Genomic DNA, 57,671 nt, shown 5'->3' with positions numbered 1-57,671 from the left:
ATTATTTATCTGAGCAGAGGCTTCTCCATACAAGTTCCCTTGTTTTCTGGCAAGCCGGATAGCCCTGTCCCCATAGGCTAGACCTTTGTCATACTCTTCCAGGGTTTGTCCATATAGGGCACAAAGGTTGGCATAAAGAATATACAAACCTGTATCAAAGCTCAATTCTTCAAAAATGGGTATTGCTTTCAGGTAATACTGCAAACAGGTTTCAAACTGGGCTTTATATTGATGACTCACTGCAACATTTACGTATGATTTTGCCAGTTGCAGTTTTAGATCATTTTTGCTCGCAATATCTACTGCCAACAAATTCAGGGCTAAAGCCTGATCATATTTACCCTGATAGTTTAACAATTGGGTGTAGTTGGCAATGTAGCTGATTTGTCCTGCCGGATAGTCTAGTTTTTTACTCAGTTCACCAGCCTGCTCATAATAATACAGGGCAGAGTCTGGTTGGTCTCCCTCATACTGCTGTCCTATCTCAATGTATAACCCTACCTTGCTGGTATCTTCGGGATGAATAAATAATTGTCGTTTTAGGCTATCTAAGGCTATACTTTCATGCTGGCAGAAAGAAGGAAAGCATATTCCTGATAATACTACCCCTAAGCAGAGCCATACATAAGAGTGAATTCGGGGATTCATTTGCTCTAAGTTTTTTACAAGTTTTTTAAAAATTTTGACTCTTACAATCAAAATGAAAAAATCCATAAAAAGGAGGATTTTATGTCTCCTCATAAAGGAGGAGGAAAAAATCCTCCTTTTTATGGATTGATTTGGATAAGAAAACTGAGCAACTTTGAATATAGCTGAATCGACAATTGGGCTTGGCAAGGTGTTTTTCATGTACTTCTTTATGCCAGGCTACATGCTATATTCAATAGTAAATCAATAAACTAATCTCTATTTCCTATGAAATCTAAAATTCTCGTACTAATAGTTTTGCTCAGTGGAATCATGAGCTGTGACAAAGATGATGTCCAAGACTTCCCGTCAACCAATGATGAAGACAAGCCTACCTGGGGGAAACCAACACCTCCTCCTGTAATCAATGGCGAAGCAGCTTTCAAGCTTTCAGGTGATGAGGATTATGTAAATGTCATGGAGAACTATATGCCCAAAACACCGACTTTCCCTAAAGTACAAGCCAAAGAAGGCAAACTAATAGGGTATGTAGCTGATTTAACGGGTAAACCATTGCAGGGAGCTTATATAGGCGTAAGATCTACAGTAGTGGGAGGTTCCTACTCTTCAGCCTCAGCCGAGACGGATGAGAATGGGTATTATGAAGTGCTGGTTCCTTTTGGGGCAGCCGAGATCTGGGCAGCCGGGTGCAGCATCACCTATAGAACCGGAAAGGCAGGCATTGGCCTTTACCCGGCAGATGGAAAAGTGGAAAGTTTTGAATCTACCAAAGGATTGGTAAAAAACTTTGTTTTGTTAACCTACGGGCTAGCCGATGAAGACGAACGAGCTGAGAAGCCTTGGTCATCTGGCGGCTATTTTGGAGGTTCTTTATACATCAATTATGACTTAGGAGATCCAGATGATATGTGGGCTACGCCAGGGAGTCTCCCTTACAATGCAGAGATTGAAATAAAACTGACACCCGATGGAGAAACCCTCTATGGAGAAGCCAAAACCTTTACGGTTACCAAAATGGTGGGAACCAAGAATTTTACCATCAACAATTTACCTGTTGGCCGTTATACCATCAGTGCTCAACTCAAGGATGGAAGACAACTAAAACTGCGCCAGACAGGACCCTATGCATCTTTGTATCCACACCATGGATTAAAGCCCAAGGAGGCACTTGGCACTACAAAGGTATGGTTTACTCCCATGGGAGTAGAAGCAAAATCGGGAAGTCCCAACTATGGCAACTGGCGGCCTGTAGATATCAAAGTAGAGCTGCCTTAGTCAGCAAGCTAATAAGTATGAATAATAGATAAGAATAAGACAAATTGATAGGAATAAATGAACCCTTGGCATAAGATAGATTTTTTACAAGGGTTTATTTGATTGTCTTCTACATACGATAAATCTCAAAAGTGTCCTATAATCTGCCTGAGTAAATAACTTTTGGAAGAACCTTAAAGTTAGAAGGAAAAAAAGTAATTATACTTACTTCATCTAGGAAGCTAAAGTATTAATAGCTATTAAAAGATCATATTCACGAGAGTTTAAACAATAAGCAGTAAAATTAGCTCAACAGTGTAGCAATCAGACTCAACCAGCTGAAGATCTAGCCTTATCAAATTGCGCTTAGACGATGAAAAAAGAATTAGAAGCGGATGGACAACAAGCATTTTCAGGTAAAGACTATACTAAGTGTTATCCAATACAATGCAAAAGGGAAAGAGCGCAGTTTTAGCAGCTAGATCCTTCAAGTTACTCCAAGGGGAGATAGTTTAACGTAGTCAGACGAAAGTGGGCAAGTAAGGCAAAAAACAATAGGGAAGAAGAGGTTATCTTTCAAGGGTCTCTTCTCGTGCAAAAAGCTTCTTTAGCCTGGCAAAGCCATTTATTTTCCTAGCGAAAGCAGGTAAAAAGGGTGTTTTAAAAATTATTTTTTCGGACCTATTTCAGACCTATTGTATATAACTACTTGACTGACAGTGTACAGGTGACTCTCTTCTAAGCAGTAGGTCTTTGGTTCGAATCCAAACGGAATCACTCCAAAAACCGCTTAATTTCGCAAATTAGGCGGTTTTCTGTTTTTTAAAAATTCTCTGTAGCCGATCTGCTGAGATTTTTTGAGGTTGATTTTTTAAATCAAAAAGGGGTGTTTTTGCCCGTTTCGCTATTAACTTTAAGAAATGGTCTATTTTTCTACTAGATACATCAATTAAAAGTTGTAAGAGTAGATAGACAAATGGGGATACAAAACCAATTATTTGTTAAAAGAGGAGGAGCTTAAACAGTAATTTCAATGCAATATTGGAAAGATAGTAGCACTAGAGAATGATTAAATTAACTACTAAGAAAATTTATCCCTGCCTTTTTTATAACTCAAACACCTTTAGATCATAATGTAATCAAATTTCAATTTACCGGTTCGAGAAGGAGAAGGATTCACTTCATACTTTAGACATTCAATCATCTCTTTTACCAAAACCTTGCTGAGTCTGAACTCTTGTACCGACTATGGAGTGGATTATTGTCGGGTGTCATAAAGAGGTTAACATCAATATAGCTTACTTAACTGGATTCAATGTAATTTTTTTATAATCAATTCCTTCTTAAAAGCTGTATTGTCTTTTGTTTTAATTTCCTCTATAAAGATGAAATTTACTTATTGGTTATTAAACCATATTCCTATACTCTCCCTTTAATTCCTCTAAAAATAAATCCAATATAAAAGTTGTAAAATACAAATCTATATTATACTATTGTAATGTAAAATATTAATTCAATAATATTGAATGTAAAATATGAAACAACTTGTCCCACCTCTTAAATGGGTAATAGCTCTTAGCTATTTGCTCATTACGTTTCAAGCGTTAGCCCAAATAAACTCCCTAACCGGAAAGGTAACTGACGAAAATAACCAAGGTATTCCCGGCGTGAATGTGCTGGAGAAAGGTACGTCTAACGGTACGGTTACCGGAACAGATGGTAGTTATTCATTAAGATTGAATAATAATGGTTCGGTGGTTGTATTTTCTTATATCGGCTATACAACAGAGGAAATGTCAGTAAATAATCAGGCCGAGATCAATGTAAAGCTTGTGCCAGATTTACAAACGTTAGGGGAGGTAGTAGTAGTAGGGTATGGGGAACAGCAGAAAAAAGATTTAACTGGGGCCATCAGTTCAGTAAATGCAAAAGATATACAGAAAATACAGGTTTCCAGTGTAGATCAGGCCTTGCAGGGACAGATTGCCGGTGTACAGATCTCTACTACTTCAGGTGCACCGGGCGGAAATGTAAATGTACTCATACGGGGAGTTTCCTCTATAACCGGTGGGGTACAACCCTTATTTGTCATTGATGGGTATCCGGTGAGTAACGCAGGTATCGGCAATCCTTTGAATACGATTAATCCCAATGATATTGAATCAGTAGATGTGCTCAAGGATGCTTCTGCTACGGCTATTTATGGATCACGCGGTTCTAACGGAGTTATTATTATCACTACCAAACGCGGAAAATCAGGTGCACCCAGGATTGAATTCGACAGTTATATGGGCTTTCAGGAGGTGGGTAAAAAACTGGATCTGATGAATGCGCAGGAGTTTGCCGGGATGGTGGTAGATGCCCGTAATGCCGGTTATCTGGATAATTTTCCTAATGGAAATATCAATGACAATAATACGGTAAGGCCTGGAGTTAATTTTGATATATCCGATAAATACAGAGATCCTTCTACACTGCCAACTACTGACTGGCAGGATGCTATTTTCCGCAGGGCACCTATTAATAATTATCAGTTGTCGGCTACCGGAGGTACAGAGTCAATCCGGTATGCCGTTTCAGGGGGATATTTTAGTCAAGAAGGGATAATCATTAATTCTGGGTTAAAGCGGTATAATTTCCGGGCCAATCTGGATGGGCAGCTTTCCAAAAACTTAGCCTTTGGCGTAAGCTTACTTCCCAGCTATACGCAACTCCGGGAAGTACCTGCTTCGGGACACTATGGGGCACTGGGTATTATTGCTTCAGCCACTGGTATGGACCCGTCTGTGCCTGTATATAACGAAGACGGCAGTTACGGCAACACTATTCCGCCGGTTGATGGAAATGCAGCTATTCAAAACCCTGTTAAGATTGCCAATGAATTACAAAATCCATCCTCTCAATTCAGAATCCTAAGTAATGCCTACCTGGAATATACCTTACTGGAAGGCTTAAAATTGCGCTCATCCTTTGGCGTAGATTTAAATTATTACAAATCCAATTTGTGGAATCCTTCAACCCTTTCTTCATCGGCGCCTACTGGTCCGGCCACAGCCAGGGCTTCTAACACAGAGAATACCAACTGGCTCAGTGAAACAACACTGTCCTATAAAAAGAACCTGGGTGGCGATCACCTGATCAATATCTTAGGTGGATTCACTGCCCAGAGAGCCTATAATAATAGTGTTACGGTTACTGCCGGAAATTTCCCGGATGACCTTATTACCAACATTAACGGAGGGATAGTCAATGGTGGAAACCAAAATATTGAAGTAAATAACTTGGTTTCTTTACTGGCACGGGCCAATTATTCCTATAAAGATAAATACTTGCTCACCGCTACCGTCCGCAGTGATGGCTCCTCACGCTTCGGTAAAAACAACCGCTGGGGTACTTTCCCCTCCGCTTCTATCGGCTGGCGTATTTCCAATGAGAACTTCATGAGCAACATAACCTTTGTGAACGACCTCAAGCTGCGGGCCAGTTATGGAGTTACCGGAAACAATGCCATTGGTAATTACCGGGCCATCAGTCTGCTGGGAAGTAACAACTATGTCATTGGCGATGCAGTCGTTCCAGGTTTAGCTGCTTCTTCTTTATCTAATAACGACTTAAGCTGGGAGTCGCAAAGTCAGCTGGATATTGGCATTGACTTGTCGGTGTGGAACGGGCGGGTAAATATTACCAGTGATTATTACGATAAGCGCAATAAAGACATGCTGTTTAATATCCAGACACCTTCTGCCACCGGGTTTACCAATGCGTTTGTGAATGTGGGAGAGGTGCAGAATAAGGGGATCGAATTAGGGATCAATACCCGGAATTTAGTAGGCGAATTTCAATGGAGCACCAGCTTCAATATCACCTTTAACAAAAATAAGGTGCTGGCGATGAATGAAGAAACCGCCAGGATTTTTGGCAGTACTGCTCCTAGGGCCAATTCCAACGTAACCCAGGTAGGCTATCCGATTGGTGTATTTTACGGCAGACGTGCCATCGGTATTTTCAACTCAGACCAGGAAGCAGCCGAGATTGGTGGTCAACCCAATGCCAAAGCCGGAGATATCCGCTGGAAAGATGTGAACGAGGATGGAAAAATAGATGACAACGACCGTGAAGTAATCGGCAATCCGAATCCTGACTTCTTTTTTGGCTTTAACAATTCGTTCTCTTACAAAGGCTTTACCCTCGACATCACTACCAATGGCATGTATGGGCAAGATGTGTACAATGCTATGTTTGCCATTAATAATTCAGGCGTACAGAATAACCTGAGTTTTATTGATGAAGCACGCTGGCGTTCGCCGGAAGAGCCAGGTTCCAGTCAGTATGGCCGGTTGTGGGGAAGGGCCATCCGGGGTGGTTTAAATGGCAACACATCTTATAGTTCGCTCTATATTTTTGATGCTTCTTACTGGCGGATCCGGAATATTACTCTTGCCTATACTTTGCCTGCTGCATGGCTGAAAAACATCAAAGTTCAGAATGCCAGGGTGTATGTAGCGGCAAATAACCTGTACACCTTCACTAAGTATATTGGCTATGATCCGGAGGTAGGTATTGCAGAAAGCAATCAGACGGCCTTTGGTGTAGACTTCGGTACGTATCCGCTTAACCGTTCTTTTACATTGGGTTTAAATCTTAGCTTTTAGAGTCATTAATTAAGAAGCACATGAAAACATTCATTTCAAAATACATACTCGCCATTTTTTTTGTGGCTTTTTTCAGCAGTTGTGAAGATTTTCTTAATGAAGTGCCCCAAACTGCCAGAAGCGCTGAAAATTTTTACAAAACAGGGGCTGATTTTAATAATGCTATTATTGGGGCCTATGCCAATTTCAAACATCCTGGCCTCTATGGGAATGGCGGAACCAACGCCAGTATGTTATGGCTAACAGAAGTAGTTTCAGATAACAGCACACATGGAGCTACCAAAGCTGTTTCAAATCTATCACAGTTTGAACTTGATGAATTCAACATCTCCTTATCAAATACGGTGACAACTAGTGCCTGGACTGGGCATTACATCGGCATTGGCCGGGTAAATACGATTCTGGATAAACTCCCGGCTGCTGCGTTTGATGAGGCTTTAAAAGCACGTTATGAAGGAGAAGCCAGATTTCTGCGGGCTTATAATTATTTCAATCTAGTCCGCTTATTTGGTGATGTGCAGCTGATTGATAAAGGAATAGATAACCCCTATGGGGCAAATGATATAACCAGAACGGATGCCTCCGTCATATACGACCTGATCATTAATGACCTAACTATAGCCGAAAATAACTTGCCTGCTACCATCCCAGCTGTTGAAGCCGGACGTACGTCTAAATGGGCTGCCAAAGCTTTGCTTGGAAAAGTGTACCTGACCAGAAACCAGTTAGACCTGGCAGCACAAAAGCTGAATGAAGTCATTACTTCTGGCCAGTTTAATTTGTCTACCCCGTATGCCGCTACCTTCAGTCCTGCCACCTCTTATACAAATAATAAAGATGTCATCCTGGCTGTGCAGTATAAAACAGGACTTGTAGGCCAGGGAAGTGCCCTCTGGTCAGATTTAACGCCTTGGGGTGTCCAGAATACCTTATTCGGAACTACAGGTTCAGGCGGAGGTTTTATGCAGCCCACAGCAGATATGGAAAATGCCTATGAACCAGGTGATTTACGCAAAGAGGCATCTATGCAAACCGCTTACAAAGCCGCGAATGGATCTACGGTTAATGTCCGCCATGTAGTAAAATATAAGCAGGAAGGCCCACAAGCCGGGGATGCAGACACAGACTTTCCACTCTTGCGTTATGCCGATGTGCTATTAATGTATGCAGAAGCGTTAAATAATCAGGGGCAAACTTCCGCCGCCGAACCTTTTCTCAACCAGGTGCGGGCCAGGGCAGGTCTTCCTGAAAAAACAGGCTTAAGCCAGGCTGATTTTTCACTGGCTGTAGAGCAGGAACGCCGGGTAGAGTTGGCTTTTGAAGGCCACCGCTGGTTTGATCTGTTACGCACCGGGCGTTATGTAGAGGTAATGAAAAACAAAGGATATCCGGTACAGGAATTTCACTACTTGTATCCAATCCCTCAACGGGAAACCGATCTTAACAGTCAGCTCACACAGAATCCAGGATATTAACAGTTAACTCATGAAGTATCTGATAGTACTTATCCTGTTTACTTTTTCTGCTTCCTCTGGAGGAACTGGTGTGGGACTTATGAAAAGCAAGAGACAATCTCAAATGAGTTTTCAAGGGTATAGTTCACAGCAGAATAGGTTGTTAGGTGTAAAAAAATCTAGGCTTTTGTTAAGTGATTCATCCGTGGTTAGACGTGTGAAAAAAATAAGTTCCGGAAGAATCATTCACCGCTTCTTTGATACCTCCCCTATGAGTCCGTCTGGCCGGTATCTGGCACTGTTCCGTTTTCCTTATGAAAACCAGTCACCAAAGCCTGGAGATGCCGGGGAAGTGGTGTTGGTGGATTTAGAAACAGGTAAAGAACGGGTGGTAGCTCAATCACGTGGTTGGGAAATGCAGATGGGAGCCAATGTGCAATGGGGAGCTTCAGACAAAGAACTTTATTTTAATGATGTAGACACTACTACCTGGAAAGCGTTTGCTGTGCAGCTAAACCCCCTCACCGGAAAATCGAAACGCTTAAGCGGAACCGTGTTTATGGTCTCTAACGATGGTAAATACCTTGCCTCTTACAACCTGATTTCTTCGAGATATGCACAGGTAGGCTATGGCGTAGTGTTACCGGATACATTAACTCCCCGCAACATCGGCCCGGTAGAAACAGATGGAATTGATATTACCAGTATTGCTACCGGAAAAACCAGTCGGTTGGTTAGCATTAAGCAGATTTATGAGAAAACAGTACCTGCCATCACCATACCTAATCCACAGGCACATGAATATTATTGCTTTCAGGTGAAATGGAACCCACAAGGCACCCGGCTTTTAACTACTATACAATGGTCGCCTGTTGGGGGTGGTGCGAGGCGAAGAGCAGTCATTACAATGCGGGCTGATGGAACAGAGTTGAGAACGGCTATTACACCAGAACGATGGGCCAAAGGCGGGCATCATATTAACTGGATGCCAGATGGTGAACATGTTTCTATGAACCTGAATGTAGATGGCAAACCCGGCCTAGAATTCATCACCGCAAAATACGATGGCACAGACCTCAAAGTAGCTTTTGCTCCAGGTTCCGGGCATCCTTCTTTTCATCCGGCAGGCCTTCCGCTGGTGATCACTGATGCCTATCCGGAAGAGCCAGTTTCTCCTGGGAAAGGGTTATCGCCCATCCGGTTGCTCCATACAAGTACCGGTCAGGAAGAGGTGATACAGAACATTTTTGTTTCCGATGTACAAGGAGAGTTCCGCATTGATCCGCATCCGGCCTGGGACCGCACTGGCCAGTATGTGATTTTTAACGGATTTGAAGGAAATACCCGTAACGTGTTCATTGCCAATTTGAAAGATATGGTAGCTGAGTTTTCGGGAAAAAACAAGCGGGCAGAAAGCGAGACTAAGCTAAAAAGGGAATAAAATTTATAAGTCTTTTGCCCAAGCAAATCCTATGTCAGGAGAGCTGAAATCAGAGAAAATACAAGTAGCCGAGAAAAGGTTACAACACCAAAACTTGATACTTAAACTTTTGTACGCATGAAGAAATTCGGAGTCATTCAGAAAGTAATTACAGCAGTAGCCGTAGGTTGTCTGATCTGGGTTACACCAGTAGCTGCACAAATTCAACAGGTGTCTGCACAGAAACCATTGGCTATAGAAACTGGCCTCAATGTTTCTTTTCCTGAAGTGGGAAAGCTGCAAACGCGTACCGCCAAAGAAATAAGTGCCAGCAGCTGGTCTATCGGAGGCGAAACCCTGGACCGCGATTATACAGATTACCATTCCTACAAAAAGTACCTGGGACCTTTGGGTGCCAAACGTATCCGTTTACAAGGTGGCTGGGCTAAATGCGAAAAAGTAAAAGGACAGTATGACTTTGCCTGGCTGGATGCCATTGTACAGGATGCTGTTGCCCAAGGCGTTTCTCCCTGGATCGAATTATCATATGGCAACCCCATTTATGAAGGAGGTGGAGAGGCTAAACTGGCTGGTGCATTGCCCACTGCGCCACAAGCTTTTGAAGCCTGGGATAACTGGGTACGGGCAATGGTAACCCGTTATAAAAACCAGGTGAAAGACTGGGAAATTTGGAACGAGCCAGACCTTGCCAAAGATAAAATTACCGGCGAAAGCTATGCGGATTTTTACATCCGCACGGCAGAACTTATCCGCAGTATTCAGCCAGATGCCAAGCTGATGGCTTTCGGTTTGGCCAGCCCTAATCGCCTGGAATTTGTAGAACCTCTATTTATCATGCTGAAAGAACAGAACAAACTCAATCTGGTAGACATCCTTACTTATCATGGCTACAGCCCCAATCCCGATAACTCTTACCCAATCATTGAAAAACTGCGCCAGATGGTATGGCAATATAACCCAAATGTGGTGTTTATGCAGGGTGAAAACGGGGCACCTTCCACTCCTAAAGAAGTGACTATCGGAGCCATGCGCGACCACGACTGGACGGAACTGACACAAGCTAAATGGGACTTGCGCCGGATGTTGGGCGATCATGGACGGGGTATTGCTACCAATCTGTTTACCATCTCTGATATGCATTATGCCGCCGGCGACCATATGGTAGGCGTGAATACCAAGGGTTTGTTAAAGACCAATCCGGATAAAACCATTGAAAGGCCTAAAATGGCGTATAAGGCAGCGCAGCATGTTTTCTCGCTTTTTGATAGTCAGATACAGCTATCTTCCACACAGGAAGTACAGGTAAAGGGAGAAAACATTTCAGCTTTTCAGTATGCTCACCAGCCAACAAAAGGCACGCTTGTAACAGTTTGGAATAAAGAAGCCAAACCTGCGGATACCTATGAGCCTACGCTTACAGATATAACCGTAAAAGGCTCATTTAAACAGCCAGTTTTTGTAGATTTAATAACAGGTGTGGTTTATCAGATTCCAGCCAAACAATGGAAAAAGTCAGGTACTACGCATACGTTTACCCAGATACCAGTACCCGACTACCCAGTACTGATTGCCGAATCTTCTGCCTTACGGATGTCCAAATAGTTTTAATTCTTTTCATTGATGCGAACACTCCAAACATTAGACTATACAGCCATTGTCATTTATATGGCCATGATGGCAGGTATCGGGATTTTTCTGGGAAGGTATGTGAAGAATATAGGCGACTACTTTAAAGGAGATAGCCAGGTGCCATGGCTTGCCGGTGCCATCAGCAACTTCATGACCATGTTCAGCACCTTTATCTTTGTAGCCTATGCAGGCATTGCCTACGAACATGGCCTGGTAGCTCTAACTATCCTCTGGAGTTCTGTACCGCCGGCTTTATTTGCCGCCTTTATACTCGCCAAACGCTGGCGCAGGGCAGGCATTATTACACCAGTAGAATTTCTGGAAACCCGTTTCAATGCACCTGTCAGGCAGATTTTTTCCTGGGGTGGCGTGGCATTTAAAATTCTGGACAATATGGTGCGCCTGTATGCCATTGGATTGTTTGTAGCTGCAGCTACGCCGTTAAGTCTGGAAACCTCCATTCTGTTATCTGGAATGGTGGTGGTCGTATACACAGTGATGGGTGGATTGTGGGCAGTTGTGGTAACGGATGCCGTACAGTTTGTTATCCTGATTTTTACGACTTTAATTCTCGTGCCGCTTTCCTTGCGGGCCGTGGGTGGACTGGAAGTTTTAGCGCAACAAATTCCGGCACACTTTAGTTGGACAAACGGGCCAAAAGGTGCTCCCTTGTTTCTGATCGCCTACTATATAATGGTTCTCATTAAGTTCAGCGGCAACTGGGCATTTATTCAGCGGTTTTACAGTGTGCGGGATGAGGCCGCTGGAAAAAAAGTGGGTTTAGTATCTGCTGCTTTATTTATGGTGTTTCCGGTTTTCTTTCTCTTACCGGCTATTGCTGCAAAAGTCCTGCTACCGAACCTGGCAGATAAGGAAATGGCTTATGTGAGTATGTGCCTGGAACTGCTTCCGCAAGGTATAATGGGTTTGATGATTGCCGCCATGTTTGCAGCTACCATGTCTACGGTAAGTGCCGAATACAATGTAGTAGCCGGTGTACTTACCGGAGATATTTACAAACGCCTGATTCACCCATCAGCAAGTCCCAGGAACTTGATGCTGGTTGCCCGTTCGTCTACCCTGGTGGTAGGAAGCTTAGTTACTCTGGGAGCTTTGTTTGTAGGCAGGTTCGGTGGTGCGTTTGAAGCCAATAAACTGTTTACCGGATTGTTTGCCATTCCTATGGTGATCCCGTTGATTTTTGGTATACTCTTGCGACGTCCACAACCCTGGGGTGCCTTGCTGACAGTAGTTGCAGGTATTGTAGCAGGTTTGATACTTAACCAGAAGCCAGAGATTTCCTGGGAAGCAGCCACATTAATTGAGATTGGCTTATGCCTGGCCGTGTTCCTTTTGTCTGGTTTAATTAAAAACCGGGATGCAGCATACCTGGAAAGAGTGCGGATATTTTTTCAAAGGCTGGCAACGCCCGTACCCGAAAAGGACAAACCGGCGGCACAATCTGCTTTTCTTACCTCTATCGCCTATTTGTTTGCCGTAGCCCTGGGTAGTACCGGCGTGTTATTTATACTCATGAGTATACCATCAGTAAGTGACATCAGCGGTCAATTGTCTATGGCTTCAGGTATCCTTTGCCTTATTACAGCTGGCATTTTGTGGCTGAGTAGTAAAAATGGAGCAAACAAGAGAGAAGCCATTCAGGTCACAGCATCAGAGAAAAAAGCCATTATACACCAGGAGTAAATCAATAAAACTATTAGCCATTTACATAAAACAAAACATATAACAGAGATATCATGGAAAATGTAAAAGATAAAGTATGCTTTATTACTGGTGGGGCAGGAGGCATTGGACGGGCCATTAGTATTCATCTTCTGGAAAAGGGGGCTAAGGTTTTTGAAATGAGCCGCAGCAAAAAATTGAATAACGAATTAGATAATTCAAATCTGCACTCTTTCCAGGGTGATGTAAGCCAGGAAAAAGATGTAATGCAGGCTTTCAGCCATTGCATAGAGGCATTTGGAACAGTGGATGTGCTCATTAACAATGCTGGTATTGGCATCCCCAGCCCTAACCTGGCCGAAACGGATCTGGAAACGTATGATAGAATGGTAAATACCAATATGCGGGGTGTATTTCTCTGTAACCGGGAAGCTTTGAAAATAATGAAACCCAAAAAGCAGGGGCATATTATTACAGTCGTTTCTATGGCTGGTCAGCGCACCAACCCCAATGCACCGCTTTACTGTGCCTCTAAGTTCGGAGCCCGCGGCCTGAGCAGCGGCTTGGCCGATCAGGTGCTCAAAGAAGGCATTAAAGTAACAGACATTAACCCAGGCCCGGTAGACAGCGATTACTGGGGAGACCGCAAAGTACCCAGGGAAAAGTTTTTACAAGTCGAAGATGTAGCCAGGGTAGTAGGCTTTATCCTGAGCCAGCCGGAGTATATGCTGATTCGTGAAATTAATTTTGACAACATGAAATGGCTTGCTTAAACAATAGCATAATAACAAGCCATTCCATGTGGCCATTAATGTAAAATACATCATATGAAATTTATAGCAGGATGATACCAAAGCAAACAAATGGTAAAGACTACAACAAGGACTTTTACCCAATTTCTATCTCCGAAATGCGTGAGCGCTATTTGCAATTATTTACCGGTGCCGTAAATGACGTGCTTCGCTTCCAGTATAAGATGCATGCCACCAGTTTGCCTGCCGGTTTTGCGCCCCTACGGGAAGAAATGAAAATTGCCGGACAAGCTTTTACCGTAAAAGGTGCGCCGGATATCACCACCGACGGAGAATTTGAAACCAGGGCACAGATGCTGGAAGCCTTGCATACCGATTCGGTAGTGGTCTGGGATTGCACTGGTGATACGGTAACTTCCCAATGGGGCGAAGTCATGACGATGGCAGCTATCCGGGCTGGTTGCCGGGGAGCTATTGTAAATGGTATCCGCGATACACACGCTATTTTAGAGCAGCAGTTTCCGGTGTTCTATAAATACAGAACCAATACCGGTATGCTGGGCAGGTTCAAGATGTATCATTACCAGAAACCGGTGTTGATTGGAGAAATTATTGTACAACCCGGCGACTGGATATTCGGTGATATTGATGGCGTAATTTCTATCCCCAAATCTATTGCCTATGATGTGCTGATTGCAGCAGAAAAAATCCTCCGCAAGGAAATAGAAATCAAAGACATGGTGAACAGCGGGATGAAGCCGACTGATGTGGTGGCTAATGGTGGATACTTTTAAAATGAACTTGTTATAACTATAGTATTGTGAAAGAAGAAAACATAACCGCCAATCTTCCTGTATCATCCTTAGCTAATAGAAAAGAGGCTTTGGCTGAGAATATTTCCTCCAGCTGTATTTTTATGACAGAAGGCGAAAAAAAGCAAGTCCAGGAAGCCATCATGCAAAACCATGTATTAGTAAGCCGCTTCTGGGTGGCTTTACAGAACAGAGTGGCCACAAGAGTAGCTAATCCTGGTTTGCTTGGTTTGCATGGCGATACTCAGTGGTGGTATCCGGCAGCCGAATACCTGTCAGATGCAGCCATGGTGTATGCCCTGGCACCAGAGGAAAAGCTAGGGTGCTGGTTACGGGAAGTTACTCTGGGAATTGTACGGAGGCCAGAGGCTGACTGGGTAGGTCCCTGGTTCCGGGATCATAGCCAGCCCTATACCGGGCATCTGGAAACAGCCCATTTGTGCTGGGCTGTAGCGGCCGTATATGATTTAGCCAGAGAAGTATTTACAGCGGCAGAGCAGGAAGAAATTGCTATTGCCTTACACCAAAAAGGTATTGTGCTTTGTCAGCGTTGGCTACAGCAGAACACCCATCTGGCCAACTGGCGGGGGATTATGACTTCCGGCATACTGGTAGCTGCGGCAGCTATTGAAAGGAGAGATATTCTGGAAGAATATCTAGCAGAAGCCATTCTGTGTGCGGATGCTTTTCAGCCAGATGGTTCGTATGCAGAATCGTTGCAGTATGGCAATTATTTGGCCTTTGCCCTGATGATGGCTTATGAAGCAACCTGCCGGAAGTACCCCGATATCGCTTCACAACTTTCTATTGCAGCTTATGCCAAAGGTATGCCTTGGGTGGCCAGCAGCATGTTGTATAGCAAACCGATGACTGGCTGGGGAGAACAACCACGCGCCCGGGCTGCTAACTTTAATGACAGTGCTGCCCTATTCCGTCCATCGGGAGATTTATTATTGCATATAGCAGCACGTTGCAAAGAAGCTATGCCCCAAGAAGCCGGATTAGCCCAGTGGCTGTTTGATACCTATTATGCACCTGTTCCCACCCAGAAACCCAATCATCTGGCTACCTTCGGATTCCACAATGACTGGGGATTTCTCACCTTACCATTATTGCTACAAAGCCCTAAATCTATTTCACCCGAAGAAGCAAACTTGCCTAAAACAGTCATATTCAGTAATGGCCATGCATTTATCCGGGACAGTTGGAACGGGAAAACAATAGTAGCTATTCAGGGGGGAAGCAAAGCTTTATATGGTCCTGGGCATTTACATGGAGATTTGAATAGTTTTATTCTGGCACATAACAAAGAAAGGCTACTGGTAGACCCTGGACATAGCTGCTACCGTAATCTGATTCATGGCCTGGAGAGTGCTACCCAGACCCATAATACCTGCACATTCCTGGTTGAACAGGAAGGCTTAGGCTTACAGGAAGATTTAGCGAAAATTAAACTCTTAGAGCAGCAAAGCCTGGCAGGCAGAAGAAAGATAAGCAATGGCAAGGCGGGGGCTCCGGTAAGCCGCGGAAATAAGCAATTACTCATTGCCCATTCTGGTGAAGTATCGGTGGTAGGGGCAGAAGCGGCAGGGTTGTATGGCAAGCCAATCAAAGAATTTTCCAGGTTCTGGATACAAGCCGGCAGCCATGTACTTTTTGTCATAGACCGGATAAAATCTTCCCAGCCAGTAACCACTATCTGGAACTGGCTACTCAATAACCGGGATGGAGAAACACAGGTATTCACTCCTCAGCCTAATCAGATTGCCCTATACCGGGGTTCTGCTGGATTAAAGATTTTTCATGGAGGCGATGCTAAAATGAGCGGTCCGGTATATGGCTATGTACATGATGCCTATCATCCCGAACCCAATCAAGTAGGAGAGGGAAAACCGGGTAGCGGATTGCTTTACCGTTTTACAGAAAAGCAACCGGATACCTCCAGGATTATGATACATGCCTTTGCTTTTGATGCCTATGGAGCGATAAATAAATGGGCATTTTCTAGCCAGTCCACTACATGTCAATTATCAAATGGAAACGAAACCTGGCAAATAGAAATAGGTAATGGATCTGCTTTGCAGATAGAAATAATAAATAGGCATCAAAAGAAGTGGCAATTACAGGAAGTAGAAAAAGAGTTTACGTTCATTTCTTAATTATTTACAACCCATCTAATGACAGATTCACCTTTCAAAATAAGTGGAGTAGACCATCCGGCAGTAGCTGCTACCAATGTAGACAAACTGGCCGACTGGTATTGTGAGGTATTGGGCTACAAAAAATATTTCAGGCACGACAAACCTGTCTGGCTTCTCAAAGCTCCCGACAACACCCTTCTGGAAATTATGCCTAAAGATGAAACCCTCAGGCCAACCCGCACTACCTGGACACCCGGATGGTCTCATGTAGCCCTACGGGTAGAAAATATAGAAAAAGCTATTATCTATCTGGATAGCAAAGCAGTAACATGGGGCGGCGAAGTAATCAATGCTATTGGCGGAGGTAAGGTCCGCAACCTGTTTGATCCGGAAGGCAATATGTTACAAATTTTAGAACGTCAATTCAACGAATCATGAAAGCAGCTTATTATCAGGGAAACCGCACATTTACGATTGAAGAAGGAACACAGGAACCCTTGTTACCTGGAATGGTTCGTCTGAAAGTGGCCTATTGTGGTGTATGCGGAACAGACGTACACATTTACCATGGCAAAATGGACAAGCGGGTGCAACTACCGCAGGTAATCGGTCATGAGGTTTCCGGTGAGGTGGTGGAAATAGCCCCAGATGTAACCAGTGTGAAAGCAGGACAAAAAGTAGCCGTCCGGCCATTGCAGCCAGGAGAAGCAGATCCGTCAGATAATGGGAATACCCATATTGGTAAAAACCTCAAATTCATCGGTATAGATTCAGTTGGAGGGATGCAATCCTATTGGAATGTTCCGGCACATACCCTGCACCTGCTTCCCGAAGCTTTGCCCTTACATATAGGTGCGTTGATTGAACCTTTGGCAGTGGCTTGCCATGATGTTCGAATGGGTGAATTGCAAAAAGGCGAATATGTGGTAGTAATTGGTGGTGGCCCTATTGGATTGTTAATTGCCCTGGTAGCCCAATTCAAAGGTGCTCTTGTGCTGATTTCTGAACCCAATGCAAAACGCCTGGAATTGTGCCAGTCTCTCGGGCTACAAGTGGTAAATCCTATGGAAACCGATGTTGTAAAAGAAGTAGAAAGTTTTACCAAAAGCGCTATGGCCGATGTAGTATTTGAAGTCTCTGGTGTACAGGCTGGCGTTCAAGTGATGACCCAATTACCCAGAGCCCGTGGCAGGATTGTGATGGTGGCTATACATAGCGAGCCCAAAGCAGTAGATTTATTCCGCTTCTTCTGGCGGGAACTCAAATTAATTGGTGCCCGTGTGTACGAACCCCAGGATTTTGAGGAAGCCATTCGTTTAGCTGCTTCCGGGGTTTTGCCCCTAGATAAATTGATTACCCAGGTTTCGCCCCTGAAAGATATTCAACAAGTGTTTGAAACCATAGATCAGAATCCGGCTGGAATGAAATACCTGTTAGACTGCCAGAAAAGCTAGTCATTACCATTAGCCCTCTTTAGGTGGTTGGGGGGTGTAAAAAAGTGGCACTAGCTTTCCATCTGTAGCCGTTCATTAATTTGTTGGGCAGCACTGCGTAACTCTTGGAGAATGGATTCTTTGTGGGTGGAGGTAAAGCGGCTTTCCGGTAAAAAAATGCTTAATGAAGCAATAACCTGGGCATTTTTACGTATGGGTACTGCTAAACCCACAATGTGTTTAGTTGAAAGCGTTACAGCAATCTCTTTTTTGCGGATATCCTGTAAAGCCGCCAGCAGGTCTTCTTTGGAGTGAATATCCGGCCAGATGTGCGGTTGAGGTAATCCTAAAATTTGTATCAGATTATCCAGTTCTTTGGCAGGAAGGGAAGCCATCAGCATTCTGCCGGAAGCAGTTGGGTAGATATCAGATTCAGAACGGGTCCGAACCTGCAGATCCTGGTCACTAGTGACTACATGCACCAGAAAACGCTTGTTGTTCCGTAGAATACCAAGCAAGCTGGTTTCATTGAGTTTGGCTGTCAATGCTTCCATGATGGGTTTAGCAGCCAGTATCAGGTTCTGATTGTAGGCCAGATTACCTGTCAGATGATAGGCACTTGCACCCAGGCGGTAACCCTTTTTACGCCCTAGGTGCTCCAGATAATTTTTGTCGGTTAGTGTTTTTATGATATTGGCACACGTGGTCTGATGAATACCGGCAGCCTCTGCAATTTCACTTAAGGAAGCAGGTTCACCGCCCTGTTTGGATACATATTCTAAAATTTCCAGTGCCCGGTTGATAACTTGAATCATGTAAAAGGATAAAAAAGATACGGCAATATAATTATTTTTTAATTCAACATTATTGAACAACCTATGTCAATAGTTAACTTATTTGATTTAACAGGCAAAACAGCCCTGGTCACCGGCTGTAAACGGGGAATTGGAAAAGCGATGGCTATTGCCCTGGCAGAAGCAGGCGCAGATATTATAGGCGTTTCTGCTTCACTTGAAATGTCAGGAAGTGAAGTAGAAAAAGATATTAGGGCACTTGGCCGTTCTTTCAAAGCCTATCAGGCCGATTTTGCCCAACGCCAAGGTCTGTATGAATTTATAGAAAAGGTAAAAAAGGAAAACCCCGTAATTGATATTCTGGTAAACAATGCAGGTACCATTCTTCGCAAACCTGCTGCCGAACACCCAGATACCTATTGGGATACTGTAATGGAAATAAACACCCATGCACAGTTTATTTTAAGCCGGGAAATCGGAAAAGATATGGTTAGTAGAGGTAAAGGAAAAATCATCTTTACTGCCTCCCTGCTTACTTTTCAGGGTGGAATTAATGTACCTGGCTATGCAGCCAGTAAAGGCGCAATAGGCTCTCTGACCAAAGCCCTCGCCAACGAATGGGCCGGAAAAGGAGTGAATGTAAATGCGATTGCCCCAGGCTACATCAGTACAGACAATACCGAAGCTCTCCGCAACGACCAGGAAAGAAGCGCCTCTATCCTGAGCCGCATACCAGCAGGCCGTTGGGGCGAGCCGGATGATTTTAAAGGAGCTATCCTCTTTTTAGCCTCAGCCGCCTCTGATTATGTGCATGGAACCATTCTTACCGTAGATGGCGGATGGATGGGAAGATAAATTAAATATCCATACATTAACCGAATCTATCATTTTACCTTATAGCCAGACAAAACTAGTACATGAAGAATAAAATCATTTTTTTTCAATCGTTTCCCGACATCCGAAAGCTACTATTGATTTGCTTGTTAAGTATTTTTTGCTGGGCTATATCTCCTTCTTTTGTATATGCCCAGCGCATCGATACTTCGGCCAACCGGGTAAAAACTGATTTCAACATTCCTTTTAAAAGAATTGGGTCTATAAAACCCCGCACTACCCATGAAATAAAATCTTCTAACTGGATTCTGGGCTGCGAAACGCTTGACCGCGATATGGCCGATTATGAACAGTATAAGGAATATATTGCTCCTCTGGGTATTAAGCGGCTTCGGATGCAGGCCGGATGGGCTAAAACCGAAAAGGTTAAAGGAAAATATGAGTGGGCCTGGCTGGATAAAATCATTGACGATGCGGTCAAAAGAAGCTTTCAACCCTGGCTGGAAACATCGTACGGCAATACTATCTACCCGAATGGGGGTGGCGTAAACCTGAGTGCAGGTGTTCCCCAGTCACCGGAGGCGCTGGCTGCCTGGGATAAATGGGTGGAAGCTCTGGTAAAAAGGTATAAAGATAAAGTGAAAGATTGGGAAGTATGGAATGAGCCCAATTTTGGGGATAATACCATTAATACGCCAGAAATGGTGGCTGATTTAAATATACGCACTGCCCAAATTATTAAACGGATTCAGCCAGATGCGAAAATCTCCGGGTTGTCTATGGGCCACATTGACCTCCAGTATGCAGACGCATTTTTTAAAATTCTGCATGATAAAGGCAAAATGTCTTTGTTTGATAACATGACCTACCATGATTATGTGTATAATCCGGATGCAAATAATGGCCATGTAGCAGAATTAAGAAGGGTACTGGATACTTATGCACCTGACGTCAAGTTGCGGCAAGGAGAAAATGGTTGCCCCTCTACTGGTGGCTTTGGCCGGGGTGCCCTGGGAGATTATGCATGGAGCGAACTGACACAGGCCAAATGGAATACCAGACGTATGCTCGCTAACCTAGGGCATGATATTGAATGCAGTATTCTGGGAATTATTGATATAAATTATCCTGCTGTTAATAGCCCGATTAGTAAGTTGAATGTAAAAGGAATTATTGAATCAGATTCCACCAAACGGGCCATCCGGCCTAAAATGGCTTACTACGCCATGCAGCATGTTACCTCCGTTTTTGACCATTCACTCCGGCGGATTAAGCAGGTGCATCCTACGTATAATCCGAATGCTGTAGCTGCTAAAGGTGAAGTAAAATATAACAAAAGCACTGACCGCAGCCTAGCCGTATACGGATATTCACATCAGACAACTGGCAAACAATTGTTCTCCATCTGGGTAGATGAATATATTCCTACGGATTCTAACCAGACACGGGATATTAGCTTTACGTTCATTAATGGCAACTTCGACCAGCCAGTGTATGTAGATATACTGACAGGTGGGGTATATGAAATTCCGGCAAACCAGTGGAGCAAGGATGGGAGCAAGTATACTTTTAAAAATATTCCCGTATACGATGCTCCGGTTCTGATTGCTGATAAGAGCCTGCTATCCATTCGCTGAAAAAAATTGTCTACCGGGAGGATAAGTTGTTCTGAACCCGTAAATAATTAAATTACTCAATGAAGCTGTTTAGGATAAAGAAAAAGATTTCCAAAGAAGAGTGAATTTTGTGTTGCAACGCATAAAAAACACACCCAATGGAAATCTTAGATAAAGATAGTATAGACAAATACATATTAACAAATCTTTCCGTAGGAGAAAGAGGCAAAGCATGTAGCAAAGAATTGCTCAGAGAAGTAGTAGAATTAATTTTATACCGGTTAAAAACAGGTTGCCAATGGAGAATGCTGCCCTTACAGCATTTTTTACTACAGAAAGCTTAAGCTGGCAAGGGACTTATTATCATTTCAGAGAGTGGGTCAAAGATGGTTCGTGGAGCAAAGTATGGATTGCTATCCTGTCTGCTCATAAGGATAAATTAGATTTGTCATCTATGCAGTTGGATGGGAGTCATACACCTTGTAAACAGGGCGGAGAGGCAGTGGGCTATCAGGCAAGAAAAAAGACAAAAACTACTAACAGTTTGTTTTTAGCTGATAATCAAGGAAACATGTTAGCTTGTGCTAGCCCACAAGAAGGCAACCATCATGACTTGTTTGATATACAAACTTTATTTGAAGAACTATGTGGAATTCTCACTCAGGCAGGCATTAATTTGAAAGGCCTGTTTTTAAATGCGGATGCAGGCTTTGATTCACAACAATTAAAGCTATGTAAAGAAAAACACATTGAAGCTAACATAGCCCTCAATTCCAGAAATGGTGTCCCTCAAACACAGGAGTATGTATACTTTGATGAAGAGTTATATAAATGCAGAACCGTTATTGAACATGCCAATGCCTGGATGGATAGCTTCAAAGCTTTACTTGTCAGGTTTGAAAAGAAAGCTACTACCTGGGTGGCCCTATTACTGTTAGCTTTCTCAATTCGTTTTCTACGTAAAATCAACCAAAAATCTAAATCCTAAACAGCTTCAATGTATAGCCATAGCAGAACCCATAATAAGTGAAAATTATTTGTCTTAAACATCCTTGTTCCCTTTGATGTATGTCGTATTCCTATCAGGTAAACCAAAGGGTAGTGATATATGCAGGGTAGGCAAAAATTGAACAAAATAAAATAAATCTATACCAAATAAGCTTATTTACCCAACGTTTTGTTTTATGTACGCATATTATCTATAATCTATCAAAAGAAGCTGACAAAACTCCTACTAAAAACATCTAGAATAAAGCCAATTGATTAGAGAGAAAAAGCATATTTATAATTATTTTTCCTACTAATCAAGTTAAAGCCTACCTCTAAAAAAGCGGTGAAAAGGTTATTACACTCTGGGAAAAATTAAATTCATAGAAATATTTCTATGAATTTAATTTTTCTTGAAAATCAGTCAGACCATTTGGGCCGAATATAGTCTCAAATTACTACTGATCAGGAATCTTCCCAGTTCATGTATGTTAAATATATGACCAGAGAAGATTATTCTATTTATTCATAGGTTAGCCATGCAGTAGCAGTTGTAGCTTTGTCTGTACTGAATCGAATCCAACGGGCCTGAAAACTGTCCGGAAAACTATACTCATATGTTTGACCGGCCTCTACCGTTACTTTTTTATAGGACATCCAGGGCCCATGACCAATAGGTTCTACTTCAATATGGAACGTGACAGACTGTTTCAGATCATGTGAAAGCGATAATTTCCGCTTATCATAAAATCCGATCAAATATGGGTCTGAAGGGGTGTTTGCTTTCACTTGAGTATTTTTCCAAGGACCGCCTTTGCCGGTGGGTTTGCCCATTTTCCATAGATCATCAATGACTCCTGCCCATAGAGCAGCTTTACCATCTTGCGAAACTATAATATGCGGGTTATCTTTGCCGGCTTGCGGATCTATACCAGTCATTACAAGCAAACCCCGGTAGCTGGCATAGTCATGGATGCGGAAGCTGTGGGAAGAGACAGGGCGGATTTTGGCAAAGCCATCGGCATTTTCAGCAGGCAGTTCATAAAAGGTACCCATACAATTGAATAAATCTCTTTCCGTAGCAACTTCTCTGGCTATGCGAAGGCTGGCTTTATTTGTCAAGTTGGTAAACGCTTCATTCCCCATTGGAAGCCGCCATCTTCTCCCTAAGTCATCTATTACAAGCACAGAAGAGGAATCTATGGTAACTGCTTGCTGAGGAATGGCAAATTTCTGATTAATAAATTCCAGTGTTTTCGCATCTTCTTTGGGTTCTAGTTTCATAGCTGCACTTAGTTCATAATAGCTACTAGTAACTGTTTGATTGTTGCCATCAAATAGAGTAGTTGCTATCCCCAGCGCCCGCCTGTTATCGCCTAGGCCATACAATAAGCCTCCTATTGCCTGCGTACTGCTCACATCAGCCAATCCAGTAAATATTTGATCTGATGCCGATTTGCGGGTATCGGTATCTGAATAGGAGAAATGCAGGGTAGCTACGGTAGTTATATCTGGTATAGCACGAATCCATTCCCCTTGATCTTTTTCACTAAACTCTACTTGCAAAGCAGTATAGGGTTCTACTTTTACTGAACGTAAAGTTGTAAAGGTACCTTTACCTTCTTTATCTACTTCAAATGTAAACGTTACGGCTTGTTTTCCTTGATTGCTGACCCAAGCCGTACGATTAGGCCATCCGGAAAACAGGAAAGGTTCAGAGGCTACGCCTCCTTTTACAGACTCCTTAAGCCATACAGCACCTGAGGCTGTTGTTGGCCCTAGTTGATCTAGCAAATCAACAGTCGTAAACCATAAATTAGAGTTCGACTCGCCAGGGCCTTCTATATTGCCTTTTACTTTTCTTTTATTCAAGAATTCTTTCTGAGCTGAATCATCACAGCCAAACACCAGTCCATCGTTCCAGCGGGTAAAATCTCCAATCACTTTCAGGTAAGACGAACGGGGGCGGATACCAGATGCATTCGCAGAAGAGAAATTCCCTGGAAACTTCCAGAACATACCGTGCATGGTCATTAGATAGTCTGGTTTTCCGGGGGTGCCTATATCTCGGATGCGGGGCCATTCGGTATTCCAGCCGTGAGCTCCATCGTAACTGTGACTTGCCTTAGGTAAACGGAAAAAGGTCCATTTGCCAGTATCTCGTACACCAAGCAGCACAGACTTATGATCCCAGCCAGTAGCCCATATCGGATCTGATTCCGGATTAGGATTTCCGTAAATTCCGCCTGGCCCGGTAACTTCTACAAACTGGTTGCGCCGCACGAGTTTCCAGTCTTTCCCATTCCATTCGGCTAAGGCGCCAGCTTCGATGTCAAATTGTTTGAGTGCTGCTTGGGATGCTTCTCCGTTATTGGAATACACCATCACACCTTGTCCAGAATAAACACCTTTGCCATGCGCCCCTGGTAACAAAGACCCATGTTGGTTGGTAGAAATATCGTCTTCTTTGGGTTGTTTTACATTGGCATCCTGGTAGAGCATGGTGGTCTGCAAAGTTTTGGCATCTACTTCATAAAATCCCTCTTCCATCGTGGCCACATAGAGCTTACTAGCAGGATCGGTTAAATGGCGGGCAAGTCCGGTATATCGGCCAGGCGCTTCTTTATAAGAAATTACGCGTACATTCCGCTGATCATCTATGGCATAAGGGCCTATGAACAGCTGATTGCTTTCTTTATGGATCATCCGGTTGGCGGGTGTACCACCAGTGCTTTCCGGCCTTACAATCTGCTGAAGGTCTGGGGTAATTTCATACAACTTATCGGATGATCCGTAAGGCAGGTGTGGACCGTAGGAGACTACCCACAAGCGGTCAGCCCAAGGAACAACAGCTCCTGTACCACATTCACCTTCCTTATTGTAATATGCCAGATGTGGATAAACACCGCTGATCAGAAAAGGAGTTTCCGGAGATTTTTTTGCCGCTTCTTTAGGTTTGTCCGTTTTACAGGAAATAATAGCTACTACTATGGATAATATCCAGGGGGTAAACCGATTTTTCAGCATTTGTATAAAATGGTTTTAAATAGAATTTTAGATATATAAAAAGTAAGCTGGTTGAAGTGTTGCAAAGGACGTGTCATGAGCCGGTGTAGAAATTTACTTCTAAAAAGTCTCCATTATCTTTCACATCTATACAACTTCCCTCAATAGCCTGGATTCTGAGTTAAGCCAGCATTCAATAACCTATCTGCTGCCGGGATAGGCCAGAAGTACATCCGGGATTCATCAAAGTCATAATCTTGCAGCAAACGGGCATACTTATTGGTAATCAAGGCATCTGAATTAAAAATAACTACTCCATCCGGATCTATGTCTGGTAGAATCATATTATTGAAAGGCCACTGGCTCCGGATCTGGTCTGTTGGATTAGGTAGGCCAAGGAGTTTTCTGTCAGTAGCTTTTTTGGCAATCCGCCATCGGATCAGGTCCTGGTAGCGCAAGCCTTCCAGCATAAGTTCCACCCGGCGCTCTCTTCTGAGCCTGGTTCGCAGCTCTGCCTGTGCTAATTCGGTAACCGCCGGATAAGCTACAGTATTGGCTACTGTGGTGCCATAGGCTCTGGCTCTTACCTGATTGATAGCGTTCTGAGCTGCCTCTAAATTTTCGTTTAACTCGATTAAGGCTTCTGCATACATCAATAGTACGTCGGCATAGCGGAGAATAATGATATTGGGATCAGCGAGGCGGGTATCTGCCCAGGTTTGATCTATGCCTTTTTTCCATAGAAATCCGGTAAATGAAGCAAAATTAGCTACTGTTCTAGAGTCATTGTTATTCACTAGGGTTCGGCTCAGAGTGTTTAATGTTCTGATAGAATCCGGGTGAGGTTGATAAATGTAGCCTAACCAGTCGGTGCCAAACTCCACAATGGTTTCCTTTAACCTGGGATCTCTGTTATCAAAGGGGCTAAGCGGATTATATAGCGGAGATTCATCAATCGGCAGTCCATCCGAACTTTCGAAAATATGTACAGCCTCCCAGGTGGGTAATTGAGCTCCGAAACCTCCGGCATTGCGGGGTAAAAAGTCTCTGGTAGCTGTATTATCCAGAGTCACGTTAAATGTGAAGGATTGTGGTACAAAATAAATCATCTCTTTACTGGCTGCTCCGGCTTTCAGAAACAGATTGCGGAAGTTGGGATCCAGCTGATATATACCTAAATCTATCACAGCTTTAGCTGCATCCCGTGCTATAGCAAAATCATTATTATAGAGGGCTATTCTGGCTTTCATGCCTAAGGCAAATCCTTTTGTCGCCCGGTTCTGATTCTCATTGGGTAATACCTGTGCGGCTGCATCTAGCTCGTTATACACAAATTGTAATACTTCCACCTGTGGGGTTCTTGCCAGGTTCAGGGCATCGCTTACATTGACTGATTTGGTAATCAGGGGTACATCGCCAAACTTAGTTAACAATATGCCATAGAAATACGCCCGGATAGCTCTGGCTTCTCCCTCAATCCGGTTATAGACACTCTCTTCTACGTTTGCTTTTGCTTTTGGCATTTCTTCCAGTAAGGTGTTGGCCCGCTTAATGCCATCGTATAAATCTCTCCAGTAGCTGCCTGAAAGCGCTGATTCTGAATTGAGCGTGGCCCTGGAAATGTCGTTATCTACCCCTCCGCCACCCCGGTGGTGCATATCATCTGTCCAATAATCGCGGTCTACTTTCCATAAATTCAGGGCATACAGACCATTGAGTCCTATCTCCAGTTCCTTAACATTGCTAAAGAAATTGCCGGAAGAGATGGCTGTTTTCGGAGTAACATCCAGGTCTGCACAACTATAGAGGCATAGTAGTAATACACCATATATATATTTTGTATAGCTTGACTTTTTCATGCGCTTAAAATTTAAGGTTTACACCAAACAGGACAGATTTCATAATCGGGTATCCGGAATCATCCACTTCTGGGTCCCATCCGGTAAGAAAATTTTTCTCTAGGGTGATATAATCTCTTAATGAAGCATAAAACCGCACCTGAGATAATTTGACTCTCTCCACTAATGATTGTGGAAGAGAATACCCTAGGGTAATATTTTTCATCCGGAAATAACTGCCATTAAACAGCCAGTAATCGGATACCGCATAGTTGTTTCTTTCCGAGCGGCCGGAGAACCTGGGGTAGTTGGCCGAAAGGTTTTGTTCAGGGGTGTTATCTGTACTCCAGTAGCTACCCAGCAGATTAGCCGATATATTGCCAAATGTTTCGTCGAAGGGACGCACCTGGAAGCCGGCATATCTTCTGGTATGTTTGCCTACGCCATTAAACACCAGGGATAAGTCAAAACCTTTGAAACTCATGGATACATTTCCGCCATAGGTAAATTTGGGTAGGGAAGCCCCCAGCGGTAATCTATCTTCTTCGTTAATAATCTTATCACCTGCATCGGCAAGACCGTCTCCATCGGTATCTATCGTTAACTGGTCCACTATCCATATATCACCAGCGGCGGCATTCGTACCATACGCATCAGCTTCTTCTTTGGTCTGGAAGATTCCATTGGTCTGGTAGCCGAACCATTCATTAAATTCACTTCCTACAATATTGATTTTGGTGCCTCCCTCAGTAGTAAAATCCTTTCTACCTCCTACATTGGTTACTTCACTGCCAACAGTGGAAGCATTCACATTCACCGAATACCTGAACTGGCCGATCATATTCCGGTAACCAGCTTCCAGGTCCAGACCTTTTACTTTCATCGAGCCCACATTGGTCTTGGTATCGTTGGCATAGCCCAAGTAATTAGGCAGATCCAGGGTCAGAATTATGTCCTGTGTATTTTTATGATAGTAGTCGGCAGCAAAGGTCAATTGATTATTAAATAGGTGAATATCCAGGCCTGCATCCACCGTTTTGGTAGTTTCCCACACAATCAGCCTGTCAGCAAGGAAGTCCTGTCGAATACCCAGATTTGAGATGAAGTTGCCATTGTTATAAAACACCACATTGGCCCGTTCAAATAAGTTTTGATAGGGATAGTAGTTAAAAAACTCACTGCCTCCAGTTCTCTCTTCCCCAATGCGCTCATTACCCACCTCCCCATACGAGGCCCTGAGTTTCAAGAAAGATATAAAACCCGGCAAATTGAAATTTTCATTGGTAGCTACCCAACCCAAAGAAACCGATGGAAACAAGCCCCACCGCTTATCTGGTGCAAATCTAGAAGAGGCATCCGCACGCAGGTTAGACTGGATCAGGTATTTACCTTTATAATCGTAGGAAACTCTTCCAAAATAGGACCTGAGGGCGTTTTGCGAAGCAAACTGGGAATTGTTAGCCAGGGCCGGGTCCCCAAAGGTAAGTGAGCGTAAATTCACACTCAACTCTCTGCTGGTGGTTCTCACTTCTTCATAATCAGAGCTAATCTCTTCGTATCCGGCTAATGCGCCGATGCTGTGCTCACCAAGTTTCTTGGTATAATTTATAGTCGCTTGCCGGGTAAGGTTAATAAAGGATGTTTGCCGTTTTTCAAGAGTGGTTGGGTTTTGAGGCCAGAATTGCGAGTTGCTTCCTAGACGTGGAATAAGAGCCGGAGTAGAAAACCGGTCATATAAATTGTAGTTATAGGTAGGAGAAAAGTTTACCCGGATGCTTAAACCTTCCAGCGGAGTAAAGGCAAGGCCAATAACTGCACTGTATTGATTGAATATCTGATCCAGAGTACCTCCTTCCATTGTCTGAGCCAGTGGATTTTCCCCATCTTTGCCTTCTCCCCATTCTCCGTCTGTTCTGATAGCAGAGTAAATGCCGGGATAGCGTCTAGCCAGGGCAATCACCCCATCCTGATTGGGATCCAGGGTATTGGTTCGTTTATAATAGGCATCAATGCTGGCTTCCAGCATCTTGCTTAAGCGCAGATTGATGTTTACCCGGAAGGTATACCTTTCATAGTTCCGGTTGGCATACAATCCGTCTTCTGAAACATAGCTAAGTGAAGCTCTGGTCTTTACTTTTTCGCTGCCCACAGAAAGAGCTACATCATGACGGTGCCGCTGCGTGTTATTTTTGCTCAATACAGCCTTCTGCCAGTCGGTATCCGGATAAAGATCCGGATTGTTGGCATGTAACTGGGCATAATTCTCATTTTCGGTGGTATTGAATATATTTCCGCCTCCATCGTTTCTCGAGCGTTCGTTTGCCAGAATGCGGTAGGTCTGTGCATCGGCAAAGGAAGGAAGCATTGTAGGAGAGTTGAGCCCAAATTCATAATCGTAACTTACCTGTAGTTTTCCTTCGCTGGCTCTCTTAGTAGTTACCAGGATAACCCCTGCAGCGGCTCTTGCACCATAGATAGCCTGTGAAGCAGCGTCTTTTAATACCGTAATGCTTTCTACATCATTGGGATTTACATCATTAATACCTAGGCCAGGTACCCCATCTACAATCACCAAAGGATCATTTACATTTAGGGAAGTTACTCCTCTGATGCGTACTGTAGAGCCTGCACCGGGTTGCCCACCACCTCTGGTAACGGTTACCCCAGCCATTGTTCCCTGCAGGGCATCAGAGAGTTGAAGTGACTGGCGGTCTGCTATACTTTTGCTGTCAATGGTGGCAACTGAGCCGGTCAGATCTTTTTTTTCCTGAGTGCCGTATCCCACTACGACAACCTCTGTTAGTGATTTAATATCAGGATTGAGCTGTACATTAATCGTCGTTTGATCATTAATGGGAACTTCCTCAGTGGTGTAGCCTATGTATGAAAAAACAAGGGTGCCTTTGCCATCTGGAACTGTAATGGCAAAATTACCATCACTATTGGTCGTCGTGCCGGTAGAGGTGCCTTTCAACAAAACGTTTACACCAGGAATGCTTTCATTGGTCTCTGAAGTAACCTTGCCGGAGACCGTTATAACTCTCTTTTGTAAGGTAGAAAGATGTTGGCGCGATAAGTTTTCTATGGCCGATAAGGGTAGGGCTTTTTTTTCTTTTTCAGACATGGTGGGTTGTTTGGGTTCTATTTCCCGGATATGCCCCTGCTCTTGTTGAGTAAGAGGAGAAATTACATATACATTGTTGCTTATTTTTTCATACTTCAGCTTCGTACCGTTGAGCAGGTTGCGTAGAGTCTCTTCCAGGGATTTATCAGAAGGCATAGAACTGATTGTTTTGTCCTCTATTAGTTCCTGGCTAGCCATAATAGATACTTTGTACTTGATTTCAAGTTCAGTTAAAGCTGCTTTTAGCGTTTTGGTTTGCCGGGGTTCTGTCTCTGCAAAGGTGGCTGTCAGCAAAATACCTTTATCTGAAGATAAGTCTTGCCCGGGGGAGGCTCCGGCAATGCAGCAGAGGAATGAGGCTAGCATTGAAAGGTAAAGGTTTTTTTTCATGGTATGGTATAGTTAGAGGTAAAGAATAAATACAATAAGCTACTGGGAGACAATAAAATTGCCTCAGAATAGGTAGTAATAAATCAGATGAATTTTACATATCTATTAGATGTAGATGCCTGAAAGCACTAAGGGCTAGAAATAAATACTTCTTTCCCGTTCCGTTTTACCGATAAACCAAAAGGCTTGGAAATTGCAGCCAGCAGTACATCTACATCCTCTGTTGGACAAGATCCGAAAACTTTCTTCTCTAGGAGTGCCGGATCAGATATGGTTACCTGCAACCCATAGGTTTCTTCCAGAATAGATACAACTTCGGATAATGGCGTATTATCAAAGATGAGTTTATGCTCAGTCCAGGCAGAAGCCAGCTGTGGATTTACCTTTTTTCTCGAGTAGGTACCCTTTTCTGATTCTACTTCTATCAGATCCCCTGGTTGCATAATGACATCAGTATGCTTGTTGTCATTGCCAATATTGAGTTTGACCTTACCAGACTGTAAGGCTACCCGTGTACCGCTTTCGCGTTTGAACACATTAAATGTAGTGCCCAGTACTTCTACAGTAAACTTATCTGCCGTATGGACCAGAAATTTCTGGTGGTTTTTAAGATGTTTTACATCAAAGAAAGCTTCCCCTTCCAACCATACTTCCCGGTTTTCTATGCTACTCCATTCTTTTGTATAAATAAGCTTGCTATTGGCATTTATGGTAACTGTCGATCCATCGGGCAGGGTAATCTTTCGGATCTCTCCATAAGCGGTCTGGTAAGTGGTGGTGTTATTAAATGATTGGATGATCAGCCAAGAGGCAAATGCTACTAGTAATAACGTAATAGCTGCTGCAACCCGGTACCATACAGCTTGCTGCTTCCAATTCCATAGAGGAGTAGTTTTAGAGTTAAATAATTTCTCTTCCAGCGTCTGGTAAGATTGCCGTGCTTGCTGCTCAGAAACAGGTTTCCAATCTACCTGCAACGCCTGCACTAGTACACGGGCTTCTTCCACAGATTTGCGTTGATGAGGATAGACCGAAAGAAAATGCTCCCAGAAAGCATTTTTTTCAGCCGTAGGATGAGCTACCCAGCTACGGAAGTATTCATCCAACACAAAATCTTCGGTTTGAAAGGAGGTATAGTTACTCATCATTCGCAAGGAAGCTAAGGGATTTTCTATAAAGTCTCCGGGATGTAGATTTTGTAGTAGGGTTTTTGAAATTTTTTTTGAATTTTTTTATAGAGACAATTGGCAGGGTATGACTATTTTAAGCTAGTTGTATTTCATTATTGATTGGACGTGTGCAAAATAGTATTAAATCAATGCTAAGCTATACTATAGTAATTTTAGTAAAAGAGCTACAAGAGTTAGCTCTACAGCCAATTTTTCCCGTAATAGTTTAATGGCCTGATAAACATGTGTGCGGATAGATTGGTTACTGATGCCCATGACCATAGCTATTTGTTCATAGTCAAGGTTGTTGTAAAAGCGCAAGTAAATAGCTTCTTTTTGCCTGGCTGATAATTGATTTAATGCACAGACCAGCTTTCGTTTTAATTCCTCATCTCCTAATTCTCTGATCAGGTTTTCTTCAAAGGAATATTCAACAGTAAAATGATAATTATCTGTATATAAATTTACATCCAAAGAAGTCTGTTGCTTTTTAAGGTAACTATATATTTTGTTACGCAGAGCTTTGAGTAAATATAGACGGATGGAGAGAAGGTGAGTAGTACTTTTGCGACGCTGCCATAATTCAGTAAAAATGTCGTGTATGCAATCTTCTACAACTTCTTCTTTGGAGTACAGCCGGATTCCATAATTAATCAGGTATTTGTAATGTTGCAGATAGATATAGGACAAGGCCTCCTTATTACCTGTAGTAAAAGCTTGCCAAAGCTGAGTGTCAGTATACTGAGCGAACATTTTATTCATCTCACATCATATGCTATATATTACGTAATGGGGAAGGCTACTTAAGATTGCAATATACAGTAATATATCTGGGATTACTAGTAGAATATAAATTTATATTACTAAAATCATATTTTGTATTCATATAAGTTCCCTATGGACAACTGAACCATTTATTGAAGTAACGCTCGCGATAATGAAATTATATGATACTATGTCATCTCCATAAGAAAGGAAGTTGTAGCTTTTGGATAATCTCTTCTGCTTATAGGAATACAGATTGAGAGGTAATTAAACCTCCCTTTATGAACAAGCCGCATACAAATACAGTATTGTTATATTTTTACATTAGGACTTGTATCCCAATCTTGTACCATTTATCAGAGTACTGTGCCTAAAAAGGATTGAGTAAGGGAAACAACTTCTTGCGGCCATTCATTGACAAGTAAAGTTTTAAGCTAAACCTTTCTTGTACATAGGAACTTGCTAGTTTTAATTTGTGGAAAAAGCAGGAGGGAGGGGAATAACTTTCAAGGGGCATTGCTCGTGCAAAACGCTTCTTTCGCCTGGCTAAGCCATTGATTTTTCATAGCGAAAGGAGGTAAAAACTTGGTTTTAAAAATTATTTTTTCGGACCTATTTCAGACTTATGGTGTATAACTACTTGACTGACAGCAGACAGTCGAATGCCTTCTAAGCGGTAGGTCTTTGGTTCGAATCCAAACGGAATCACTCTCAAAACCGCTTAAATTTGCGTATTTAAGCAGTTTTTTGTTTTTGAAATTATGCAGTATCCAATAAACTGAGATTTTTTGGTGATGATTTTTTTAATCGAAAAAGGGTGTTTTTGCCCGTTTGGCTATTAACTTTTAAAAACGGTCATTTCTTCTTCAAAAGCATTATCGACACAACTTATCTATCTAAAGTTCCTATCCTTTCAATCTCTTGTTGATTTACCATTGCCAACTTTTTAGTATTAGTAGTGTTGTGCAACAAGCAACCAAACCTACAACAGCCTACCCTGTCTTACCATATAGCTCCACGGCAGCAGGACGGGTTGCGAAGGTTTTTGGTACATTAGGCCATATTAACAATGAAAATACTCAATACCCTAATTCTCTTCTTATTCTCTGTCCTAGCAATAGGACAGCCATCTGATGCTCTAACAGCCGCACAGATTGTAGACTCCTCCCTTTCATTTTGTGGGGGAGAAAAACAAATCGCTCAAATCCATTCCTCAACTATTACCTACTTACTTATTCAACCAGATAAATCAACGGCTATCATTACTGAAAAAAGAAAGACAGGAAACAAATATGTGCAGAGTATCTTGTCGATGACACATGTTCCGCAAACGACCTACTTTGATAGTAAAAAATTAACCAGCGTAAATGGTTCGTCGCTTATTCAAGTTGACGATTTGCAGATGATGGAGGAGATAAAACTAAAAACCTATGCTCAAATCCAATTTGGCTACAAGATGCTTGGCTACCAGCTGTCGCGGCTTGCCGATAAAAAATTTCAAAACTTTGACTGTTATGTGATTACTGCCAAATCGAGCACAGGGTACACTACGATGAACTTTTTTGACAAGACAAACTTCAGATTACTGATGGTGGCCTATCCCAATGGCAATAAGTCCCTGATGATTGATTACACCATTAAAGACAGTGTACTATTCAATTCCTATATTATTAACACCTTCGCTAACTCTGACAACCAACAAGCCTTGCAACTGCAACAGATCGAGTTGAATGCTAACATCTCCGACTTGTGGTTTACTTGTCCTTATACAGATCAAGTATATACTCCAGTTCATATAAAAACAGGAGCATTCGAATCCACCAATGGTGACAAAGTCGTATTTACAAGAACTGAGCAATCCCAGGACTACTATAACGAGCAAGGAAAAGTTATTTTAAGACGGTTTTTAAAGTGGACTACTCATGACACGTATGGGCTAGTAGACGAGAAGGCAATCAGGGATACTAACACTTCAGCTGAATCTGAGATTTTAGTACGAATAATTTCTTGGGATGATAACGAATATGTTTGTCATTGGATTGCTGGTGAATACACTGACACGCAAGACTATAAAGTAAGAAAATAACATGTATCCACCTCCTGAAGTAGCCTTGATTTACGGGTGGTTGCCAAAGTAATTTAGCAGAAAACTGCTAAAGATAATGGCATCCGGATTTAAAACAGAACAAGAAATGTTTCCACTAGTGGAAGGATGGCTAAAAAGCGGCCTGACACAAAAACTGTTTTGCAGTAATCATCGGCTACCGGTACATATTTTAGCTTATTGTGTCGGCAGATACCGCAAATCACAGCCTAACAATGCTACCACAGTCAAATCAGAAGTGATTACAAGCAAAGCTACCAAAGAATTAGTAGCTACAGAGGCTTCTTCAGGTTTTATCTGCCTTAGCCCACTTCCAAGTCCCACACCGGCACTTACTCCTTTAGGCAGTATGGAAGTTGTTCTGCCTACAGGAGCAGTCATCCACTTTCTTCCCTGATACTGGTTGATTACTTATAAGAATTACTCTCCTTATGTTCACCCTAAATGCTTCACAGCGTTTTTCCCCTATGGGCAGGCAGTAGACATGCGCAAACGTTTTGATGCCTTGAGTGGTCTTATCATTAGATCTTTATCATATAGCTGCTCATCTTTTAGTAGTTGCCCTGATTGTATGTGTACTCATTTAACTCTATCACTGGGTGGTTTTTATAAAAAAGGCGCTAGGCCAGGTAAATGCCTATCTGAAAAAGCTAGAAAAACGACACAATCTGGAGTTATAAAAATGGACTTATTTTCATCGTTTTCATATTGTTGGATATAGTTGCTAGGGCACAGCAAAAAGATACTTAAAAGCCTAAAGTCTTGGCAGTGAGAAAGCCTGCAGAAGACGTTTACATATTGGCTTTGAAGTGCTAAAGGCTGTGAGTATGAAAGTATCCGTCAAATTCATTACATAAGCTTAATTTATCCCTTCTATTACTTTTTGCTCACTATACTTATTAAGAAAAAATAAAAGTTTAAAAGGTAAGCATTGGTTCATCCATGATGCAATAATACTTACGGCTTTTTCTTAAACATTGCAAAAAATCAAATTAATTTGAAACATTTTTATGAAAAATTTTACCCATTTAATTTTTTTACTATTAGTAACGTTTTCTTTTGGCTGTGCTGGAAATTACAAAGCAATAAGCCCTAAAAAGCTCGAATATCATTACACTGAAGAAAATGGAGGTGTTAGTTTGTCTTATCGCTATGATGTATTATCTCTGAAAGGTAACAGACGTTATGCTAAAAAAGAGGACAAAAGAGATATCAAGGTTGTTGCTGTAAAAGTGACCAATAATACAGACACCACACTGAGTTTTTCACAAGACCTTAATTGGGAACAAGGCAATAGAGAAATCATTCCTCTAGATCCGACAGTTGTTGGAAAAAAAATCAAGCAAACGGTTCCTACTTACTTGTTTTACTTGCCTTTAACACTTACGTTGAGTACTACAACGCTTCCCATTGGAATTCCTATTGCTGTAGGTAATATGATAGTGGCAGGCTCATCAAACAAAAACTTCCGTGAGGAGCTTCACCAATATAATTTATCAGGTAAAAAAATAGAGCCTGGACAAACGGTATATGGCATTATATCTATAGATGCTACTCAGACAGCACCCATAAGATTAGTACGCAAAGAATCGATAATTACCCAAAGATAGTCAGCAGCTTTCTTTGATTAGTACCACAGCCCCGTGTTGTTATTCGCCTTTATGTTGTAAGCCTTCAAGCTAGGAAAGGTGGGTGTACTAAGACGTACGGTTGCTTCCATACTACTTATAGTTGCTTGGAGGAGTGGATACCTGATGCATTCTGTAGTAGCCGGTTTGAATGGCGCTGAGAGGTGAGCTTTGCGGTATTTTGCCCCCCGATACGGCATCAGATGTAGGGCAAGTGCATGTTTTTTGCTAAACTTTTTTGGATGATACTGCTTGCAAGACATCCTTCCACTGAGGGAAACATTTCTTTTTCAGTCCGCATTTGTGTCATCGTTTTCTCCTAATTTAGGATTGCGGATTACCACATATCAAGGCTGTTTCACCGGACGCATACAATAACATGGCCTAACATCGGCTAATTCGGCAACTAGGCTGCCTAAGCGCAAGACTCCAGCTCAAAGCCATAGTTGCCTTTAGCGATGTTCATTCTATGCAAGTGAATTTGAAAAATAAATCAAATAGTATGAGGGCAAAATACTATCCGAATGGTTCGCATATTGTAGGACATTTATTATTTGCTATGTCTGTTGCTCCACTTTTTAAACTTTCTGGAAATTCAGATGCTACTATTTTAGAGTTGATCGGTTTTGAGTTATTCGCCATTGGTTTGATTTATTTGTTAATAATGCCTGGGTGTTGGGATGTATATGTAGAGGAGGATAAAGTCATCTTCCGTAATGATTGGAATGTGCTATGGCGTAATGAATGGAGATTTCCCTTAAAGGAGATTATCAAGATAGAGATCATAAAAATAGATTCAGCAGGACCTGGCATCCGTATCATTACACATGATAAAACAGAAAGATTTTATTCGCTAGGCTATGACCGAACAGATGAGTTTACTCAGCATATGAGACAGCAGGGAATAAAAGTAGAATCCTATAGAAAAACAATAAAACTTGCATAGAACACCGCATATAGAACGCCAATTGTGCCGCCAAAGCGCAAGGCTACAGCAAAAGGCAACTATTGCATATATGCTTGGCTCGTTAGCGGAAATTAAATCTAATTTACTATGTTAAAAAACTACTCCTTTTTAGTCATTCCAGCGCTGTTCCTCATTGTTTTAACTTCCTGTAAGAAGGAGGGAGACCCTCCTGTTTCAGCAGAAGAAAAGAATGTGTGGGTTACCAAACCCAGCTTTCCCGGCACGGGTCGGAAGGAAGCGGTCAGTTTTGTGATCGGGGATAAATTATACTTAGGAAGTGGGTTTGGAATGGAAAATAATGCCCAGCAATTCCTACGGGATTTTTGGCAGTATAATGCCTCCACCACTTCCTGGGTCCGCATAGCCGACTTCCCAGGAGGGGTCGTGGGTCAAGCCATCAGCTTTTCGATGAACGGAAAAGGTTATTTGGGACTTGGCTATCGCTTGGATTGTCCTCCCGCGGGCGGTATTTGCGATCACGTCTACTACCGAGATCTTTGGGCCTACACCCCTCAGACCAATTCCTGGGAGAAAGTGGTTACTTTTGACATAGGTGAGTTTGATTCCTCCCTGGGTGGAACGGCCTTTGTCATCGGCAACAAGGCCTACATTCAGAACCGAAATAACCTCTGGGAATTTGATCCGTTCACCAATACCCTTACTCCCAAGAAGAATTTGCCGGATATCCTACATTATGCCGTTAGCTTTGCCATTGGCGATAAAGGATACATTGGGACAGGATTCAATGGTTCTTCGCATAAAGAATTGTATGAGTATAACCCCACCACTGATCAATGGACGCAAAAAGCCAGTTTAGGAGGAGGAGCCCGTTATGGAGCTGTTGGGTTTGCCTTGAACGGGTTGGGATACATTGGCGGGGGCATCGAAGGAGAATATACCAATCAGGGCACTTACAAAGACTTCTGGCAGTATAACCCCTCAGCCGACTCCTGGAAGAAGGTGGAGGATTATTCGGGAGAGGGAAAATTCGAGGCTATAGCTGATGTGGTCAATGGGAAAGCCTATGTTGGCACGGGGGATAATAGAAGTAGCAGCAAAGTTACCTTTGAGAATGATTTTTGGGAGTACGTTCTTAAGTAAGAACAACTTCCGCTAACAAATAAGGCTTCATGTGGTCGGCACGACCGGACATGAAGCCGGTGTTGCACGGAACCGGGCTGGTTTAGGGTAGTTTTACTATGGGGAAAGCATAGGAAAAGGGCAACCTTGGCAAGTCTTATGAGGAAAGCACTTTTGCAGCAAAAAGTGCTTTTTAGTTATCGGGGTAATTCAGAGAGACCCTGAGCAACCGATACAAAAGGAAAATAGGCTTGTTTTGGACGGCTATTCTTGCTAGGAAAGGCAATAGCCGAACCACCTTGCTTTTGGAAAGCAGGCAAGCCCTCTCAGACAGCACTGGTCTGAAAGAGAAAAGTAGCTAAGCTCAGGTCCCTACCTGAAAGGGCAACTGCTCTGTGGGTCCGGCTCTGGTGAAGTAGCCTATAATGACCATCGTCGGTGTGTTGCAAGCCGGACAGCAAAGCGGATCTACATTTAACTTTTCTTTGGCTTTCTGCTTTTTTTCTTCTGGAGTTAAAGTCACCAAACATTTTCCAAAGCTTGCCATCAGCGAGGGCAGGGCAGAGACTTTGGTTTTTGCACTGAGAAACCCAAAGTGGCGTATGCGGACAAAACCCTTCGGGAGAATATGCAGGGAAAAACGCCGGACAAACTCTAGGGCAGTCAACGTGAGTTGCTTTTTGGCTCCTTTTTGCCGGTAATCTTTGTAGGCGAAGGTGACTTTGCCATCCTGATGGGACAGCAGGCGGTGATTAGAGATGGCAATCTTATGGGTATATCTACCCAGATATTCAATCACCTGCTTAGGGCCAAAGAAGGGCCTTTTGGCATATACTACCCACTCTTTTGAAAATAAGGGGATAAAGAAGCTTTGCCCTAGGGTTGGAAACTGTTTTCTTATTCCTTTAACAAACTTAGCTCGAAAGACCTTGCTCAACGCTTTAACAGGAAACGGACCAGCAGACGTTGTCAGCATCGGGTCCTGAAACTTTCCTTGGCTTCTGGCCCTTTTCCATTTCCCACTGCCGGTGATGCCGCCACCGGGCACGATGCAATGCAGATGGGGATGGAGCGAGAGGTTCTGCCCCCAGGTATGTAAGATAGCGATCATAGTGGATCAAACTCGATCCACTTGCTTTGGCACTCAGATGTTTAGGGTCTGCCGCAAAGGTTTGTATGGTCTGCCAGGCAGCTTGAAAAAGCAGGTTGTAGACTTTTGCCGGATAGGCAAGGGCTAAGGGGTTGATGCTGTCAGGTAAGGTAAAGACTACATGAAAGTAAGAGACAGGCAACAATTCTGCTTCTCTGGAAAGCATCCACTCTTCTTTCTGCAAGTTCTGGCATTTAGGACAATGCCGGTTGCGGCAGGAGTTATAGGAAATACGTAGTAATCCACACGCTGAGCAGGCATCTAGATGTCCACCTAACGAAGCGGTTCGGCATCTTGCTAGCGCATCTAAGGTGCGTAATTGATAGGAATTGAAATGCGTAGAGTTACAAAGAGTAAGCCAATGGCTTTGCAGGAGCTGAGCTAGTTCAAAAGCCGGCCTCACGATTGATAGAGCGTGTCTAAGGGGCAATGAGACAGCACAGGTTTGATACGGGCAATGTGCAGGTAGACAAGGGTGGTTTCAATAGCTTCATGGCCAAGGAGTTCTTTGATAGAGAGGATATCGATGCCATCTTCCAGCAAGTGAGTGGCATAGGAATGGCGCAGGGTATGGACACAGATAGGTTTGAGAATCTTTGCTTTTTTGACAGCTTCTTTCAATGGCCACTGCACACCTCTTTCCGATAGGGGAGAACGGTAGTCTTTGCCATTGAACAAGTAGTGTCTGGGTCTTTCTGCATCCAGATAGGTTTTGATTCCTCGGCATAGCATCGATCTCAAAGGCACGTAGCGGTCTTTACGTCCTTTTCCTTGGCGGATGTGGAGCATACCCCGGTCTAAATCCACATCTTTGATCTGCAGGTTTCTCACCTCGCTGCAACGCAGGCCACAGCCATAAATGATAGCCAGTAAGAGGCGGTGTTTTAAAAGCGTAGGGGCTTTAAGCAAAGCCTTGACTTCGGCTTTGCTCAAGACAGCCGGCAGCTTTTTATCCCTTTTGAGAGAGGGCAGTTCAATAGCCCGTTCATCAAGCCCCTCTAGGCGGAAGAGAAAGCGCAGGCCATAAACAGCATGTTTGAAATAGGAATCCGAAGGAGCTTTTTGGGACTTGATCAAAAACAGATAGTCCTCAATCTGTTCGGCATCCAGGGCTGTGGGCAGGCAATTGTAGTGCAGGGCAATATGAGCCATGTGCCGGCTGTAATTTTCCAAGGTGCTTAGGCTTTTACCTGAAATGACCATCTTTTTTTCCAGGCGGTTGTACAGTTCTGCGAAACCTGCTACATTTAAACAGGCTCTGGCTACAAGGGTAGCCTCATGAGTGTGAGAAGTTTGCATAAGTGTTGGTTTACTTTTTTGCAAACTTCTCTATTTACTCTGCAAAAGCTACCGTAGGTTTAGTGCAACATCGGCCACAACCGGTCAGCACGCTGCTGAAGCGCAGTGCTAACGCATCGAGCCACGCCGCTGGGTGGCTTTGTTCCGAAATCTATGAGTAAGTCAAATGTTTTTAGCTATATTTTATCCAATTTCTCTACATACGGTGTACCTCTTTTGACCACAGCTACAATCTTATGCAAGAGCTTATTCTGGACAGCATTCAGTACACTCATTTTGGGCTTGCCTTCTGCCACCTTTCGCTTAAAATACGCTTTCAGTTCGCCATTGTATTGGATACTATTCATCGAGACCAGGTGCAAGATCCGTTTGAGTTCTTTGTTGGCAAACTTGGATACCCCTGTTTTGCCAAACACACTTGTGCCACTTCTATACTCGAATGGAGCTACCCCACAATAACAGGCAAGTTTTCTCCCATCTTCCATTTTAGTAAAGCCCTGGGTGTAAACCAGAAGGGTAATAGCTAAAACTTTACCCACTCCTTTAATAGAAGTAACTAGATCGTACTTTTTCTTTAAGGCTTCATCTTGCTCGATAAATTCACTGATCTTTTCTTCTACCTGCTCTAAGCTCTTTTCTAATCCACGAATCGCATCCCGGTTAAGCTGTTGTATGGTTTTACCGGAAGCAGTATCGACAGAAAGTAATTCATTGACAGTGGTTTTGATACTTTTTAATGCTTTTAGTAGCCGGTTACGACTGATCTGTAAGTCTTTCAACTTTTCCAGTGTTAGTCCACTTAGATTCACTAAAATGGCTTTGTCTTGATGTAGGAAAGCATATTTGGGAATGCGTGTGAATCATTCTCGATTCACTTGAATCTATTTTATCGTCTTTTCCTCTGGCAAGGCCAATACTGCGCTTCATTTGCAAGGGTGTTTCTAACCAGACAGCGACTTGCCTACTTAACAAGTAATGGACCAGTCTTCTAGTGTATAATCCGGTATGCTCCATACAATAGAGTGTATCGGACTCAAGTTCACAGCCATATTGTTTTAACCAAAGTTTCATCTTTTGAAAACCTTGCATATTATTGTTGAATTTCTGATAGCAGAGTTGTTTATCTGCTACTCGGATCAAGCATACATCTAAGCTCTCCTTAGAAATATCTGTGCCTATGATAAAAGCATAAGTTTGAGGGTGAGCAAATGTGTTCATACTGTTGAAAGTAATAGTGAGACATGCATCGAAACCTTGATACTGGGCCTGGAAACCCGAAAATCTATATGATTCTTTCTCACAGAAAAAACGACCGGACTGAATCGGACCATAGGACCTGACCGCCTTATTAGCGCCTAGTGCACCGGCCGCCTATTTGTGGATAAGATGGATAACCCTTCGGGTTACCCACTTACCCACAAATGTTACAACAATGGTTTTTATTGTATCAATCTCTTTGAATTGTTATATTGACCTAATCTAAAGATTGGTGGCAAGTAAAAACAGAAATATAAAAGCAAGTCTAATGACTGTAAAATAGTAAAAAAGATAAAAGCATGCTGCTAACTATTGTAATAGGAGTTATTCTGTATACTGTCTTTTTGCAAATAAAGTCAGAGTTGAGTATCGTTTCTTCAATAATCTACCCATCACTTCACTTAGTTATTTGTTGTTTTTTGACATTAGCTTCAATAGTATCCTTATTTTATATCGATTATGATCAAGGAGACAAATATTTAAGAAGTATTCCATTAGTAATATTTCTTCTTTCTCTGCTAATCTACCGACATTGGATTAAGTTAAAAATAAAGCAACTTGTTGACAGTAACGCAAACTATTTGTATACCTACAGTACCTATCTATTTGTGTTGGCTTTCGCCCTCTTCTTATATATGCCTGATGGCATAAATGGGCGCAAACTCTTCTATACTGGCATCAAACCCATAATTTTCAGAACCTAGCCATAATTCCAGATGCTCTAATTGAGGAAGTTGTGCGTTACCTATTTCTCTAATTACTGCGGTGGGTAAACCGCCTGTTTCTATTATTAGTTTATTCAACTGGTTATGCGAAAGTTTTCCTAAGCGTAAGCCTTCGCCACCTCTTATCTGAAAAAGTTCAAGTTTAGGAAAAGCTGTAAAAAGTGGTTCTACATTGCTTTGCTGAATCCAGGAAATTTCCTGCTCTTCATACGTAATATCACCTATAAATAAAGCAGTAAGGTTAGACAAAATGTCTTTGTTGACTACTAGGCTATCCACAACAATGCTTGAGTTAACCGAACTGTCAAAATCATATGCCCCTATAATGAGTTCTTTTACCTGCGAAGCATTCGGGTGTTGACAAAAGCTTTCAATTAGCCCGGTGATTGATCTACCTTTATCAAAATCTTCATAATCCAGGCGTAAGCGGTATACAACTTCATCCAGTTCAGTAATACCTTCTGCAGCAGAAAAATCCACAACCGATTTGCCATTAAAAGTTTCAAGATTGTCAGAAATAGTCATATTCAGATTAAATGTTTAGGTTGAGTAAGTAAATTATAAAAATATACCACAGGATTAGAAGAATACTGGCTGTTATTTATTCAATTATGCCGTTAAGAGTAGGTACTCTTCTTTACCTATAACTTTCTTTTCAAGAGTTGTAATCACAGTTTGTAGACTTGCTGTAGATTTCCAAACGCTCAGTTGATGGATAATTGTTGTATTTCGGATAATAGATTTATTGAGTGAAAGTATTTCCAAATAAAGTTGGAGGAGTTTTTTATGATTGTGGATAGGTGTGTCCAGAAGTTGGGTAAGTAAAGCGGTAATCATGTTTTCTAATGCTTTAGTATGCTTTCCTGAAATACCCATCATGTTACTGTTTATCAAATCTATCAACCGTTTCAAAGGGGCAAATTCAATGCTTTCATGCTTACCCAGAATTTCACCTACCAGTTCACTATTGATTGAATTCTTATGTATGCCTTCCACCCAGATGGCTGCGGCATAGGAGCGGACTGTTTTATCGGAATTCAGCATACAAGCGGCTACAAATAGATGGGCCATTTCACCAAATTCTTTCCAGATACCCAGTAAGCATTCCAGCGTGTTAATGAGCAATTTTGTGTCTCCTGCTTCTCCATAGCTTGGATACTTCAAGCATTTGTTCGCAATTTGTGCAAGTATAGGCTCAGGGTTATGAGGAATAAGTAATAGCAACCTTTTAATGTCATTGTGCTCTACCGACAGATATTGATCCTTGATCTTCAAATGCTCATAAAATAACTTTTCATCTTCACTTTTAGCAGTGAAAAATTTAAGAATTGTGCTCAACCCTATTTGTCTCTTACCGGTAGCCTTACTGTCTATCTCCAATAGTTTTCTTGTATCATGCACTAGTACTGTTTTCCGGTTTACATAGTCATATCTATCATAAGTGTAGGCCTCAACATACGTTTTCCAGGAATGCTGACCAGACAGAAAATTTCTTGATAACTCTGTGCAAGTGAAATGAGCAAACTCCTCGTGTGTTTTTAGAGGAGATTTGGTAAGGGCAGCAACCATCCACAGAACTTGTTGTGTAAGTGGCCCATGTGGTCGGGATTCTCTTACTAATAGAAATTTAATCAGTTCTCTGTATTCACCTGAGAGCTTACTTGTAGCTTCCTGTAATGCTTCTTCCATATTCTCAAAAGCACATCTGGAAAGGGCGATCTGAAAGTCTATTGGCTCTGGCACTACTCCTTTGTTCTGGTACTGGCTTAACCGCTTAATCAATGCTACCGGAGCAATCCATCCTGGCGTATGCGTTGGTGTAGACAAAAGTGGTAATGTACTGCCTGTTATAATCTTAGCTAATGCAGCTAACAGTAACTGTTTGTATGGCTCATACATCGTATCATTATTGTATGTCTTCCAGTCGTGTAATTTGCCTATTCTCAAATTATAGAAGGACCATTGCTTGAGATAGCCTTCGTCTTTAGCCGTATATTTTGAGTGAAGTTCCTGGATTGATTTTGTCTCATGGGGATATTTCTTAACTAACCATCTTCCATAGTCAATAAAGAATGTAGCCAGCAGGTGATCCAGGTGGCCACTTGTACTTTGCCAACCTTCTAAAACTATCTTATATGCCCTTTGAAAAGCAGAAGCTAACTTGGCAATGGCATCGCCTTTTATCTCATTTTGTAAATTAATCAGTGCAGCAGGTAATACATCCACATGAAACGATTCGTTGTTATCAAAAGCCTGGCTAACCAGGTAGATCAATTCATCTATAGTCTCAATTGGCTTTATCTGATTTTCTTCGCTTATCTGCACTATAGGCTGGAAAGATTCGGGTAAGCTTAGTGGAGAATCTGGTTCTGCTACGTTTTGGTGGAGGAAATGCTTAAGTATAGTTCTAGGTGTAGAGAGCATGGAATCATAATAAGGAAGTAAAGCAACTTGCAACTCAGTGTAAGAGCTATCCCCATATTTCTCAATAATAGCGGCCGCTTTTGTTTGTAAGTCTTCTTCTCTATGGATAAATACTTGGCTAGAAACTAAGCATATTTGCTCTCTACTACCGGGATGTTTTTTTGCTAACTTTTCTAAAATACTAAGTGTAGCAGATAGAATAGTTTTTGTTTTGGAAGAAAGCAGCAGGGGCACGTAATCTAAAAATCTCTGGCTATCAAATCTTGCTTGTTGTGCTAATATTTTACAATACTGCAAGCTTGTGGTAATGGGTTTGCTATGGGGAGAATTAAAGGTAGCAAACAGTTCCACTTGTAATCCTATTAACTCTTCTTTATCAGGTGCTAAAGCAGTAAATAATTGAGCAAACCAGCCGGATAAAGTTTTATTGAAGTTTTTACAAGTAGCCAGTAAAGATTCTTTAAGTAATCTCTGACGGTCTATTTTTCCTTCATCAGATAAGCTTATCAAGGTAAAGATCCAGCTCGTTTGGTCACTAACTAATTCCTGATCAAACCGCATATATCTATTACTCCAATTAATGTTTGACTCAAGCTCAAACAGATACCAGATGTGCTCCTTAAGTGTGACTTCACTAGCAAGCAGATGCTCAGGTTTGTATTGCCAGTCATTTTTATTGTCGCTTCGCTCATAAATACTTTGAGGAAGTACTTTCACAAGTAATTCTTTTTGTGGAACGATAAAACCTTTATCTGCTAGTTCCATTAACCGTTGGTAAGTCAACTGATAGTGCATAAAATTGGCTTGTCTATAGCCATTGATGTAGCTGCTTAGCCAATCCGGGCAATACCATTCTAGTATATCTTCCAACATACGATTGTTCAGAATATAGCCGAATGTATCATGTTTTTTGTAGTCAGTATAATTGAAGCATACAAAAGCGGCTATTCGTAAAATTTTTTCTTGTACTGGAGATGCTTTTCGTGTATAAGAGTTTAGACTGAGAATAATAGCTGGCCTATACTCAAAATACTCCTTAGATAGTGTCTTAATATGCGGTACTAGTTCCTTTTTCTGAGCAGACGTCAGATCTTTTAGCAACGCAGGTAATTTTTGTTCCTGCTGTTTTTCTAACAGGGAGGTAAATAGTTCGAGAAGGGTCATAAGAGATACAGAGGATTTGATTAATTGATTAGTTTTTTCTTAACAGCCAGCAGGTGTTTACATACACCTCTTTCTCCCTGATGCTTGCTGTACCAGGTGCAGGTGCATCTTTCCTGATCTCCTTCTAAAACCACTACATGCTTTACACCACTTCCCTCCACATTAGCTTCAACCCTGGTATCTGTCCTGGAAAGGATTTCCACTTTTCCTTCTTCCAGCAATTTCTCTGCTTCTTTCAATCTAGGATTTAAGCTCAAAATCCTTCCCAACTTATAAGGCAATCTTCTATAGAAAAAATGATTCTCATCCAGGTCGTACCCTAATAAACCCATCGCAGACAGACGGCTAGTTAAGTTGCCTACGGTTTTTAAATCTACACCTTCATTGATAGCAAACAGGGTTGAATTGAATGCTTGATTAATATAGCTGTATTTATCAATTGCATCTATCCACTCATCAGGGACATCTTCTATAAGTGATTCAAGTGCAGCGCCTTCCCCTGAAAATCCCCGCCAGGCATCTCTGGAGATCGATAAGCAAAAGCGCACATTTCCAAAATACAATTGCCAGTTGGTAGATTGCATATCAGGATGGGGAAATACACAGAGCTTATCAATATGAGGCAGCAGCGGTTCCAGCAGCTTTAACCTGTGCGCACCTCCAATACATACTGAGTAAGTGGATTTTACAGGTGAGAATACCGGTGTGTTTCCACGCATCTGCAGATAGTAATCTGTTTTAGGTTTACCATTCGGCATGCTCTGAAAAAGCTGAAGGGCTTGTATGCGGTTAAATGAAAGTACTTTTTCAGACTGGGATAGATAGAGTTGTACAGTAGTGAGACCTTTTATCCACTTAGTAGGCAATGGCACTTTCCGCTCCACTACCTTCATATTCTCTTTATGCAAGGAGACTTCTTTCTTACCTACTGAAAGCATTACCCGTTCATTTTTTTGAATGGTGCTCAAGGCTGAGAGCATGGGCTGGTTAAAATCTACGTTAGTAGTACCGTTTTCTAAGAATTCTCCATCATAGCCTCCTGGCAATACATCTACTCTAGCATACACTCCAGCGCAATGGGAGAAACCCTCAAACCTTATTTTCTCATTTCCTGCTGTTACAATCGGGTCTTTCAACATAGCTAGTTGAAAAGGAGATAGACTAAAGCTTGACTTAACAACTGTAGACAGGGTTATTAAGCATCTGGCTGTAATGTATGGGTCCGTTAAGCTGCCCCAGAAAAAACATGGAATTTCTTTTTTTTCTACTTCGCTGTATTTAGCCAAAAATAGTTCATCCTGTAGATGTGCTTTTTGTAAAGAGGAGGGTTGATGATAAGAATAGGTAAGAGTTTCGGACATAAGTAACAAGTTTATTTCAACAGTAAGATAAATTCAACTATATACAACAAAAGTTAAATAAGAGAGAACATATATGTGAATTAACTCATATTATAAGCTTTTGAGAGTTAATGTGAGCATAAATAATAGGTATAAATATACAAAAAAATAATATAATACAACAAAATTGGTATAAAATATTTACGCGTATACATATATTGATGTATAATTAGCAAGGCTCACTTTAAGTTTCCATATGTATTTCTTGCCAGGGAATTAAATGTGCCATTTATTATTTTTCCTGTATTTTGAAATGTTGAAATGAGGCTTTTTAATTCTTAATCTAAGAGTGTAAAGCTTTTCTGATATACTTGATGACTAGTATTTACAGCTTTATTCTTCGTCAAATGGTAACCCAAACCAACCTGATTTTGATTGAAATAAATGTAAGGTTTTAAGAAAAGTAGCAATTTTCATGAGGATGAAATGCTTTATTTTTGGTTTCACCGCAAAAAGTAACAAATGCTTCTACTTGTTTTTCTGTTCTGTTTCCGAAAAAACAATAGGAGTGAGCTGATGGCAAGTATGTTGTCATTTTTGTATCACTATTAGTGTCTGCTATGAAGTACAATCCAGGATTACATATCCTTGCAGAAATTTACACGGATCAATATGCCCTACTAAGGGATTTTGAGCCTGTTAGAGCATTGTTTATAGATAAAATTCAGCAGTATGGTCTTACGAGTGTAGGCGAAGTATTTCATAGCTTCCCGGATGCAGGCTTTACAGGTGTTATTTGTCTCACAGAGTCACATATTGCTATTCATAGCTGGCCTGAGTATGGTCTAGCTACTTTTGATATATACTTGTCTAACTTTAAAAAAGACAATGACACCATTACCAGGGCTCTATTTGAGGATACACTTGCATTCTTTAAGACTACTCGCCATACACAGGAAGAAGTGAAGAGGTAGTGTTGCAAAATATAAGTATATGCCAGTAAGTTCGCTCCATTGTCCGGTTTGTGCCAAACAGATAAATTATAAAACTTCTGTTTCTTCTATACTTATTTGTCCTGGATGTGTCTGCTCTTATCAGAAGTCAGAGGGTACAGCTCAGTTTTTACAACAGGAAAAAGCTGTGCTTGAAGATATGTCTCCTTTGCGATTAGGCACAATGGGTCAGTTTGAAGACAAACCATTTGAAGTGATCGGTCGGATACAATATAGCTTCGAAAAATTTTACCGCAACCTATGGGCAGTATTGTTTTCTGAAAGGGCGTATGGCTGGTTAGCGGAAGCTTATGGAGACTATATGATGCTGCAACGCAAAGAGTTTTTACTCAATGCATCGGTCGTTGCAAAGTTAAAAGCAGGCAGAACGCTTGAGTTGCCAGATAACAAAAGCTATGAGGTAGAGCGGGTAGACATAAACGAGACTATATACATGGAAGGAGAGTTGCCTGAACATAGTAAAGAAAATATCAGATTTACGAGTGTAGAACTGAGCACAGATAATCATCAGAAAGCACTTATTCATTTGCTTGCTCACTACAAGACGACCGTTTATACCGGCCAACTAGTGCCATTTAAAAGATTTAATTTTAAACACTTACGGGATCTGCGTGACTGGATTTAAATTAACAAGCACCGAAACATTGCCTTCTCCGGCAGTAATTACTTGTAAAGGGTGCTCAGCTACTATACATATTAGAGCTTACCTACAAACGAAGTATGTTGCCTGTGGCTCTTGCAGAAAGCTTTATACCCTTACTTCAACTGACCACTGGAGCACGCTGACGAGCTTCAAAAAAACGACTACCAGCCCCTACCTGCCCGTAGGAAAAAAAGGAAAATTGAAAGGAGTGGTATATGAAGTTATCGGATATATCCAGTGGAAGGAGGTAGGGCCGGATTATTACTGGAATGAGTATACTTTATTTAATCCGGTGTATGGCTATGCTTTTTTGAATGAGTACAATGGGCACTGGAACTATATTGTACCTACGAATATCTATCCAAAGGTAAGTGACAGAAGCATGGAGTTTGACTTTGACTCCCACTATTACCACTTATTCCTCAAATACAGAGCTACTCCGGTTTTTGCAGTTGGAGAGTTTGCCTGGAGTATTACAGATACCCGTACGGTCGTAGAAGAGTTTATTGCCCCGCCTTATTTGCTTGTTAAGCAGAAAAAAACGGATAGTATTACCTGGTTTCAAGGAGAATATACAGAGCCAGAACAAATTCGGGAGGCATTTTCTATAAAAGCTCCTGCACCAGAAAAAATAGGCATTGGTGCAGCTCAGCCTATGCCGTTTGCTACGGATATATCATCCCTGAAAATTTTTTCGATTGTGGCAGTATTGCTTTTAACTATTATTCACTTCTTTATTACTTTCAATGTTAAAGAGGAAGAGGTCTTCCGGAATACGTATCATGCACCTGCTTATAAGGACCCTACACCTGTGGTTACTTCCCAATTTACTATAAAAGAAGGTCTATTTTCAACTTCTAACATGGAATTCTATTTATTCGCACCCTTAAACGATGACTGGCTGGAAGCAGAAGTTACCTTAATTAACGATGATACAGGAGAAGAATTTCAAATAGAAATAGGGACAGAGTTTTATGACGGATACGACGGAGGCCAGTACTGGTCAGAGGGAAGCCAGTCTTCCACCAGGTTCTTATCTGCCATCCCTGCTGGCAACTACCATTTAAATATATTTCCTTTGAAAGGGAGCCTAAGCCAGGAATATAATTATACACTGAAACTCACTAGGAATGTACCCATGTGGTCGAATTTCTTTATCATACTGCTAATCCTCGGATTGTATCCTGCTATTCAGTGGTGGCGGGCAGATAGTTTTGAAAAACAACGCTGGATTAATAGTGAATATACAATATGAACAAAAGCACCCTTTTACGAGCAAAGTATTACCTGGCTTTTGTACTGTTAATGCTGGGCATTTATGTGTATGCTGGCCTTACCGGAAAACGCTTTACCGGGTCAGATGCATCGAATTGGTCGCCACGTGAGCAAAAGGGCTATCATAAATAAATACAATATATATGCAAGAAATTATCAACCTGAAGTATGTAGCAGGAGCCTTTATCTACTCCTTTATCGGTATTTTCATTCTCTTTATTTCTTTCTGGATTGCTGAAAAAGTAACGCCGGAAGATCTATGGAAAGAGATTTTAGTAAAGCAGAATAAAGCCTTAGCCATTATTGCTGCTGCCTTTATTGTTGCCGTGTCCGTCATTGTGGCCTCTGCTATTCATGGATAACACATAATGCATTCTGTGATATAGACCCCCTACTACATTTTACTTACAACCTATTTATCCTTGGAAAATAAGCAAATCCCCCTTTTACTGTTGCTATCAGTGTTTGTGGTAGCTACCTGTGGGTTAATTTATGAATTAGTGGCCGGTACTTTGGCCAGTTATCTGTTGGGAGACTCAGTTACCCAGTTTTCTACAATTATTGGGGTTTACCTGTTCTCAATGGGAATTGGCTCCTATCTGTCTAAGTTCTTTAACCGCAACCTGATTGGCTGGTTCATTCAGATTGAAATACTGGTAGGGCTCATTGGTGGTACCAGCTCTTCTTTATTGTTTCTGCTCTTTGAACAGGTAGAATCTTTCCGGATACTGCTTTATTTATTAGTCTCTCTAACGGGCACGCTTGTTGGGCTAGAAATTCCCCTGCTAATGCGGATTCTACAAGGCCGGTTTGAATTCAAAGACCTCGTATCGCAAGTCTTTACCTTCGATTATATAGGCGCTTTGCTGGCATCTATTATCTTTCCCTTGTTACTTGTGCCCAATCTTGGGCTGATAAAAACCTCTTTTTTCTTTGGAATACTCAATGTATTGGTAGCCTTGATTGTAGCTGTTAAGTTTGAAAAAGAAACCAGTTGGGCAAAGTTTCTGAAAATAAGCTCACTAGCCACTTTAGCGCTTCTTCTTACCGGCTTTGTGTTTTCTGAAAGAATTATGAGTTTCTCGGAGTCTTTAGCTTACCGGGATACTATCATTTATGCAAAATCTTCTCCGTATCAACGCATTATACTTACCAAAAATGACCGCGAGTTACGGTTGTTTCTCAATGGCAATCTTCAGTTCAGCTCTGCCGATGAATACCGCTACCATGAAGCACTGGTGCACCCGGCTATGCAAGGCATTAAGTCCCCCAGAAAAGTATTGGTGTTGGGTGGAGGAGATGGCCTAGCTGTACGAGAGATTCTAAAATATCATTCTGTAGTGTCTATCACCCTGGTAGATCTAGATGAGGCTATGACCAAACTGTTTTCCACTAATTCGCTTTTGCTGGATATCAATAAACAGTCACTGCTTTCTCCCAAAGTAAAAGTAATAAATGCGGATGCTTTTCAGTGGTTGAAAGAGCAGAAGGAACTGTTTGACTATATTGCAGTAGATTTTCCGGACCCTTCAAATTATTCGGTAGGTAAGTTGTATACCAATTCCCTCTATAAGCTTCTCTACCGGAGTTTAGCGCCAAAAGGAATTATTGTAGTGCAAGCTACTTCTCCCTACGTAGCACCCAAATCATTCTGGTGTGTGAATACCACTATGCAGTCGGTAGGATTTTTTACGGTTCCGTATCACACATTTGTACCCTCGTTTGGCGATTGGGGGTACATAATGGCCTTAAAAGAAAACTCTTACCAGATTCCCTCCGCCTTTTTACCAAATTTGCGCTTTATCAACAGCGAAACATTCCGGCAAATGACCATATTTCCTAAAGACATGATGGCTTTGGAAGCAGAAGTAAATAAATTAAATAATCAAGTACTGGTACATTACTTTGAGAAGGAATGGGCCTCATATCTTCAATAGTCTCTTATGATAGGTCCTTTCTCGCGACGATCGTTTTTCCGTAAAAGTGCAGCAGCATTAGCCGGACTCACCCTGCCCGGAATGCTTACTGAGTGTGCTCCGGCGACTAAACTTACAAAGGTAGCTGGTGAAATCAAAGGCGGCGCTGCCTCACTAGGACATAAACTCAGAGGAGAACATGCCTTATTTAAACAAGCGCCTTCTCAAATACTGAATTATGAATATGTGATAGTCGGAGGGGGAGTAGCGGGCTTATCTGCTGCCAGGTGGTTACAGAAAAACAATATTGATTCTTGCTGTTTGCTGGAGCTGGAATCGCATGTAGGAGGCAATGCGGCCAGTGGAAAAAATGAGGTTTCCTCTTATCCCTGGGGCGCACACTATTTACCGCTGCCTAATCTTGATCAGGAAGAATTACTAAAGTTTCTGCAGGAGACAGAAGTGATTACAGGTTTCAATGAACAAGGCTTGCCCTTTTATAATGAGTATCATTTATGTTTTGATCCAAAGGAACGATTATATATTAATGGATACTGGCAGGATAGCCTTATACCACACTTTGGTGTGCCAGAAGAGGATCAGCAGCAAATTGCCACTTTTCTGAAGTTGATGGACACCTACAGAAAACTACAAGGCTCAGATGGGAAATATGCATTTACCTTGCCAGTAGAAAATTCCTCCCAAGATAAGGAATTTCTAGAGCTTGATCAGGTAACGATGCTTGATTACTTACTTTCTCAACAGCTGGATTCTCCGTATTTACATTGGTATGTAGAGTATTGCTGCCGGGATGATTATGGAACCGCTTTAAAAGACACCTCAGCCTGGGCGGGTATACATTACTTTGCAGCCCGTAGAGGCGTGGCTGCTAATGCAGAAACCAATACCGTGCTTACCTGGCCGGAAGGTAATGGATGGCTGGTAAAGCAACTGCACAAACTCATACAATCAAAAGTTTGTACAGGCGCATTGGTATATACAATAGCTACCGAGGGTGAAGCTGTACATATTGATTTTCTGGATGTGAAAAGCCATACAACCAAAAGAATTCAGGCAAAAAAGTGCATCATGGCTTCTCCACAGTTTGTTAACCAACGTCTGCTTCCCGAAATACCCTTGCGGGATCAGAACTTCTACAGTATGTATTCTTACTCCCCTTGGGTGGTAGCCAATCTTACTCTTTCTAAACCGATGGAGCGGAAAGGAAGCCCTTTAAGCTGGGATAATGTGATTTATCAAAGCCCTGCTTTGGGATATGTACATGCAAGGCATCAACAGTTGAATAGCCATGCTGCTCAGCAGGAGAAACTTGTACTTACCTATTATTGGCCCCTGGCAGATAAAGATCCTAAAATAGCTCGTAGAGAAGCTTTGCAAAAGGGTCATGATGAATGGATACAGCTAATCATGGATGATTTAACAAAAGCCCATAAAAATATAGCACAGGTAGTAGAAAAAGTAGATATATGGTTATGGGGGCATGGCATGGTGCGGCCAACACCTGGTTTTATCTGGAGTGAAACGCGTAAAAAAGCAAGTATGCCCTTCGATAATAAAATATATTTTGCCCATTCGGATCTGGGGGGTGTGTCCCTGTTTGAAGAGGCATTTTATCAAGGTATTCGGGCAGCTAAAGAAGCATTGGGGAGTATAGCATCCTAATTAAGTGAACAATGAAAAATGTTAAGATCCATCAGCCCTGGATATACGCTGCAGCAGTAGACCTAGTTTTTATACTCTCACCACCATTTTTATCGCTGTTTATTATTTTTCTGTTGCCAGTGTACTTTCAGAATAACACTAATATGCCTTCCTGGGCGTGGCTTGTTTTGGTACTGCTTGTGGATGTAGCCCATGTGTATAGTACTCTTTACCGGACGTATTTTGATAAAGAAACATTTACTAAGCAAAGGAACACTTTAATAGGTATTCCATTTTTTGGCTGGATAGCCGGTGCAGTAGTTTATTCAATCGATGATATGCTTTTCTGGCGTTTACTAGCATACATTGCTGTTTTTCATTTTATCAGGCAGCAATATGGTTTTATGCGAATCTACTCTCGCAAAGAACAGAATGGAGGTTTAAGCAGTGGAATAAATATGGTCGCTACATATACAGCAACCTTGTACCCGATCATTTTCTGGCACGTACATACTGACCGGAATTTTAACTGGTTCATAAAAGGAGACTTCTACTTCTTTGAGTCAGAATGGCTTTCATCTATTTCTGGAATAGTTTATTGGATTATTATAGGTGTGTACCTAGCAAAAGAAACAATAACACTTGTTAAGCACCGAACGATAAATATACCCAGTAATCTGATAATCATAGGCACGTATCTATCATGGTATTTCGGCATTGTGTATTTTAATGGGGACTTAGCTTTTACACTTCTCAATGTAGTATCGCATGGGATTCCCTATATGGCCTTAGTCTGGATTTATGGCCGCAAAAAGTATCATCTCGGTTCTACTGTAGTTCCAGGAAAGATGAGTATGATTTTTACTGGTTATGGGATTCTGGTATTTCTATTGTTGATATTCCTTCTGGCTTATGTGGAAGAAGGCTTGTGGAATGCATTAGTCTGGAATGATCATCCTGAGTTATTTCAATTATTTATGGTGCTGCCTAAAACCACGGATAAGCAACTGTTGTCTTTCCTAGTGCCTTTTCTAGCGCTTCCTCAGATTACTCACTACATATTAGATGGGTTTATCTGGAAAATTTCCAAAGATTCTTATAACTGGAAGAATATAACTCTTGAGAGCGAATTAAATAAGTAGTCTGTGTATAGCACAGAGAATATGCATTAAAATCAATATTCTAATAACTAGCATATGGAATGGTAATATTTATAGCCTATTCTTTATAAAGTTTATAAATATGCTACTTAAGAGTAGAAGCCAAAAAACAGTAGGGGAAAGGGGCTATCTATTAACGGGTACTGCTTGTGCATACAGCTTAATTAGCATGACTCAGCCATTCATTTTTCCTAGCGAAACAAGGTAAAATAGGCCATTTAAAAATTATTTTTCGAGACCTATATGAGACCTGAGTGGTATAACTATTTGATATACAGTATGTATACGACTCTCTTCTAAGCAGTAGGTCTTTGGTTCGAATCCAAACGGAATCACTTCAAAAACCGCTTAATTTCGCAAATTAGGCAGTTTTTATTTTAAAAATTTCTCTGTATCCGATCTGCTGAGATTTTTTTAGGTTGTTTTTTTAATCGAAAAAGGGTGTTTTTGGGCTTTTCGCTATTAACTTTAAAAAACGATCATTTTTTCTTCAAAAGCATTATCGAACAACTTATCTGTCTAAAGTTACTATCCTTTTAATCTCTTGTTGATTTACCATTAACAACTTTTTAGTATTAGTAGTGTTGTGCAACCAGCACACCATGCAGGCCGGCAACCGGGCCGCCAAACCCGCATAGCCAGAACAGAAGGCCACGGTTTGACGGCTGCATTTGGTGCGTTATGTGTAATTCCTCTATAAGGGAAGAAATATTGATTTCTAGAGCTAACGTAGGTAGTTTTACCTTGTCCTAGGTAAGACCGATTTTTTCTCTGGTGTTCACAGCCCGTGCGTAATTCTGGTCAGAAATGTAAAAAGCCCTTCTGCTCCAACAGAAAGGCTTGAGGTGATTTCAGTGGAGGAGCTATGAGCTACCCCGTTCAGAATAGTTTCATATTAAAGATACATTTCCTTAGGACTTTTTTAATCTATTCAAAGAAAATGAAAAAGAAATCCTTGTCCATGGAAGTGATCCACCGCTATGCGGCCGGTATTGATGTAGGTAGCCGCTCCCATTATGTAGCAATAGGCCAGAACCCCGAAGACGTGCGCGAGTTTGGTGTCTACAATGAAGACCTGCAGCAACTCATCAGCTGGCTACGAGAAAATAAGATTACCACGGTAGCTATGGAATCGACAGGTACCTATTGGCAGAGCCTGTTTACTATGCTACAAGAGGCCGGCTTTGAGGTCTATCTGTGTAGTGGTAAATTCACTAAAAACATCAAAGGTAGGAAAACCGATGTACAGGATTGTCAGTGGATCCAAAAACTTCATAGCCTTGGCTTATTGACTACTAGCTTTTTACCTGATTTAGCTACGGAACAGCTTAGGACTTACTGTCGGCATCGCACTTCGCTTTTAGAAACATCGGCGATGACTACTCAGAAAATCCAGAAGTACCTGCGCCTTTTAAATCTGCGCTTAGATGTAGTAGTCAAGGATGTATGTGGACTGACAGGGTTAGCCATCATCGAAGCCATTTGTGCGGGAGAAACCAACCCAGAGGGACTGGCCTCCTTGCGTCATAGCAACTGCCGAAAATCAAAAGAAGAAATCGCCAAAGCCTTGCAGAGCAATGGCCGCAAAGATTATCTATTTGGGTTACAGCAGGAATTTGAGCTGTATAAAACTCTGCAAGCAAAGATCGAGCAATGTGATCTAGCGATTGCCAAGCTACTCAGTGAGCAGATTAATCAAGATGAAACAAAAAAGGCCTTGCAAGCAGAAGCCAAGCCGCACAAAAAGGTCAATAAGAATGCACCAAAGAATATGGATTTAAACCAGCTTTCTTACCAGTACTTTGACGGAGTAGATCTGATGCGCATCGAAGGGGTGAGTCATGCAACCGTGATTGCTTTGATGAGTGAAGTGGGCAGTGAAGGTATCAAAAAGTTTTCCTCAGCCAAGCAATTTACCTCTTGGCTCAGACTATGCCCCAATACCAAAATTAGTGGGGGGAAAGTATTAAGCAAGAAGATCGCCAAAGGCAGTACTCGCTTGAAAATTGCTCTTAGGCAAGCGGCCAATGCGATAGGCAATCTGAAGGATACCCATTTGTCTGCTTTCTTCAACCGCATCAGCTATAGAAGAGGCAGAACAGCGGCTATATCGGCCACAGCCCGTAAACTGGCAGTCATTATCTGGAATATGATTGTAAAGCATGTCCCGTATAATCCACCTAGTCAGTACTTGTTTATGGATCAGAAAAGAAAGATGAAACTCGTACAACGCATCCGAAAGAAGATTGCTAAATTAGACCTCAAGCCGGAAGATGTAGGTTTTGCTATGAGCTAAAATCAGCATCACACATGGACGTTAGTCAGAAGTAAAAATGATAGAGATAATAGGAGAGACTGTAAATTGGACTGTGTCAGGAAAAAAAAGAAGGGAGTGTAAATTAGACTGTGTCAGTTATTGTCGTTAGGCTGTGGGTATGTGGT

At 41.9% G+C, this 57,671-nt stretch carries 41 protein-coding genes and 1 pseudogene (1 of these 42 running past the window's edge); 28 read left to right on the top strand and 14 right to left on the bottom strand.

Annotated elements, in window-relative coordinates; all coding sequences use genetic code 11:
• On the bottom strand, positions 1 to 648 hold the 5' end (the start) of the coding sequence (locus Q0590_RS25630) for a tetratricopeptide repeat-containing sensor histidine kinase (RefSeq protein WP_302040485.1). Its footprint begins 1,368 nt before the window's first position; only the first 648 of its 2,016 coding nucleotides appear in the window; it begins with the start codon at positions 646 to 648; its stop codon lies beyond the left edge, outside the window.
• 267 nt (positions 649 to 915) lie between these two features.
• Here Q0590_RS25630 and Q0590_RS25625 point away from each other — a divergent pair, with 267 nt between their 5' ends.
• The 11 genes from Q0590_RS25625 (at position 916) to Q0590_RS25575 (ending at position 17,920) form a co-directional block, all read left to right on the top strand.
• A complete protein-coding gene (locus Q0590_RS25625; protein ID WP_302040484.1) occupies positions 916 to 1,923 on the top strand; it encodes a hypothetical protein in 1,008 nt (335 codons plus the stop codon).
• Between the two features lie 1,514 nt (positions 1,924 to 3,437).
• Positions 3,438 to 6,554, top strand: coding sequence for a SusC/RagA family TonB-linked outer membrane protein (locus Q0590_RS25620; protein ID WP_302040483.1), 3,117 nt, complete (start codon positions 3,438 to 3,440; stop codon positions 6,552 to 6,554).
• A 20-nt stretch (positions 6,555 to 6,574) separates the two neighbouring features.
• The gene (locus Q0590_RS25615) at positions 6,575 to 8,029 is read left to right on the top strand and encodes a RagB/SusD family nutrient uptake outer membrane protein (protein WP_302040482.1); all 1,455 of its coding nucleotides are present in this window, start codon (positions 6,575 to 6,577) and stop codon (positions 8,027 to 8,029) included.
• Between the two features lie 10 nt (positions 8,030 to 8,039).
• Positions 8,040 to 9,449: a hypothetical protein gene (locus tag Q0590_RS25610; RefSeq protein ID WP_302040481.1), complete on the top strand. Its 1,410-nt coding sequence runs from the start codon at positions 8,040 to 8,042 to the stop codon at positions 9,447 to 9,449.
• A gap of 117 nt (positions 9,450 to 9,566) precedes the next feature.
• Positions 9,567 to 11,051, top strand: a complete 1,485-nt coding sequence (locus Q0590_RS25605) for a GH39 family glycosyl hydrolase (RefSeq protein ID WP_302040480.1) — start codon at positions 9,567 to 9,569, stop codon at positions 11,049 to 11,051.
• 18 nt (positions 11,052 to 11,069) lie between these two features.
• A complete protein-coding gene (locus Q0590_RS25600) occupies positions 11,070 to 12,782 on the top strand; it encodes a sodium:solute symporter family protein (protein WP_302040479.1) in 1,713 nt (570 codons plus the stop codon).
• Between the two features lie 53 nt (positions 12,783 to 12,835).
• On the top strand, positions 12,836 to 13,534 hold the full coding sequence (locus tag Q0590_RS25595) for an SDR family oxidoreductase (protein ID WP_302040478.1): 699 nt from the start codon (positions 12,836 to 12,838) through the stop codon (positions 13,532 to 13,534).
• A 71-nt stretch (positions 13,535 to 13,605) separates the two neighbouring features.
• Positions 13,606 to 14,307 (top strand): RraA family protein, encoded by a 702-nt coding sequence (locus Q0590_RS25590; RefSeq protein WP_302040477.1) that lies wholly within the window; start codon positions 13,606 to 13,608, stop codon positions 14,305 to 14,307.
• A 26-nt stretch (positions 14,308 to 14,333) separates the two neighbouring features.
• Positions 14,334 to 16,484, top strand: a complete 2,151-nt coding sequence (locus Q0590_RS25585) for a heparinase II/III domain-containing protein (RefSeq protein ID WP_302040476.1) — start codon at positions 14,334 to 14,336, stop codon at positions 16,482 to 16,484.
• Between the two features lie 18 nt (positions 16,485 to 16,502).
• Positions 16,503 to 16,904 (top strand): VOC family protein, encoded by a 402-nt coding sequence (locus Q0590_RS25580; RefSeq protein ID WP_302040475.1) that lies wholly within the window; start codon positions 16,503 to 16,505, stop codon positions 16,902 to 16,904.
• On the top strand, positions 16,901 to 17,920 hold the full coding sequence (locus tag Q0590_RS25575) for a zinc-dependent alcohol dehydrogenase (RefSeq protein WP_302040474.1): 1,020 nt from the start codon (positions 16,901 to 16,903) through the stop codon (positions 17,918 to 17,920). Before Q0590_RS25580 ends, Q0590_RS25575 begins: the two co-directional genes overlap by 4 nt.
• 50 nt (positions 17,921 to 17,970) lie before the next feature.
• Here the strand turns inward: Q0590_RS25575 and Q0590_RS25570 are convergent, their stop codons facing one another.
• Positions 17,971 to 18,714: an IclR family transcriptional regulator gene (locus Q0590_RS25570; RefSeq protein WP_302040473.1), complete on the bottom strand. Its 744-nt coding sequence runs from the start codon at positions 18,712 to 18,714 to the stop codon at positions 17,971 to 17,973.
• Positions 18,715 to 18,777: 63 nt separating this feature from the next.
• On the opposite strand from Q0590_RS25570, the gene Q0590_RS25565 reads away from it, so the two are divergent.
• From Q0590_RS25565 to Q0590_RS25555, 3 genes are all read left to right on the top strand, one after another.
• Positions 18,778 to 19,548 (top strand): SDR family oxidoreductase, encoded by a 771-nt coding sequence (locus Q0590_RS25565; RefSeq protein ID WP_378410526.1) that lies wholly within the window; start codon positions 18,778 to 18,780, stop codon positions 19,546 to 19,548.
• A 62-nt stretch (positions 19,549 to 19,610) separates the two neighbouring features.
• Positions 19,611 to 21,164 carry a GH39 family glycosyl hydrolase gene (locus Q0590_RS25560; protein WP_302040472.1) on the top strand — a complete coding sequence of 518 codons (1,554 nt, stop codon included), beginning with the start codon at positions 19,611 to 19,613 and terminating at the stop codon, positions 21,162 to 21,164.
• Positions 21,165 to 21,441: 277 nt separating this feature from the next.
• Positions 21,442 to 22,131, top strand: a complete 690-nt coding sequence (locus Q0590_RS25555; RefSeq protein WP_302040471.1) for a transposase family protein — start codon at positions 21,442 to 21,444, stop codon at positions 22,129 to 22,131.
• Positions 22,132 to 22,652: 521 nt separating this feature from the next.
• Here Q0590_RS25555 and Q0590_RS25550 read toward each other — a convergent pair.
• The 5 genes from Q0590_RS25550 to Q0590_RS25530 form a co-directional block, all read right to left on the bottom strand.
• Positions 22,653 to 25,157, bottom strand: a complete 2,505-nt coding sequence (locus Q0590_RS25550; protein ID WP_302040470.1) for a hypothetical protein — start codon at positions 25,155 to 25,157, stop codon at positions 22,653 to 22,655.
• A 140-nt stretch (positions 25,158 to 25,297) separates the two neighbouring features.
• Positions 25,298 to 26,995, bottom strand: coding sequence for a RagB/SusD family nutrient uptake outer membrane protein (locus Q0590_RS25545; RefSeq protein ID WP_302040469.1), 1,698 nt, complete (start codon positions 26,993 to 26,995; stop codon positions 25,298 to 25,300).
• A 4-nt stretch (positions 26,996 to 26,999) separates the two neighbouring features.
• Entirely contained in the window at positions 27,000 to 30,488 is a 3,489-nt protein-coding gene (locus Q0590_RS25540) for a SusC/RagA family TonB-linked outer membrane protein (protein ID WP_302040468.1), read from the bottom strand.
• A 128-nt stretch (positions 30,489 to 30,616) separates the two neighbouring features.
• On the bottom strand, positions 30,617 to 31,636 hold the full coding sequence (locus Q0590_RS25535) for a FecR family protein (protein WP_302040467.1): 1,020 nt from the start codon (positions 31,634 to 31,636) through the stop codon (positions 30,617 to 30,619).
• A gap of 183 nt (positions 31,637 to 31,819) precedes the next feature.
• Positions 31,820 to 32,419 carry an RNA polymerase sigma factor gene (locus tag Q0590_RS25530; RefSeq protein ID WP_302040466.1) on the bottom strand — a complete coding sequence of 200 codons (600 nt, stop codon included), beginning with the start codon at positions 32,417 to 32,419 and terminating at the stop codon, positions 31,820 to 31,822.
• A gap of 1,072 nt (positions 32,420 to 33,491) precedes the next feature.
• Here Q0590_RS25530 and Q0590_RS25525 point away from each other — a divergent pair.
• From Q0590_RS25525 to Q0590_RS25505, 5 genes are all read left to right on the top strand, one after another.
• The gene (locus Q0590_RS25525; RefSeq protein WP_302040465.1) at positions 33,492 to 34,508 is read left to right on the top strand and encodes a hypothetical protein; all 1,017 of its coding nucleotides are present in this window, start codon (positions 33,492 to 33,494) and stop codon (positions 34,506 to 34,508) included.
• Between the two features lie 76 nt (positions 34,509 to 34,584).
• A complete protein-coding gene (tnpA, locus tag Q0590_RS25520; RefSeq protein WP_302040464.1) occupies positions 34,585 to 34,923 on the top strand; it encodes an IS66 family insertion sequence element accessory protein TnpA in 339 nt (112 codons plus the stop codon).
• Between the two features lie 613 nt (positions 34,924 to 35,536).
• Positions 35,537 to 36,136, top strand: coding sequence for a hypothetical protein (locus Q0590_RS25515; RefSeq protein ID WP_302040463.1), 600 nt, complete (start codon positions 35,537 to 35,539; stop codon positions 36,134 to 36,136).
• A gap of 487 nt (positions 36,137 to 36,623) precedes the next feature.
• Positions 36,624 to 37,100: a hypothetical protein gene (locus Q0590_RS25510; RefSeq protein WP_302040462.1), complete on the top strand. Its 477-nt coding sequence runs from the start codon at positions 36,624 to 36,626 to the stop codon at positions 37,098 to 37,100.
• 108 nt (positions 37,101 to 37,208) lie between these two features.
• On the top strand, positions 37,209 to 38,222 hold the full coding sequence (locus Q0590_RS25505) for a Kelch repeat-containing protein (RefSeq protein WP_302040461.1): 1,014 nt from the start codon (positions 37,209 to 37,211) through the stop codon (positions 38,220 to 38,222).
• A gap of 343 nt (positions 38,223 to 38,565) precedes the next feature.
• Here Q0590_RS25505 and Q0590_RS25500 read toward each other — a convergent pair.
• From Q0590_RS25500 to Q0590_RS25470, 7 genes and pseudogenes are all read right to left on the bottom strand, one after another.
• A pseudogene (locus Q0590_RS25500) lies at positions 38,566 to 39,754 on the bottom strand (IS91 family transposase).
• On the bottom strand, positions 39,751 to 40,650 hold the full coding sequence (locus Q0590_RS25495) for a tyrosine-type recombinase/integrase (protein ID WP_302040460.1): 900 nt from the start codon (positions 40,648 to 40,650) through the stop codon (positions 39,751 to 39,753). The pseudogene Q0590_RS25500 and the gene Q0590_RS25495 overlap by 4 nt, the downstream one beginning before the upstream one ends.
• 176 nt (positions 40,651 to 40,826) lie before the next feature.
• Positions 40,827 to 41,429: a transposase gene (locus Q0590_RS25490; RefSeq protein WP_302040459.1), complete on the bottom strand. Its 603-nt coding sequence runs from the start codon at positions 41,427 to 41,429 to the stop codon at positions 40,827 to 40,829.
• Positions 41,404 to 41,868: an IS110 family transposase gene (locus tag Q0590_RS25485; protein WP_302040458.1), complete on the bottom strand. Its 465-nt coding sequence runs from the start codon at positions 41,866 to 41,868 to the stop codon at positions 41,404 to 41,406. Before Q0590_RS25485 ends, Q0590_RS25490 begins: the two co-directional genes overlap by 26 nt.
• Positions 41,869 to 42,536: 668 nt before the next feature.
• Positions 42,537 to 43,157, bottom strand: a complete 621-nt coding sequence (locus Q0590_RS25480; RefSeq protein WP_302040457.1) for a hypothetical protein — start codon at positions 43,155 to 43,157, stop codon at positions 42,537 to 42,539.
• Positions 43,158 to 43,241: 84 nt separating this feature from the next.
• Positions 43,242 to 46,220 carry a DUF6493 family protein gene (locus Q0590_RS25475; protein ID WP_302040456.1) on the bottom strand — a complete coding sequence of 993 codons (2,979 nt, stop codon included), beginning with the start codon at positions 46,218 to 46,220 and terminating at the stop codon, positions 43,242 to 43,244.
• 20 nt (positions 46,221 to 46,240) lie between these two features.
• A complete protein-coding gene (locus Q0590_RS25470) occupies positions 46,241 to 47,581 on the bottom strand; it encodes an SWIM zinc finger family protein (RefSeq protein WP_302040455.1) in 1,341 nt (446 codons plus the stop codon).
• Positions 47,582 to 48,180: 599 nt separating this feature from the next.
• On the opposite strand from Q0590_RS25470, the gene speD reads away from it, so the two are divergent.
• The 9 genes from speD to Q0590_RS25425 all read left to right on the top strand — a co-directional run bounded on the left by speD (position 48,181) and on the right by Q0590_RS25425 (position 57,525).
• The gene (gene speD / locus Q0590_RS25465; RefSeq protein WP_302040454.1) at positions 48,181 to 48,534 is read left to right on the top strand and encodes an adenosylmethionine decarboxylase; all 354 of its coding nucleotides are present in this window, start codon (positions 48,181 to 48,183) and stop codon (positions 48,532 to 48,534) included.
• Between the two features lie 19 nt (positions 48,535 to 48,553).
• A complete protein-coding gene (locus Q0590_RS25460; RefSeq protein ID WP_302040453.1) occupies positions 48,554 to 49,198 on the top strand; it encodes a DUF4178 domain-containing protein in 645 nt (214 codons plus the stop codon).
• Complete coding sequence (locus Q0590_RS25455) at positions 49,185 to 50,471, top strand: DUF4178 domain-containing protein (RefSeq protein ID WP_302040452.1); 1,287 nt, start codon at positions 49,185 to 49,187, stop codon at positions 50,469 to 50,471. The genes Q0590_RS25460 and Q0590_RS25455 overlap by 14 nt, the downstream gene beginning before the upstream one ends.
• Complete coding sequence (locus Q0590_RS25450; RefSeq protein WP_302040451.1) at positions 50,468 to 50,623, top strand: hypothetical protein; 156 nt, start codon at positions 50,468 to 50,470, stop codon at positions 50,621 to 50,623. Before Q0590_RS25455 ends, Q0590_RS25450 begins: the two co-directional genes overlap by 4 nt.
• An 11-nt stretch (positions 50,624 to 50,634) precedes the next feature.
• The gene (locus tag Q0590_RS25445) at positions 50,635 to 50,853 is read left to right on the top strand and encodes a DUF350 domain-containing protein (protein WP_302040450.1); all 219 of its coding nucleotides are present in this window, start codon (positions 50,635 to 50,637) and stop codon (positions 50,851 to 50,853) included.
• Positions 50,854 to 50,913: 60 nt separating this feature from the next.
• Complete coding sequence (locus Q0590_RS25440) at positions 50,914 to 52,428, top strand: polyamine aminopropyltransferase (RefSeq protein ID WP_302040449.1); 1,515 nt, start codon at positions 50,914 to 50,916, stop codon at positions 52,426 to 52,428.
• 6 nt (positions 52,429 to 52,434) lie between these two features.
• Positions 52,435 to 54,090: an FAD-dependent oxidoreductase gene (locus Q0590_RS25435; protein ID WP_302040448.1), complete on the top strand. Its 1,656-nt coding sequence runs from the start codon at positions 52,435 to 52,437 to the stop codon at positions 54,088 to 54,090.
• 11 nt (positions 54,091 to 54,101) lie between these two features.
• A complete protein-coding gene (locus Q0590_RS25430; protein ID WP_302040447.1) occupies positions 54,102 to 55,211 on the top strand; it encodes a hypothetical protein in 1,110 nt (369 codons plus the stop codon).
• A gap of 958 nt (positions 55,212 to 56,169) precedes the next feature.
• Positions 56,170 to 57,525, top strand: coding sequence for an IS110 family RNA-guided transposase (locus Q0590_RS25425; protein ID WP_302040446.1), 1,356 nt, complete (start codon positions 56,170 to 56,172; stop codon positions 57,523 to 57,525).
• Positions 57,526 to 57,671: the final 146 nt, after the last annotated feature.

This window comes from Rhodocytophaga aerolata, assembly GCF_030503435.1.
Taxonomy (GTDB): Bacteria; Bacteroidota; Bacteroidia; order Cytophagales; family 172606-1; genus Rhodocytophaga; species Rhodocytophaga aerolata.
The sequence above is the reverse complement of the archived record's forward strand: the minus strand, read 5'-3'. Positions and strand labels throughout refer to the sequence as shown.

Excerpts from the sequence above, each read along its gene's own strand:
- Q0590_RS25625 (WP_302040484.1), top strand. The coding sequence starts at position 916 with ATGAAATCTAAAATTCTCGTACTAATAGTTTTGCTCAGTGGAATCATG.
- Q0590_RS25620 (WP_302040483.1), top strand. The coding sequence starts at position 3,438 with ATGAAACAACTTGTCCCACCTCTTAAATGGGTAATAGCTCTTAGCTAT.
- Q0590_RS25615 (WP_302040482.1), top strand. The coding sequence starts at position 6,575 with ATGAAAACATTCATTTCAAAATACATACTCGCCATTTTTTTTGTGGCT.
- Q0590_RS25610 (WP_302040481.1), top strand. The coding sequence starts at position 8,040 with ATGAAGTATCTGATAGTACTTATCCTGTTTACTTTTTCTGCTTCCTCT.
- Q0590_RS25605 (WP_302040480.1), top strand. The coding sequence starts at position 9,567 with ATGAAGAAATTCGGAGTCATTCAGAAAGTAATTACAGCAGTAGCCGTA.
- Q0590_RS25600 (WP_302040479.1), top strand. The coding sequence starts at position 11,070 with ATGCGAACACTCCAAACATTAGACTATACAGCCATTGTCATTTATATG.
- Q0590_RS25595 (WP_302040478.1), top strand. The coding sequence starts at position 12,836 with ATGGAAAATGTAAAAGATAAAGTATGCTTTATTACTGGTGGGGCAGGA.
- Q0590_RS25590 (WP_302040477.1), top strand. The coding sequence starts at position 13,606 with ATGATACCAAAGCAAACAAATGGTAAAGACTACAACAAGGACTTTTAC.
- Q0590_RS25580 (WP_302040475.1), top strand. The coding sequence starts at position 16,503 with ATGACAGATTCACCTTTCAAAATAAGTGGAGTAGACCATCCGGCAGTA.
- Q0590_RS25575 (WP_302040474.1), top strand. The coding sequence starts at position 16,901 with ATGAAAGCAGCTTATTATCAGGGAAACCGCACATTTACGATTGAAGAA.
- Q0590_RS25570 (WP_302040473.1), bottom strand. The coding sequence starts at position 18,714 with ATGATTCAAGTTATCAACCGGGCACTGGAAATTTTAGAATATGTATCC.
- Q0590_RS25565 (WP_378410526.1), top strand. The coding sequence starts at position 18,778 with ATGTCAATAGTTAACTTATTTGATTTAACAGGCAAAACAGCCCTGGTC.
- Q0590_RS25560 (WP_302040472.1), top strand. The coding sequence starts at position 19,611 with ATGAAGAATAAAATCATTTTTTTTCAATCGTTTCCCGACATCCGAAAG.
- Q0590_RS25555 (WP_302040471.1), top strand. The coding sequence starts at position 21,442 with ATGGAGAATGCTGCCCTTACAGCATTTTTTACTACAGAAAGCTTAAGC.
- Q0590_RS25550 (WP_302040470.1), bottom strand. The coding sequence starts at position 25,157 with ATGCTGAAAAATCGGTTTACCCCCTGGATATTATCCATAGTAGTAGCT.
- Q0590_RS25545 (WP_302040469.1), bottom strand. The coding sequence starts at position 26,995 with ATGAAAAAGTCAAGCTATACAAAATATATATATGGTGTATTACTACTA.
- Q0590_RS25540 (WP_302040468.1), bottom strand. The coding sequence starts at position 30,488 with ATGAAAAAAAACCTTTACCTTTCAATGCTAGCCTCATTCCTCTGCTGC.
- Q0590_RS25535 (WP_302040467.1), bottom strand. The coding sequence starts at position 31,636 with ATGATGAGTAACTATACCTCCTTTCAAACCGAAGATTTTGTGTTGGAT.
- Q0590_RS25530 (WP_302040466.1), bottom strand. The coding sequence starts at position 32,419 with ATGAATAAAATGTTCGCTCAGTATACTGACACTCAGCTTTGGCAAGCT.
- Q0590_RS25525 (WP_302040465.1), top strand. The coding sequence starts at position 33,492 with ATGAAAATACTCAATACCCTAATTCTCTTCTTATTCTCTGTCCTAGCA.
- tnpA (WP_302040464.1), top strand. The coding sequence starts at position 34,585 with ATGGCATCCGGATTTAAAACAGAACAAGAAATGTTTCCACTAGTGGAA.
- Q0590_RS25515 (WP_302040463.1), top strand. The coding sequence starts at position 35,537 with ATGAAAAATTTTACCCATTTAATTTTTTTACTATTAGTAACGTTTTCT.
- Q0590_RS25510 (WP_302040462.1), top strand. The coding sequence starts at position 36,624 with ATGCAAGTGAATTTGAAAAATAAATCAAATAGTATGAGGGCAAAATAC.
- Q0590_RS25505 (WP_302040461.1), top strand. The coding sequence starts at position 37,209 with ATGTTAAAAAACTACTCCTTTTTAGTCATTCCAGCGCTGTTCCTCATT.
- Q0590_RS25495 (WP_302040460.1), bottom strand. The coding sequence starts at position 40,650 with ATGCAAACTTCTCACACTCATGAGGCTACCCTTGTAGCCAGAGCCTGT.
- Q0590_RS25485 (WP_302040458.1), bottom strand. The coding sequence starts at position 41,868 with ATGAACACATTTGCTCACCCTCAAACTTATGCTTTTATCATAGGCACA.
- Q0590_RS25480 (WP_302040457.1), bottom strand. The coding sequence starts at position 43,157 with ATGACTATTTCTGACAATCTTGAAACTTTTAATGGCAAATCGGTTGTG.
- Q0590_RS25475 (WP_302040456.1), bottom strand. The coding sequence starts at position 46,220 with ATGACCCTTCTCGAACTATTTACCTCCCTGTTAGAAAAACAGCAGGAA.
- Q0590_RS25470 (WP_302040455.1), bottom strand. The coding sequence starts at position 47,581 with ATGTCCGAAACTCTTACCTATTCTTATCATCAACCCTCCTCTTTACAA.
- speD (WP_302040454.1), top strand. The coding sequence starts at position 48,181 with ATGAAGTACAATCCAGGATTACATATCCTTGCAGAAATTTACACGGAT.
- Q0590_RS25460 (WP_302040453.1), top strand. The coding sequence starts at position 48,554 with ATGCCAGTAAGTTCGCTCCATTGTCCGGTTTGTGCCAAACAGATAAAT.
- Q0590_RS25450 (WP_302040451.1), top strand. The coding sequence starts at position 50,468 with ATGAACAAAAGCACCCTTTTACGAGCAAAGTATTACCTGGCTTTTGTA.
- Q0590_RS25445 (WP_302040450.1), top strand. The coding sequence starts at position 50,635 with ATGCAAGAAATTATCAACCTGAAGTATGTAGCAGGAGCCTTTATCTAC.
- Q0590_RS25435 (WP_302040448.1), top strand. The coding sequence starts at position 52,435 with ATGATAGGTCCTTTCTCGCGACGATCGTTTTTCCGTAAAAGTGCAGCA.
- Q0590_RS25430 (WP_302040447.1), top strand. The coding sequence starts at position 54,102 with ATGAAAAATGTTAAGATCCATCAGCCCTGGATATACGCTGCAGCAGTA.
- Q0590_RS25425 (WP_302040446.1), top strand. The coding sequence starts at position 56,170 with ATGAAAAAGAAATCCTTGTCCATGGAAGTGATCCACCGCTATGCGGCC.